Source organism: Pseudoclavibacter sp. RFBA6 (assembly GCF_002931575.1).
GTDB lineage: Bacteria > Actinomycetota > Actinomycetes > Actinomycetales > Microbacteriaceae > Pseudoclavibacter > Pseudoclavibacter terrae.
On sequence record NZ_PSUA01000010.1, the window covers coordinates 394,481 to 450,468 of the forward strand.

A 55,988-nucleotide genomic window follows, 5' to 3' on the forward strand; every position below is an offset into this window, starting at 1 on the left:
GCGTGAGCGCCGCCCCTGCAGAAGACTCCCCGCCGATCTCCCTCGCGGCGTTCCGGCCGACCCAGCGCGAGGTCCTCGCTCGCCTCGTGCCGACGCTGCTCGCCGTCGGCCTCGTAGCGTTCCTCGGCTACGCGCTGGCCACCGAGGCCGGCCGGCTGCAGCTCGACGAGCGCGGCTTCGTGCCCCTGCTACTCGGCTGGATCGCGATGCTCGGGCTCTGCATCCTGGGCGCGGTCGCCGCGCTCGCAGCCGAGCGCGGCGTGTCGACCGGACTGCGCTCGTACACCCGCCAGCGCGTGCTGCCGCTTGCCCTCGGGCATTCGATCCTCGCGGCCGCCGGCGCGACCTTCTGCAGCTTCTGGATCTCCGGGGGAGCGTACGACCTGCTCACGGTCCTCACATGCACGTTCGTGCTCACGCTGCTGTTCACGGCGTCCGTGCTCGTGCCGTCATACCTGACGGGCTTCGCACGCGCGGAGGCCGAGCGAGCCTAGAGCAGCACCTGGGGCGAGATCTCCACCGTCTGCTCCGGGGGCAGCCCGAACTGCGCTGCGGGAGAGGACGCTCCGCGCGACATGAGCACGAAGAACTTCGCCCGCCAAGTCGCCATCCCACTCGCATGGCCGGGCCGGAGCGCGATGCGCGAGAGGAAGAAGATCGCGCTCTCGTTGTCGAACTGCGAGACGGTGCCAGCGAGCCGCGCGTCCCGAAGCGAAAGCGGCACATCGCGACGGTCGAGGAACCCGTAGGTCAGCGTGATGTGCACGAGGCCCTCGGGGGCCGGCCCGATGTCGTCGATCCGACAGCGCGCGCGTTCCGGGATGTGCGGCACATCGGCCGTCGCGACGCGCACGAGCAGCACGTGCTCGTGGAGCGCATGGTTGACCCGGGTGTTGAGGCGGAGCGCGAGGGGAGCCGTCCGGGCGCCGCCGTGCGGGTAGATGGCCCAGCCGGGGACGCGCGTCGGCTGATCCGCGAGGAGGCGTCTCATGAGCTCCTGCAGGGTGCCTTCGAGGCGCTCCCGCCTGCCCGTGACGATGTCGCGGCCCCGTCTCCAGGTGAGCATGGTGAGGATGATCGCGGCGGCCAGCACGAGCGGCAGCCAGCCGCCCGCGAAGAACTTCACGAGGCCCGAGACGAAGAAGGCCAGTTCGAGCAGGACGATCGGCACCGTCACGATCAGCACTCGGTACCAGGACCATTGCCACACGATGCGCAGGTACACGATGAAGAGGGACGACGTGAGCAGGAAGGTCGTCGTCACCGCGAGCCCGTAGGCCGCCGCCAGGTTCTCCGAGGTTCGGAATCCGAGGACGACGCCGATGATCAGCACGAGGAGGATCGTGGAGACGACCGGGATGTAGATCTGTCCGATGGACGCACGCGAGGTGTGCTTGACGCTGAGGTTCGGCAGGAACCCGAGTCGCATGGCCTGTCTGGCGACCGAGAAGGTGCCCGAGATCACGGACTGGGAGGCGATGACGGTCGCGAGCGTCGCGAGCCCGATGAGCGGGAACACGGCCCAGGTGGGGGCCATCCGGAAGAAGGGGTTGTCGATGGCGGTCGGGTCCTCGATGACGAGGGCGCCCTGCCCGAGGTAGCAGAGGGTGAGGGCCGGGAACACGACGAAGAGCCAGGCCTTGGAGATGGGGGAGCGGCCGAAATGGCCGAGGTCGGCGTAGAGGGCTTCAGCGCCGGTGACGGCCAGCACCACGGCTCCGAGCGCCACACCGGCGATGAGCGGCTCGCTGACGATGAAGCCGAGTGCATGGTGGGGAGAGAACGCCGCGAGGATCTCGGGATGCTCCAGGATGTGGGGGACGCCGAGGAGCGCGAGGGTGATGAACCAGACGAGCATGATCGGTCCGAACAGACGGCCGATGCCGGCGGTGCCGAACCGCTGCAGGGCGAAGAGGCCGACGAGCACGACGAGCGCGATGGGCACGACCAGCGCTCCGGTGCCCGGCACCGCGATCTCGAGGCCCTCGACCGCGGACAGCACGGACACCGCGGGGGTGATGACGCTGTCTCCGAAGAACAGGGCCGCCCCGATGATGCCGACGAGGGTCGTCGCGGCCATGGCGCGCCGTGATCCGCGAAGGCGGCGCCCGATGAGGGTTGAGAGCGCGAGGATCCCGCCCTCGCCCTCGTGGTCGGCGCGGAGCACGAACAGCACGTACTTGACGGTGACGAGCAGCGTGACGGCCCAGATGATGAGCGAGATCAGCCCGTAGACGTGCGCGATGCTCGGCTGCACGACACCGTCGTGCTCGGAGAACACCGCCCGCAGCGCGTAGAGGGGACTCGTGCCGATGTCGCCGAACACGATGCCGATCGCGGCGACGCCCACGGCTGACCGGGCGAGGAGGGTGCCGCTGGTTCTGGTGTGGGAGGCGGCGGCAGCCTCGGGTCGCGCGGTGCGCAGATCGTGCATGCGACCAATGTAGACCCGGTCTCCGGGGACGCTGACCGGAGACTAGAATTCCCGGGTTCGGCATCGAGCAGTATCGAGGGGATTCCGGTGACCAGCAAGGCAGTGCAGACCGCGACGCAAGACCCGCACGGTGGGGCCACCGGGCACGGCGGACTCCGTCGTGGCCTGAAGGCGCGCCACCTGCAGCTGCTCGCCATCGGCGGCGCGATCGGGACGGGCCTGTTCCTGGGATCCGGCACGACGATCAGCCTCGCGGGCCCGTCCATCATCTTCGTGTACGCCATCGTCGGCTTCGCGCTGTTCTTCGTCATGCGGGCGCTCGGGGAGCTGCTGCTCTCGAACCTCGGGTACAAGACGTTCGGGGACGTCGCGGCCGACCTCATCGGCCCCTGGGCTGGCTACGTGGTCGCATGGACGTACTGGCTGGCGTGGGTCATCACGGTTATCGCCGACATCGTGGCCATCACCGGGTACGTGGCGTTCTTCAACGCGGACATCCCCGCCTGGGCGCCGGCGATCGCCACGGCCATCGGCCTGCTCCTCCTCAACCTGCAGCCGGTCAAGGCCTTCGGCGAGACGGAGTTCTGGTTCGCGATCATCAAGGTCGTGGCGATCCTCGCCCTCATCGGCGTCGGCATCTTCCTGCTCGTCACCGGCTTCACGAGCGCCGACGGCGTCACGGCCTCGGTCTCGCACCTGTGGGACCACGGCGGCATGTTCCCGTTCGGCATCAGCGGGTTCATCCTGGGCTTCCAGATGGGCGTGTTCGCATTTGTCGGCATCGAGCTCGTCGGCACGGCCTCCGCGGAGGCAGAGGACCCGGAGAAGAACCTGCCGAAGGCGATCAACTCGGTCGTCGTGCGCATCCTCGTCTTCTATGTCGGCGCGCTCGTCATCATCATGTCGGTGACCCCCTGGGACCAGATCCAGCCGGGAGTGAGCCCGTTCACCTCGATGTTCGAGCTCATCGGGTTCCCGGCGGCGGCCATCGTCGTCAACCTGGTGGTGCTCACCTCGGCGGCATCGAGCGCCAATTCCGGCTTCTACTCGTCGACGCGGATGCTCTACGGTCTCGCGGCGGACGGGCAGGCGACGAGGCGGTTCGGCCTCCTGAACTCGCGTGGCGTGCCGACGCAGGGCGTGTTCTTCACGACCGCGTTCCTCTTCGCGGCGCTGCCCGTGCTCGCCCTCGGTGACAACGTCATGGCGGCGTTCACGGTCGTGACCTCCGTGAGCTCCCTCAACTTCATCGCGACGTGGACGTTCATCCTCGTCAGCTACCTCATGTTCAGGAAGAAGCGCCCTGATCTCCACGAGGCCTCGACGTTCAAGATGCCGGGCGGACGGTTCATGCCGTGGGTGATCCTGGCGTTCTTCGCCTTCATCCTCGTCGCGCTCGCCATGGGCGAGGACACCCGCGCCGGCCTGATCGTGCTGCCGTTGTGGTTCCTCGGCCTGGGCCTCATGTGGCGCTTCGTCGTCCGCAAGCGGGTCGCCCGTCGGCAGGCGGAGGAACTCGACGAGCTGGCCGAGGGCACTGCCCCCTAATCCGTCAGCGACTGCCCCCTGGATCCGACGATGGAGCGCAGCATGGCGCGCAGGATGCCGAAGAACCCGAGCAGGCCGATCACCGCCCCGAGCAGGTTGAACAGCTGCAGGCCGGGGGCGAGCGCTGGACCGCCGCCCGCGACGACCAGCACGATCGCGAGGATCACGGCGGTCAGGGCCACTGCCGTGTCGATGCCTCGGCTGACGAGACCCCCGAGCCAGCTGCGGTCCTGCCGGTCGGAGAACGGGCTGACCCGCACGCTCAGCTCGCCGTCTTCGAGCTTCGAGACGATCGTGTCGATGCGGTTCGGCATGCGGGCAGCGTAGGCGGCGGCGATGGCCGCCTTCGCCTGCGCGGTGCCGACGACCCGCTTGAGTGCGAGAAGCTGCTTCAGCAGCTTCGGCACGAAGGGGAGCGCACGCTGCACGAAGTCGAAGTCCGGTTCGATGACGCGAAGGCACCCCTCGAGCGTCGCGAAGCTGCGGAACGCGGAGGCGAGCGTCGAGGGGAGCGCGAGGTGGTGCTTGCGGATGACGTCGAGCATCATCGTGAAGATCGAGCCCTCCCCGCGAGGCCAGTGCTGCACCGAGGTGAGTGCGATGCCGATGTCGTGCCGGAAGGCCTCCACGTCGAGGTCCTCGGGAGCGTCGACGATGAGGAGCAGCGCGTCGGCGGCCGAGACGTCGTCGTCGCTCGCCGCCGAGAGCAGGAACGCGGCCAGGTGCTCGCGCTGGCTTCGCTGCACGATGCCGATCGCGCCGAAGTCGATGAGGCCGAGCGTGCCGTCGTCGCGGATGAACACATTGCCGGGGTGCAGGTCGGCGTGGAAGACGCCGTAGACGAGGATCTGCTCGATGACCGTCTCCATGAGCGTCTGCGCGAGGTCGTGGCGGGCCTCTGGGCCCAGCGCCTCCAGGCGGTCGGCTGCGGAGCTCAGCGGGCTCCCGTCCATGACGTCCATCGTCAGGACCCTGCGCGCGCTCGCCGCCGAGTACACGGCCGGGATGGCGATCTCCTTGAGCTCAGGGGAACCCGCGTGGATGTCGCGCATCGTGCTCTCGATCATGTGCACGTTCCGGGCCTCGACCCGATAGTCGAGCTCCTCTTCCAGCGTCGTCGTGAAGCCGGCGGCCATCGCCGAGAGCCGCATCTCCTTGCCGAGCGCGGTGTGCGTCTCGGCGCGGTCCGCGAGGCGCCCGATGATGTCCACGTCGGCCTCGACCTGCGCTCGCGCATCCGGTCGCTGCACCTTGACGACGACGGGCGAGCCGTCGACGAGGCGGGCGCGGTGCACCTGCGCGACCGAGGCGGCCGCCAGAGGAGTGGAGTCGATCTCCCGGAAGATCGTGTCGAGCGGCACCCCGAGCTCGCTCTTCAGCACCCGCTCGATCTCGGGCCACGGCACCGTCGTCGCGTTGGACTGCAGCCGTGCGAGTGCGGAGAGATAGGGTTCCGGCACGAGGTCACGTCTCGTCGAGAGGACCTGCCCGAGCTTCACGAACGTGACACCGGCGTGGTTGATGGTCGTGATGAGGGCATCCGCTCGCTGCTGGGCGGTTGTTCGCCCCTCTGCGGTCGAGGTCCGGCGCCCGTGCAGCAGCCAGCCCGCCCCGTCGCGCGACGCGATCGTGAGGATCTGCAGGTAGCGCTTCGTGCGGCTGCGACGCCGGATGGCGGAGCGGACGAGCTCGATCGGGTTCGGGAACGCGCGGGTGGGGATCGTCGCCTCGAGGGCGACGAGGACGAGAACGCCGAGGGCGAAGATCCACGAGACGGCGAGGAGGACCACGACCACGACGACCGTGAAGTTGGTCTCGCCGTCCTCGAGCTGGTCGACGCCGGTCTCCCTGATGATCCAGTTGCCGAAGGGGATCGAGGCGACGACGACGAGGGCACCGACGATGATCGCGCGGATGTACCCGATCGGGACACCGAGTACGCGGCGTGACACGAGCCCCACGAGGATGGCGGCGAGGATCGCGACGGCGATCAGCAGGGCGTTGGCGAACACGGCGCTCCTCGTCTGATGGGGGACTCGCCCAGGCTATCGGCAAGCGCAGCGCCCGGGCCATCGTGGCTCGGCGGTGCGCGCCGCAAGGCGTCCGCGCATGCGTCCGCGCATGCGTCCGGGCATGCGTCCGGGCATGCGTCAGCGCGTCCGTCAGCGGTTGAGGTACGGCAGGTGGGGTGCCGCGTCCTCGGCGAACTGCCGGAGGATGCGCCGCTGGGTCTCGGCGGGGTAGTCGAAGGGGAGGGCGATGACCAGCTCGTCGGCCGCGTGGATGCCCGCGTCGTCCGCGAGGGCTGCGGCGACCTGCTCCCCGGCGCCGTGGGCCACCCGCCCGAACTGGAACGGGAGGAGGCCGCCGCCGACGTTCGTGGCGCGCTCGGCGTCTCGCTCGAGCAGCCACTCCAGCTCCGCGCGCTCGGCGGGTGTGTCGTAGGGCGCGATGGCGCGGCTCACCGAGGCGAACGAGGGCGCCGACGCCACCCGCGCGTGCTCATCGCGATAGGCGCCGATGAACGCAGCCTGCGCGTCCTCGAAGCCGAGCTCGCCGATCTCCGTGTTGAGGGTCGAGAGCTGCAGGCGCAGCTCCCGCTGGCCGGTCCTGAGCGCACTCGAACCGCCGCCCGCGCCGTACGCGACGCGTTCCCGGAGCCCCGGGCTGTTCGGCTGGACGGTGAGCTCGCTGCCCGCTTCGGCGAAAGGGAGGTCCGTCTCTGCGGTCGCCACGGGGCGTCCCTCCACGGCGCTCAGGAATGCGGTGAGTCGCGCATCCACCAGCGCGCGCACGTCGTCGCCCTCGATGCTGCCGAAGGCCTGCGCGAAGGTCGACTCGGTCGCCGCGTACCCGGAGCTGAGGCCCAGCTCGAGCCGGCCCTCGGCGAGGAGGTCGAGCGTCGCCGCGTCCTCGGCGAGGCGAACGGGCTGCTCGAACCGCAGGGGAGTGACACTCGTTCCCAGGCGGATTCGCTTCACTCGCTGAGAGGCGGCGGCCAGGAACGTGAACGGTGAGGACAGGTAGGTCTCGAGGTGGCGGTGACGCACGTATCCCGTGTCGTAGCCGAGGTCCTCCGCGTACTCGAACAGCTCGAGCCCCTCCTGGAGCCCCAGCGAGCGATTCGACGTGACCCCTGTGTGCTCGACGAAGGCGAGGAAGGACAGCCGCTTCGGGGCGGTGGACGCTGGCGGCGTGGGGAGATCGCTCATGATGCACCCAAGCATCACGTCGCTTGTGCGCATCGCCGCACGCCCTCGTCACAGAGCGTAAGGCCCGGTAAGGAGCTGCAAGCACGTAGATCATAAAGATATAAACCTAGGCGGATGCGATGTCAGCGATGGATCACTGCCGTTCAGCTCCGTTCCACGGGCAGCCAGAGCTCGCAGGTCGCGCTGCTGAAGTCAGGGGAGCGGTCGATGATCGCGACGATCGACGGGCCCTGGCGCAGTCGCCACGCGTTGGACGGGAACCAGTCGGTCGCCGTCGCGGCCCACAGCTGCTGGAGCGCAGCCGGGTAGTCACCAGATGCCGTGAAGACAGCCCAGGTTCCCGCCGCCACCCTGATGACGTCGAGGTCCTCCGGTCCCACGACGTCGTGCTCCATCGCGACGCCGTGGAGATAGGTCAGGGGAGTGCCCTCTGTGGAGTCGGGGTCGACGTCCGCGCTCACCTGGAGCAATCCGGTCGGTTCGCTGGAGCTCAGCGCCTTGAGTCTCGCGTGCTCCGCTGGAGGGAGAGCCGCGATGTGCGCCTGGATGTGCGGATTCGCGCCGGTGTGGATGAGCGGAACGCGGGCTGCGTGCCCGATCAGCTGGAAGGCGGGTCGTTCGATGATGCGAGTGTCCATGGGGGAGTTCCCTTCTACGGTCAGGCGGAACCTGAGGTGCGGTTGCGAGCGGAGAGGTCCGCCGGAGCGTCGAACCTCGCCCGGGGTGGAGCCGTGCACGGCGCGGAACGCTCGACCGAATGCCTCCGTCGATCCGTAGCCGAAGCGAGTCGCGATCTCCAGCAGCTCGTCGCCGCCGAGCACGTCGCCGGCCGCGGCGGTCATGCGCCGTCGTCTGATGTACTCGCTGAGGGGCATGCCTGCCAGCGAGGAGAACATCCGCCGTGCGTGGTACTCGGTGGTGCCGAGCGAGGTGGCGAGTTCGGCAACGTCGATCTGGTCGCCGAGGTGCGCCTCGACGTGCTCGACGATGCGGTTGAGAATCGAGATCACGGTTCCTCCTTCAGAGATGATCCTGGCTGAGCGATCGGACGCGCACCCGATCATCTGGGTCCGATGCGATCAGTGCGGCGAGTCGGCGCCATCAGCGCCATCGGCCCGACGATGCGGTCGGGGAGCCAGGCCGAGCGCTCGTAATGTCATAATGTGCATTATCGGATGATGTGGACTCGGCTCGTCGTGCGCGAGCAGGACGCCTCGCATCCAGTAGGCTGTAAGGACGCGGTGAGCACTTTGCCGTGGCTGACCTCGTGGCTCGCGCCACCTCGTCGTTGTTTGTGTCACTGAGAGATCCTGGGAGCCGACACTCGTGAGCGTTCTGATTGCCATCGGTTGCATCATCATCTTCGGCGCCGGCATCTGGTGCTACGGACTGGCGTTCCAGGTCGACGGCGACACGCTTCGCCTCCTGGTGTTCCTGGCCGGCATCCTCCTGAACTCGCTGGCGCTGTTCATCCCGTGGCAGCTCGTGGGCCAAAGCCGCAAGTAGCGACCGAAGCCCCACGCGCGGTGTTCACCCCCAGCATCGACATCAGCGTGCGGATCAAGGCACCCGCTGAGCTCATCTGGCAGGCACTCGTCGACGAGGACCTCCGTGAGCTCTGGTGGCCCGAATCCGAATTCAAGATCAAGCGCGGAGCGAAGATCACCGCACGCTCCCTGCGTCCAGGCAAGAAGAAGCCCCGTATCACCTCCGGAACGATCACCAAGATCGATGCTCCCGAGGAGCTGCACTTCACCTGGAAGACGAAATCTGGCGACTTCGAGACGGACGTCGTCCTCGTCGTCGTGCAGCAGAAAGACAAGAAGAGCAAGGTGCGCGTCCTCGAGCAGGGATTCCCCCGGGGGGACTACGCGGAGATCCACGTCGCGAAGTACCGCGACGGTTGGCGCGAGCACCTGCTGCAGCTCCAGGAGCTCTTCGAAGACGGTCCGGGCCGCAAGCTCGCGACGAACTCCCTCAAGCGCTCCTGAGCTCCCCTGGCCTGCTCTCCCCCGCCCGTTCGCGACCGACTAGGCGCGTCGCAGACAGAAGAATGCCCGGACCGTGAGGTCCGGGCATCTCAGCCTCGGGTCCGGCAGCCGTGCGGGACGGCGGCAGGGTCGCTACTCCGTGACGAACCCGGACGTGTCGCCAATGAGCCGAAGGTTGTTGGTCGGAACCGGCTCGACCACCGCCTTGGTGACCTCGGCCGCGAACTCCTGCACGTTGTAGAGCTTGCCAGCCTCCTCACGGCGAGCGGCGATCGCACCCGGGTTGAGACGGTCGAGCAACGTCGCCGTGATCGTCCCCTCGATCATGTCCCCGGACACGACGACGAACTCGACGCCGCGCTCGGCGAGCTCTGGCACGAGCGCCAGCAGGGCGTCCTCTCCCGCTCGCTTGGAACTGGCGACCGCCTCGTATTCCGGCATCGTCGGCGTCGTCCGGATGAAATGCGCCTGGTGGCTCGTGACGAACACGACGCGCCCGCCGTCCTCCATGAGCTCGAGGGCGCCCTTGAGCGTCTCGACCTGCGCGTCGCGGTTGAGCTTCAAGGCGTAGTCCTCGCCGAGGCCGGACTCCATGCCGCCGGATGCGTTGAGGACGAGCACGTCGAGGCCCCCGTAGGCGCGCTCGATGCTCGTGAAGAGCTCACGGCGGCTCGCCTCATCGGTGAGATCGGCCCCCACGGCGATCGCCGTGCCGCCGTCGGCGGTGATCGCGTCGACCAGCTTGACGGCGCGGGCCTCCTTGTTGCGGTAGTTCACGACGACCTTGGCGCCAGCCTGCGCGAGGAACTTGACGGTGTCCGCGCCGATACCGCGCGAGGACCCCGTGACAAGCGCGCGCTTGCCCTCAAGGGAACCGGCGGCCAGCGGGTTGAGAATCTGTTCAGCCATGCCACCGAGTCTATTGGGCGCGGCGTCGCCCCCGCGCACTAGCGTTGGACGCATGCAGCACCCGTACCTGAACGGCGTCGGTCCGCGCATCCTCGCCCACCGCGGCCTCGCCCTGCAGGCGGCGGAGAACACGATGGAGGCGTTCCGCGCCGCACTCGACGTCGGGGCGACCCACATCGAGACGGACGCACGGGCATCCGCAGACGGCCGTGCCGTGCTGTGGCACGACGAGACGCTCGAGGGCTTCGACGGCAGCGACCGGCCGGTCGCTGGCTCCCCCGCATCCGTGCTGGCCGGGCTCACGTCGGCGGGGCCGACGCCGGGTGCCAGGCTGCTGTTGCTCGAGGAGGCCCTCGAGGAGTTCCCTGCCGCGCGGTTCAACGTCGACGTGAAGTCGGCGGACGCGGCCGAGGCCGTGGCCGACGCCGTCCGGCGAGCAGACGCGTCGTCCAGAGTGCTCATCACCTCCTTCTCCGCCCTTCGGCTGCGGCGCACGGCCGTCCTGCTGCCCGAAGCGGCTCGTGGCGTGGCGAGCCCGGGCATCGCGGCGGCGCTCATCGCCATGTCCGTGCGTTCCGGCCGACTGCTCCACCGGGCACTCCGGGGCGCGTCCGCGGTGCAGATACCGGAGCGTGCCGCAGGTCTCGACCTGCTCTCCCCCGCCAGGCTGCGTGCGTTCCACCGGCACGTGCCAGAGGTGCACGTCTGGACGATCAACGACCCCGTCAGGATGCGCGAGCTCCTCGAGCGCGGCGTGGACGGTCTTGTCACGGACCGCGCCGATCTGGCCGCCGAGGTCGTGCGACGTCACTCAAATCTATGAGTTTTCGAGGAAAAGCTGGAACGCGCGGGAATACCTCGGCACAATCGCACGTTTGACCGGTAGTAGTAGAACCGCACTGACGAGGAGAGGAGGTCAGCATGGCTGATCGAAGTCTGCGCGGAATGCGGCTCGGCGCACAGAGCCTGCAGAGTGACGAGGGCGTTGTCCTGGTCGACCGCCAGGTGCGAACGTACGAGACGACACTGGGTGAGCGCTTCGCCGTCACCTTTGCCGCCGAAGCGGAGGTGCCCGAGGTCTGGGCATCGCCGAAGAGCGGCAACGAGGGTCGTCTGCTGGATGAAGGTGGCGAACAGGTCGCCTACGAGGCGCCGGAGCAGAAGCACCAGCGCACTCACTGGGACATGCTCCTCGAGCGTCGCACCCGGGAGGAGCTCGAAGAGGTCCTCCAGGAGCGACTCGCGTTCCTGCGCTCACGGCGCGGAACCAAGGGCGCGAAAGACGTCTGACCCCCGGAGGTCGCTCAACGAGCGACCGTGAACGTCGAAAGGGACGAAGCCTGAGGCTTCGTCCCTTTCGTGGTCTCGGACCGTGGTGGAGCCGGGCGCAGACGCTCTGCGCGCACTACCGGAGCGGGATCCGGGTCGCGGAGTCGCGCATCCGCTGCGCCTTCGAGCTGCCCGCGCCGACGAGGAGGCCGAGCCCGAGCACCCCGAGGGTGATCTCGATGCCGCGCCCGAAGAGGACAGCGGGCGTCATGCCATCGGCGAGCGGGACATCGACGACCATCACGCCGGGCTCGTACCAGGGCAGCTCCGCGAGCGTGCGCCCCTCCGGTGAGTAGATGGCGCTCATCCCCACCGTCGATGCCTGCACCAGCGAGCGTCCCGTCTCCATCGACCTGAGGCGGGCGAACGCGAGTTGCTGCGCCGGCTCGTCGGTCTTCCCGAAGTCGGCATTGTTGCTCGGCGCGAAGAGCACCGTCGCGCCGCCCAGGACGGCGTCCCTGATCAGCACGTCGTCGACGATGTCATAGCAGATGTAGGTGCCCGCCTTGATATCGCCGATCTCGAGGATGCTGTCGCGCTCCCCCGGCGAGTATCCGCGGCCGATCATGCCGATGAGGTCGGGAGCGAGCGAATACCAGAAGTCCCGGTCCGGGACGTACTCGCCGAACGGGATGGGGTGCTTCTTGTCGTACTGGTCGCCCCAGCCGCCCTCCGCGTCCCACACGAACTGCGAGTTGAAGAAGCGGTCCTCGGCCTGGGTCTCCCCCGGCTCGACCGTCACGGTGTTGGCGACGATGGGGGCCCCGTACGCCACGCTGAGCTGATCGAGCGTCCTGCGGACTCCGGGTGAGGCTTCCGGGTTGAGGTCGATGGAGCCCTCTGGCCAGAGGATCACGTCGACGTCGGCGTCGTCAGGGATGGTGCGCGTCGCGTCGACGTGGCCGAGGAACACGTCGCCAGGGTCCCCCTCGACGAAGTAGGCGGCCTCGGGGGTGTCGCCCTGCACTGCCGCGATCCGGGCGGAGCCGATCGTGCTCGTGGGGAAGAGGGGTACGGCGGTGACGACCAGGATGGCGGCGGCCGCGGTCGCCCAGCTGAGCGGGCGGGCGCGCGAGCGGCCGAGCTCCAGGACGAGCGCCACGAGGAAGACCATGACGAAGCCCATGCCTGAGAGGCCCAGCCAGGAGACGAGCTCCGCGAACGGGCTCGCCGACTGTGACTGGGCGACGCGACCCCACGCGAAGCCGCCGTACGGCCACGCAGAGTAGACGGCCTCACGCAGCGTCCAGAGGCCAGCCACGGCCGCTGGGACGAGGACCAGGCGCTTGGCGCCCGACTCCCAGCGGGCCGTGACGCGCCGGTAGGCGAGCGCGACGAGCACCGCTCCCCCGGCCCAGAACAGCGACGAGAGGATGCTGAGGGCACTCCACGGCACCGGGCCGAGGAACAGAGACGCCCAGGCGATGAGCGGGAAGTAGTACGAGAGCCCCGACGCGAGGCCCACGAGGAACGCGCCGCCGGCGGAGCGGTGCATGAGCGAGCAGAGCACGAGGGCTGTGCCGACGAAGGCGAGGGGCCACAGCGCGGGTCCGGGGAACGCGGCCCTCAGCAGCAGTCCGCCGGCGACGGCGGCGAGCAGCGAGAGCCAGAAGGACCTCACCCAACCCCCGAGTACGCGACGATCCCGCGGCGCACGCTGTTCGCGGCCTGGCGCGCGGTGGTCGCGAACGTGCCCTCGGCGACCTTCTCGATCTGGTCGAGGACGTCGAGCACCTGCTTGCACCAGCGCACGAAGTCGCCGGCCGCGAGATTCGACTCGTCGAGCACACGCTCGAGCTCAGCACCGTGCGCCCAGTGGAAGATGGCTGGCGCGAGGTTCGTCGCGAGTCTGGACGAACGCGGCACCCGGAAGCGCTCGGCCAGCTCATCCAACCCCTGCCAGTGCTTCTCAGTCGTCTGCATCGCCCCGCGGAAGGCGCCGCGCGGCAGCTGGTACTCCTCGAGGCTCTCCTCTTCTCGACGCGGCTCGTAGACGAGCACGGCAGCCATCGCGGCGAGCTGCTGCGGGTTCAGCTCGTTCCAGACCTGCCGACGCAGGCACTCGGCGATGAGCAGGTCGCGCTCGCCATAGATGCGCGCGAGCGTGCGCCCGTGCGCCGTGACCGCCAGGTCCCTGTCGCCGCCATCTGCGGGGGCCAGGTATCCGAGCTCGAGCAGCAGCTCCGTGATCCGGTCGAAGACCTGCGCGACGGCCCCCGTGCGGGACTCGATCTGCCGGGTGAACTTGTCGTTCTCGTGCTTCAGCTTCCAGTACCGTTCGCCCCAGCGCGCGTGCTGCTCCCGGTCGGGGCAGACATGGCAGGGGTGGCGCTTGAGCGCGGTCTGCAGCTGGTTGAGCTTCGCCTGCCGCCGCTCGCGAGCCGCATGCTGGTGCGCCTCATCGTGCGGGATGCGCTTCCGCTCGAGATCGTTCAGCTCTCGCCGGATGCGCGAGTACTCGAAGAAGTCGCCGAGGTGGCACTTCATGCCGTCCTCGTAGCCGGCGAGCGCCTCCTCCTGCTGTCGAACGCGCTTAGCCAGGTCGACGACGGCACGATCAGCCTGGAACTGCGCGAACGACGACTCGAGCACCGAGCGCGTGCGAGCGCGACCGAAGCGGTCGATGAGGTTGACCGCCATGTTGTAGGTCGGCTTGAAGCTTGAGTTCATGGGGTACGAACGACGGGAGGCCAGCGAGGCGATCGCCTGCGGGTGCATCCCCCCGACCCACTGCACCACTGCGTGCCCCTCCACGTCGATGCCTCGACGCCCAGCCCGGCCCGTGAGCTGGGTGTACTCGCCTGGCGTGATCGGCACGCGCGACTCGCCGTTGAACTTCTCGAGCTTCTCGAGGACCACCGTCCGGGCGGGCATGTTGATGCCGAGGGCGAGCGTCTCGGTGGCGAAGACGAGCTTCACGAGCTTCCGCTGGAAGAGCTCTTCGACGACTTCCTTGAAGGCCGGCAGGAGGCCGGCGTGGTGCGCGGCGATGCCCCGCTCGAGACCTTCCGTCCACTCGTAGTAGCCGAGCACTCCGAGGTCCTCGTCGAGCAGGTTGCGGCAGCGGTCCTCGACGATCCACCTGATCTCGTCGCGCTCCTCCCTGGTCGTCAGCGAGACGCCGGCGCGGAGCACCTGTGACACGGCTTGGTCGCAGCCCTTGCGGCTGAAGATGAAGTTGATCGCGGGCAGCATGTCCGCGTCGTCGAGCATCTTCGTCAGACCGGCACGGTCGGCGCGCGGCGCCTGGAAGCGCTGCTCCTTCCAGCTGCTCCCCCGCCCGCGCCTCCCGACGCGGTCACGGTCGCGGCCGTCCTCGCGTCGACCACCGCCGCCCTGAGTCGCCCTCACCAGATCGGGGTTCACGCGGTCCGCGATGTCGCCATCGCGGGTCTCGAAGAGGTCGTAGAGGCGATGGCCGACGAGCACGTGCTGGAATAGCGGGGTCGGCCGCTCCTCGGAGACGATGACGTCGGTGTCACCCCGGACGGTCTGCAGCCAGTCACCGAACTCCTCGGCGTTCGAGACCGTCGCCGACAGCGAGATGAGACGCACCTCGCTGGGGAGGTGGATGATGACCTCTTCCCAGACGGCCCCGCGGAAGCGATCCGCGAGGTAGTGGACCTCGTCCATGATGACGTAGGCGAGGTCGTCGAGCAGGTCGCTGCCCGCGTAGAGCATGTTGCGGAGCACCTCGGTCGTCATGACGACGATGCGGGCCCGCGGATTGATGTTGACGTCGCCCGTCAGCAGTCCCACTTCGCTCTCGCCGTACCGGCGGACGAACTCGCTGAACTTCTGGTTGCTCAGCGCCTTGATGGGTGCCGTGTAGAAGATCTTCGCGTTCGGCTGTCGCATCGCGAGGAACACGCCGAACTCGGCGACAACCGTCTTGCCTGCACCGGTCGGGGCTGCCACGAGCACGCTCCGGCCCGCCTCGACGCTCGCGCAGGACGCGATCTGGAACTCGTCGAGGTCGAAGCTCAGCTCGCGCCTGAACAGCTCGAACTGCTGCAGCTTGGCGCGCGCCCTGCTTGCGGCGAAGCGCTCTGACGGGCTCTGGGTCATGCAGCGGACGCTTCGGCTGCCGCGAGGTCGGCCTCGAACCTCTTGTGCTTGCGGGCGCGGCGGCGATCATTGATCATCGCGATGCCGACGGCGAGGAAGTAGAGACCCAGCATCGGAGCCATGAGGAAGAACATGGAGAGGACGTCGGCCGACGGGGTCGCCATGGCCGCGAACAGGGCGACGAGAAGGACAGCTGTCCGCCATCCTTTGAGGATCGCCGAACCCGTGATGATGCCCGCGAAGTTCAGCATGACCAAGACGACGGGAAGCACGAACGCGATGCCGACGGCGATGCAGAGGGTCATGATCAGCTTGTAGTAGTCACCAGCGCTGATGAGGCTGGAGCTGTCTTCCGGTGCGAAGCTGACCATGACCTCGACGATGCGGGGCATGAGCATCCAGGCCACCCAGACACCGGCGAGGAAGAGCGGAATGGCGGTGCCGACGAAGCCGATCGCGTACCAGCGCTCGTTCTTCTTGAGGCCGGGCACGATGAACATCCAGATCTGGTACAGCCAGACCGGCGACGACAGGATGACACCGAGGCCGAGCGAGATCTGGAGACGCAGATCGAACGCCCCCGTCACGCTCTGGAAGTTCAGGTCGGCGGTGCGGCCCCGTGTCTCGGCGATGTCGTGGATGGGTGCGGCCATGAGGTTGAACACCCAGTCGGTGAGCAGGAAGCCGCCCACCATTCCCAGAACGATGCCGATGGCCGCGATGATGAGGCGGTTGCGGAACTCGATGAGGTGCTCCGCGAGTCGCATACGCCCGTCAGGGTCGCGCTTCCGGCTCTTCTTCGCTTTCGACTTGGCCGGCTCGACCGACAGCGGAGCTCCCTCGGGTTGAACGGTCACGTCAGTTGGAGGTGCCCGTGTTGCCCCTGGCGTCCGTGCTGGGCGCGGCGGGTGCCTCGGAGGCAGGCGCGGCCGGGGCCGAGTTCTGCGCGGGAGGGGTCGCTGGGGCCTGGGGGGCCGCTGGTGCCTGCGGTGCTGCCGGCGCACTCGAGGCGGCGGGCTGCGAGTAGACGTCGGCGGCCGGCGGGACGTCGACCTCGTCGTCCTTCTTCATGTTCTTGACCTCGCCGCGGAAGATGCGCATCGACTGCCCGATGCTCTTCGCGAGGCCGGGAAGCTTCGGAGCACCGAAGAGCAGCAGGACGATCACCAGGATGATGATGAGGTGTGGGCCAGTCAGATTCGGCATGATGTTAGTTGCCTTTCACAAGGTGTTCAAATTGAGACGGGTCTGCCGTCGTCAGGTCGCGGCCGTGCTGAAGGCGCTGCTCGCGGCGCTGTTCTTTGGTTTCGTCGAGCGCTTCTCTCAGCGCACCCCGCTCGACCTGGACATCGCGGAGACCGCGCACGATCGCGTTGCTCCGTGGCGGCGTGAACGAGACGAGCGTTTGCGCACGCTTCTCGAACGCCTCGAGGAGAACCTCGAACTTCTCCAGCTCGCCCTGCAGGAGGACGACCTTCCTGAAGAGCCAGTAGCCGAGCGCGCCGAGCACTGCGAGCAGGACGAGCACGAGGCCCACCCAGATGAGAACCCAACTCCACCACGGCATAGTGACTCCAACGATACCTGCTCTGAGGTGAATCGCCAGGCCGCAGCCCTGGACTCGCGTCCAGATTTAGTCTTCGTGATGATCGCGGAGCGCGTCGGTGGCCCACTGCAGCACGGCGGCTCGCGCGGAGTCGGGTGAGAGCACGCGCATCTCGCCCGCGTTCCCGGCGACGAGGCGTGCCAGATGCTGCATGGATGCGATGCGCACGTCGACGACGGCCCGACCTCGCGCATCCGTCTGCGGAACCGGCTCGCCCGGCGGGAGGTAGTCGCGCACGAGCGGCAGCACGGCGGCGCCGACCTCGAGCCTCACGACCACGTGGTCGTCGCTCGGCGTGAAGATCGGCCTTCCCCGCTTTGCCTCTGGACGCGACGGCACGGGGACGTCGGTGACCACAGCGTCCCGCATGCGGTCGAGCCGGAAGACCCGCTCAGCGTCGCGCTCCAGGCACCAGCCGTGCAGGAAGAGGTCGCCGCCGAGCGTCTCGAGCGTGAACGCGTCCACGTGACGCACGCTCTCGACGCCATCCTCTCTGCGGTACCGGAAGCGGAGCCGTCTGTTCGTCGCGATTGCTGCGGCCACGGCATCCCTGGCTGCCGGATGCTCCCCCGTCGTCCCGAAGGCGAAGTGGGGCGCCGCCCCGCTTGGCCCGAGCTTGCCGAGCAGCGTGTCGATGCGGGACTCATCCACGAGGCGCGGCAGGCTTCTGAGGTAGCCGAGCCCCGCGATGACCGCGGCGGCTTCGCGGTTCGACATGCGCGGTGCCTCCTCGAGCGCGACGAAGTGGGTCACCTCGATGAGGTCCTGCAGCTCGAACGCGTCCCAGTTGATGTCGAAGAGGTCGAGGTGGCTGTAGACGCCGGCATCTCCCGGGGTCCCCGAGACGGCGATGAGCCTCACGGCGTCGCGCACCTGCTTGGGCTTGACGCCGAAGTGGGTGGCGGCTGTCTCGACGGGCACAGGTTCGTCCTGTTGGCGGAGGTACGGGACCAGCGAGACGAGGAGCGCGAGGCGGTCAGCCGAGACGAACGGGCTCACGAGGGCACTCCGGCGTGGGCCGACACGACCCAGGCCAGCCTCGAGGCGACGAGGCGTCTGAGCTCTGGCGGTGAGATGACCCTGACTTCTGGGCCGAAGGACGCAATGCGGTCTGCGAGCAGGCTGACGTCGGTGTAGCCGAGCTCGACCTCGAGCCAGGGCCCTGACGTCGCTCGCGTGTCACCACGCAGGCGGACCTCGGCGTCGGACCCTTCGCGCACCTCGAGCCTCGCGCGCTGTCTGCCGGCGAGCTCCGCCAGCTTCTCGAGGGCTCTCGCCGCGTGCTGCTCCGCGGTCACCCCCGGGTACCGCGACACGTCGGCGCTCCCGATCTGTCGCGGTGCGGACACGATGCGGGACAGCAGGAACATGCGCTCGGATGCGCGGTCCAGGTCGTAGGAGACGAGGAGCCAGTTGCCGTCGGCGAAGACGAGCGCGAGCGGCTCGACGCGGCGGACGCCGGCCCCGTCGTCGCCGGGCTTCGAGTAGGAGAAGGAGACGGTCCGTCCCTGCTCGATGGCTGCGGAGAGCGGTTCGAAGGCGGCGTCCCGGGCGCGCAGGCGCGGCGCCACTCCGATGAGGTCCTCGTGCGTCTGGGCACCGAGCGCCTTGAGCTTCATGAGGCCCCGCCTCGACTCCTGCGAGACGGACCCCTCGCGCCACACCTGCGCCGCGAGGCTGAGCAGGGAGGTCTCGTCGGCGTCGAACTCGAGTCCGGCGGGCATCGCGAAGCCACCTCGCGGCACGCGGTAGCGGACCAGCTGGTTGTTGCCGGCCGCCGATGGGTCATCGATGACCTCGAGAGGCACCCCCAGGTCACGCAGCTCTGCCTTGTCGCGCTCGAATCGCTTCTCGCGCGCCGCCGCAGCCGTGGGTGACGTGCTGTCGCGGCTGTCGTCTGCGTAGCCGTGGACGGTCTGGAAGACGTCGCTCTTCGTCAGCCCGCGCTCCGTGGTCAGGAGCGCGAGGATGAGCGAGAACTGGCGCTCCGCAGCCGCGGGGGCCTTCGCTCGGTCTGTTCGCTCGTGCGTCACGCCTCGACTTTAGATCGTGCCGAGGATGTCGACGACGAAGACCAGCGTCGAGCCAGCGGGAATCGTCTCGCTTGCCTGGTCGCCGTAGCCGAGCGCCGGTGGGATGACGGCGATGACCTGCGAGCCGACGGTCTGGCCGACGAGCGCCTGCGCGAAGCCGTCGACGACTCCCGTGGTCGAGAACTGGGCTGGCTGCCCGCGGTCCCAGGAGCTGTCGAACTTCTCCCCGTTTGCGAAGAGGACACCCGTGTACTGCACGACGACGGAGCTGCCTTCGGCGACGACGGCTCCGGTGCCGAGCTTGCGCGTGTCGAGGACGAGCTCGTCTGGTGCCGTTGCGCCCTCCGCGATCGTGATCTGCGGTGCCCCCTCAGCCGCGTCGGTCACGGTGACGAGCTCCTGCGTGGGTGCCTGCTCAGCGCCAGTCGCACGCGTCTCCGGGACCTCGATCACATCGGCGACGACGAGTGCCGGGGGCGTGTCCGTCGCGCCCGCGTTTGCAGTGCCCTCCAGGAGCAGCGCAGACGGGATGAGCGCGACGACGCGCGAGCCCGAGGTCACGCCGTCGAACAGGCCGCTGAGATAGCCGGGGATGCCCTCATCGCTGAGGTCGAGCACCTGGCCGAGGGGCCCGTAGGGGCTCTGCTCCGCCTGCGTGCCGACGTCGTAGACCGTGAGGTTGGCGGTGACGGTCGAATCGAGCGTCATCTCCTCGCCGTCGCCCTCGACCTCGACGCGGCGCTCCATCTCCTCGCCGAGCCCGGAGACCTGGCCGATCGTCACGGCGGGAGCGGCACCGTACTCGCCGGTGACCTCGACACCGTTGAGCGCGTCGCCGCTCGCTACGGGCGTCGAGCTGCCGGCGCACGAGGCGAGTCCGAGGGAGAGGAGGACGGCCGCGGCGATCGCGGGGAGTCGTCGTTGCATGAATCCGCCTTGCGTGGGGTGGGAGGTGCTTCTGGAGGTGGAGCGGACGCCTATTCGGCGGCCAGGATGTCGATCACGAAGACGAGGGTGCGCCCCTGCGTGGCCGAGGCGTTCAGCGGGCCAGGCTGGGAGGCGAGCCGCTCGGGTGGGAGGACCACGACGAGCTGCGAGCCGACGGGGGTGCCGACGATCTCCTCGCTCAGCCCGAAGAGGCCATCGGTGGCCGCAGTCGTGAGCTGCAGGACGTTGTTGCCTGGGGTCCAGGTCGATGCGACCTGCTCCCCGGTCGTCCAGTCGAACGCAGAGAGCTGCATCGTGACGAGCTGTCCTTCGGCGACCGGGGAGCCATAGCCCTCGATGCGGACGTGCCGTTTGGGTGCGGCTGGCGGGTCCTGCGCTGGCATCGTGACGCCCGGGGTGCCGTTGGGTGCGGTGACGACTGCCGGGATGCCGTCAGCGGGGGCCGCGATCCGGCCGCCAGCACTCGATGGGTAGACATCGAGCACGTCGGCGATGGCGACGATCGTCATGGCCGGGTCGACACCGACCGATGTGGCGGCTTCGCCGAAGAGGACGCTCGCGGGCATGACGGCGACGACGCGCTCGCCCGTCTGCGAGCACTCGATGGCCTCGGCCAGACCCGGGAAGGTGTTCGCGATCGTCGCGACGCTCGTGGGCGCTGCGCTGCCGGTCTCGCTCGCGACGGTCGGGCTGTAGGGAACCAGCACCTCTCCGTCCGCACCGTCCAGCAGCTCGAAGTTGGCTCGCACCACGCCCGATGAGGTCACGGGGTCGCCGGTTCCCGTTCCATCGCGGGTCGTCTCGAGCGACGTCACGGAGAGCGGGTGTGCGAGCGCCGCTCCGCTCAGCTCGCCGAAGGCGCCGTCGGCCGACACGCTCGCCGAAGCGGCGCCGTCGACGCCCGGCAGCTCGCAGGCGTCCGCGTCGAGCTCGCTCTCAGGCCACGTCACGCAGCCGGTCAGTGCGACGGCGACGGCAGCAGCTGTCAGGGCGGCCCCCGCGAGTCGGGTACGTGTGCGCATCATTCGCTCTCTCCCTCGGTCTCCGTGCTGGTGGCGGGAGCATCCGTTGCCCCTGCCACGTCGGGGGCCTGATCGCGCCCCTTCTCGGCGGTGATCGCCGCGCCGCGCTGGGCCAGCCGAGCGCGCTTGCGGAGGACTTTGTCGCTCACCTGACGGTCGCCGAGCGAGCCCGGCGTCCAGATCTCCACATCCTCATCGCTGAAGTCGGACTTGGAGGCCCGTCGCTTGAGGTTGGGGAGGATCGCGCCGTCCGCGAGGCGGCGGGCGGTCAGCAGAAAGCCGGTGTGCGCGATCATCCGGTGGTCTGGACGCACCGCGAGGCCTTCGACGTGCCAGCCTCGCACCATCGTCTCGTCGGCGCTTGGGTCGGTGAACAGACCCGTCGCACGGATCGCCTCGGCCACGCGCGACAGCTGCGTCACGGTCGCGACGTAGCAGAGCAGCACCCCACCCGGCTTGAGCGCGTCGGCGACGACGTCGAGGCACTCCCAGGGCGCGAGCATGTCGAGCACGGCGCGGTCGGCGGTCCCGTCAGCGTGCTGTTCTGGAAGCGCTTCGGCGAGGTCGCCGAGCACGAGGTTCCAGTTCTCAGGCTTCTCCCCCATCACGCTCACGACGTTGCCCTCGGCCACCTGGGCGAATTCCTCGCGGCGCTCGAACGAGGTGAGCGATCCGGTGCCGCCGAGCATGCGGAGGATCCAGAGCGACAGCGCCCCGGACCCGACCCCGGCCTCGATGACGCGAGCGCCGGGCCGGATGTCCGCCTTCGCCAGGATCGCGGCTGCATCCTTCGGGTAGATGATCGCTGCCCCACGCGGCATCGACATGACGATGTCCTCGAGCAGCGGACGCAGCGCCAGGTACTGGCCGCCGTCCGTCGCGGAGATCACGGAGCCCTCATCGACGCCGATGATGGTGTCGTGGTCGATCATGCCCTTGTGCATGAAGTACCGCTTGCCTGGCTCGAGGTAGAGCGTGCTGACACGCCCCTTGGGGCCGGTCAGCTGCACGCGGTCGCCCGCGCGGAAGGGTCCGCCGATGTCGGTCTCGGTCATAGCTGTGCTTCGCTTTCTGCGGGGGCGGCGTCTGCTGCCGTGTGTGCGTTCTCGCGCTGCGTCGTCTCGCGAGCGACCTGCTCGATGAGCTCGCCGAGCGCCTCTGGCGTGATGCCCTCGAGGGTCGCCGTGACGAGGTGCGCGTGATGTGCTTCGAGTGTCTGCCCGTGCGGGATGCCGATGGTCGCGCATCCTGCGGCACGCGCGGCTTCGAGACCGCGGCGGGAGTCCTCGACGGCCACGCACCGCCCGGGCGCCACCCCGAGCTGCGCTGCGGCGCGCAGGTACGGCTCCGGGTGCGGCTTGCCGTTCTCGACCTCATCCCCTGCGATGACGATCGCGAACAGAGGGGTGTCGAGGGTCGACACGACGGCGTCGGCGAGGACGCGCGTCGAATTCGTGACGAGTGCGTTCGGGACTCCCGCCGCGTGCAGAGCACCGAGCAGCTCGAGTGCACCGGGCCGCCAGGCCAGCTCGGCGAGGATGCTCGCCATGACGGTCGAGTTCATGTGGTCGACGATCTCGCCAGGCGCGAGGTCGACACCCAGGCGCGCGAAGAACTCAGATGCGTCCGCCATGCTCGACCCGACCATGCCGAGCTCCTGCTCCTCGGTGAGCGGAGGCAGTCCGTGGTCGGCGAGCAGGTTCAGCTGGGCCGTCTGCCAGTACTGCTCGGTGTCGACGATGGTGCCATCCATATCCCAGAGGACGGCGTCGGGAAGATTCGAAGGAGCCACGGGGCGACAGTCTACGGGGCGGCAGGCGGCCCATCGACGCCCGGCGCGTATCCTGGGACAACACTTCATGCATGGCGAGGAGCACGGTGACGGAACACAGCGAGGCCACCACACCATTCGCGCGGGGCCGACTGCTCGTGGTCGCACTGCTCGGCTGGAACGACGCGGGCGATGCGGCATCAAGCGCCGTCCGGGCACTGCAGGAGGCCATCGGCGCAGACCGTCTCATCGAGGACATCGACGACGAGTCGTTCTTCGACTACTCCATCCACCGGCCCGTGATGCGCGCGGGAACCGAGGGCGTCCGGAAGATCCAGTGGCCCAGCGTGTCGTTCAGCGGCACTCCTCTGCCGGAGGCCGACAAGGCCGATCCCGCCGTCGAGAGCACGGAGCTGGCCGCCGATGCGGGCCTCTCTGTGAGCTCGGACAACGGCGAGAACGTGTTCGTGCTCATCGGCCCGGAACCCACGCTGCGGTGGCGGAGCTTCACGAAGCACGTCGTCGATCTGTGCGAGCGCGAGGGCATCACGCGCGTCGTGCTCGTTGGCGCGTTGCTGGCAGATGTGCCGCACACCCGCCCCATCACGATCTTCATGTCGAGCGATGACGCCGCCGTGCGCGAGGAGCTCGACATCGACCGCAGCGAGTACGAGGGACCAACCGGCGTGCTCTCGGCGATCGGCGAGGAGGCACGCTCGCGGGGCATGCTCGTGCTCTCGCTCTGGGCCTCGGTGCCGCACTACGCGCACCACTCCCCCTCGCCGAAGGCGACCCTGGCGCTGGTGGACCGGCTGACCGAGATCGTCGACGTCTCGATCCCCCACGGCGACCTCGTCACCGAGTCCGCCGAGTGGGAGTCCGAGGTCACCGAGGCGACCGCGCAGGATGACGAGATCGCCCAGTACGTCGGCTACCTCGAGCGGACCCGTGACATGGTCGAGGCGCCCGAGGCCTCCGGCGAGGCCATCGCGCAGGAGTTCGAGCGCTTCCTCGAGCAGGCGGCCGACAAGAAGCCGCAGCCCGGCCCGGCAGCGTTCCCCACGGACCTCTCGGGGACTCCGCAGCGACCCATGGGCGTCGAACGACGGACCACTGCCGGTGACGATGGGGCCGAATCGGACACCGAGTCGAGGCCCGACGTGGATCCCGAGCGTGGCGATGGCGGAGCTGAGGACCAGGACGCCGACGGCGGCCAGGAGGGTCCGGCCTAGCCGGCCACGAGCGTCCCGCTCAGGCGGATGCGCGCTCGGCGGTCCGTCGAGCACGCATCCTTCCGCCGCTAGTCGGTCGTGAGGTCCAGCCCGAGCAGGGCGTCGACGAGCGCGACGACATCCGCGTCTCCCGCGGCAGGGGGCGACGAGACCCACTCATCGACGATCGCGACGACGCGAGGGGTGTCGAGGTCATCGGCGATGGCGTCGCGCATTCGCTGGACGACGCCGTTCCGCTCAGGCGCCAGCGGGTCGTGAGATGCCCGAGCCGCGCGCTCGCGCCACTCCTGCAGGCGCACGTTCGAGCCCTCGAGCTCCTCGTCGGTCCACTCCCAGTCGCTTCGGTAGTGGTGCGAGAGGAGCGCGAGGCGGATCGCCCCGGGGGCGACCCCGGCCGCGGTGAGTCGTGAGACGAGGACCAGGTTGCCCAGCGACTTCGACATCTTGGTGCCGTCATAGGCGATGAGGCCGGCGTGCGTGTAGGCGCGCGCGAAGTCCGCCGGCGTCCCGTGCGAGTCGGCGGCGAGCAGCGACATGGCGTGCGCCGCGGACAGTTCGTGGTGCGGGAAGCGGAGGTCGCGCCCACCGCCCTGCACGGAGATCGGGGCACCGAGGGTCCTCGTGGCGATGACGGAGCATTCGATGTGCCACCCGGGGCGCCCGAGGCCGACGGCGCTCTCGAACGCTGGTTCGCCCGCCCGCGCGCTGCGCCAGAGGAGCGGGTCGAAGGGCCCGCGCTTGCCTGCCCGGTCGGGGTCGCCCCCGAACTCGAGGAAGGCGGCTTCCATCTCCGCGGCCGTGTACCCGGAGACATCCCCCATGTTCCAGTCGCTTGCGGCCTCCGCCGCGGCGACGTCGTAGTAGACGTCGCCCAACGGAGTGGTGGCGGCGGGCTCGGCATCTGCGGCGACCTCGACCCGGTACGCGAGCCCCGCCTCGATGAGCGCCTCGATGGCTGCGCCCGTCTCCTCGATGCTGTCCTGCACGCGTACGTAGGCGTCAGGCGGCAGCACTCGCAGCGCGGCCATGTCGGACCGGAAGAGGTCGGTCTGCGACGCGGCGATGTCCTGCCAGTCGCGTCCCGTCTTCGCCGCACGCTCGAGCAGCGGGTCGTCCACGTCGGTGATGTTCTGCGCGTAGCGGACCTCGAGGCCCGCGTCGCGCCAGGCGCGTCCGAGGGTGTCGAAGGCGACGTAGGTGGCCGCGTGCCCCAGGTGCGTCGCGTCGTATGGCGTGATCCCGCAGACGTACAGCGTGGCGATCCCGTCGGGGGTGATCGTGTCCTGGACGCGGCCGCTCGCGGAATCGAAGACCCGGATCGCACCACCGCCGCTGCCGGCTACCGAGGGGACTGCAGGGATGGGCCACGAGGGAACGGTTCGCACCGGAACATCCTATGTCGCGCCCCAGCCTCACCCGCCCCGCGCGAACATCATCAGCGTGTCCGAATCAGGCGGCACCGCCGGTCGGGTCCATGAGGCCGAACGACAGCAGGATGATGATGAGCGTTCCGAGCGCGATCCGGTAGACGACGAAGGGGAGGAAGCTGCCCTTGTTGAGGTACGCCATCAGGTACTTGATGACGACGAGGCCGACGACGAACGAGATGATCGTCGCGATGATCGTGCCGACCACCGGTGCCTCGGCGCCTTCCGCCTCGCCGAACGCGGAGACGAGCTCGTAGAAGCCCGAGCCGAACACGGCGGGGATGGCGAGCAGGAAGCTGTACCTTGCGGCGGACGGCCGGTCGTAGCCCATGATGCGCCCCGCCGTGATCGTGCCGCCCGAGCGTGAGACGCCGGGGATCAGGGCGAGCGCCTGCGCGAATCCGTAGACGACGCCGTCTCTCGTGTTGAGGTCCTGGAGTGCCTTCGCGCGCTTGCCGAAGATGTCGGCGAGGCCGAGGATGACGCCGAAGATGATGAGCGTGAACGCGACGATCCAGAGCGACCGGAACTGGTCGCGGATGAGGCTCTGGAGCAGGAAGCCGAGCACGACGATGGGAATCGATCCGAAGATGATGAGCCACCCCATGCGCGCATCAGGATCGGTGCGCGGAACGCTGCCGCGCAGGGAGGCGAACCACCGCGAGATGATGCGCTTGATGTCGCCCCAGAAGTAGACGAGCACGGCTGCCTCGGTGCCGAGCTGGATGATGGCGGTGAAGGTCGCGCCCGGGTCCTGGACGCCGATCCACTCGCCCACGATGCGGATGTGCGCGCTCGAGGAGATCGGCAGGAACTCAGTGAGCGCCTGCACGAGACCGAGGATCACGGCGTCAAACCAGTTCATTGCCACTGCCTTTTCGAGAGAGATTTCCAGCTGCGGGCCGCGGTGAGGTCACGTCGGGCCCGGCGCACGCTAACACGAAACCGGTGCCGCCCGCGGAGGGCACCCCGCGTCGTGGGTGATGCGCCGGCCGACCGCGGTCGCGCGAACCGAGCCGCGTGGGTGGGGGTCGCGACCTCGGCTCGCGCCGGGTGCCGTCAGTAGCTGCGCAGGAAGTCGCCGAGCACCTTGCGGCCGAAGACCAGCGACTCCAGTGGGACCCGCTCGTCGACGCCGTGGAACATCGCGGGGAAGTCGATGCCCGCAGGCAGTCGCAGCGGCGCGAAGCCGTAGCCATCGATGCCGAGCGTCGCGAGGGCCTTGTTGTCTGTGCCGCCTGAGAGGAAGTACGGGACCACCACCGCCTCGGGGTCGTGGCGCTGCAGGGCCGCTGTCGCCGCATCGACGATGGGGCCGGAGACGGGGGCCTGGGTGCCGATGCCGCGGAACACGGTCTCGATCTCGATGTCGTCGCCGACGATCGCCTGGATCTCCGCGAGCAGCTCGTCCTCGGCTCCAGGGAAGGGGCGCGCGTCGATGGCGACGCTCGCCGACTCGGGGATCACGTTGTGCTTGTAGCCCGCGCTCAGCATGGTCGGGTTCGTCGTCGACCGGAGGCTGGCAGTGAGGAACCCGGACGCGCTGCCCGTCGCGAGAACGATCGCACCCGGTGTGGTCTCCTGCGGGTCGACGTCCAGGAGGCGCGCGAGCTCGGTGATCATGGACGTGGTCGTGTCGTTGAGCAGCACTGGCCACTCGTGCGAGCCGAGCTTCGCGATGGCCTGGGCCAGGCGCGTCACGGCGTTCTCCTCGGCGGGGATGACACGCGAGCCGTGTGCGGCCCGTCCCTTCGCGTGAAGGCGCAGCCAGAGGAGCGCCTTCTCCCCCGTCTGCAGCAGGTAGGCGCGCTTGCCGCCGACCGTGATCGAGTAGCCGCCGACCTCGGAGATAGCCTGGGTCGCGCCCGCGAAGAGCTCGGGGTGGTCTCGCGCGATGGGCTCGGAGCCGAACTGGCCGCCGTTCTCCTCATCGGCGAAGAACGCCAGCACGAGCTCGCGCTCGGGGAGCTCCCCCGCGCTGAGGATCTCCTCGACCGCGGTCAGGATCATGGCGTCCATGTTCTTCATGTCGACGGCCCCCCGCCCCCACAGGAGGCCGTCCTCGATGACCCCCGCGAACGGGTCGACGCTCCAGTTGCCCGCCTCGGCCGGCACGACGTCGGTGTGCCCGTGCACGACCAGCGCCGGCTTCGCCGCGTTGCGGCCGGGGACCCGCGTGAAGATGCTCGGACGTCCCGGGGCGGCCTCGATCGTGGTCACGTCCAGCCCGAGAGCCGTGAACCGTGCCTCCAGGTACTGCGCCGCCTGGGTCTCGCCCTTCGAGCGACCCTCGCCGTAGTTGGTGGTGTCGAGGCGGATGAGGTCCTGGGTCGTCGTGACGGTCGGGTCGAGTTCGAGGGAGTCAGCCATGCCCCAACGCTACCGCCGAGCAGCACCCCGACGACGCCGCGCGACGCGCCCGGGATGCACGTGTTCTGGCCTCGATTCGCGTTTCGCCGGAATCCTGGTAATGTTTCTCCTCGTGCTCAACAGCACAACCTGCGCGGGTGGCGGAAATGGCAGACGCGCTAGCTTGAGGTGCTAGTGCCCGTATTAGGGCGTGGGGGTTCAAGTCCCCCCTCGCGCACAGGTTGAAAGGCCCGGGAGTTTTCTCCCGGGCCTTTCGTGTTTCTCCGTGGCGACACCGCTTCTCCGGGACGACACCGTGATCCGACCCGCTGACTCCGCGCGTAGCGAGATGCCGCGGAGCGAAACACTCGGCAACCTTCGCTTGCGAGGAAGCGCTCGTCGCGTGACGCTCGGTGTTGGCCCATCCCCCGTCATCCCAGGAGTGCACCGTGTCAGCTGAACCGACATCGCTCGTGAACCACGCGCAGATCGACCAGACCGAGCTCTCCGAGAGCTTCCGATCGCTCTTCCGCCAGCATCCCTCCGGCGTCGCGGTCCTCACGGCGCAGAGCGACGCCGGTCCGGTCGCGATGACGATCACGTCGCTCACCTCGGTGAACGCGTCGCCAGCACTCGTGGCCTTCTCGCTCTCCAAGGCGTCGTCGGCGACGCCGGGCATCCTCCGGGCCCAGAGCGTCCTGGTCCACTTCATCGACGAGGAGTCGCTTCCCGTAGCCCAGGTGGCCGCCACAAGCGGCGTCGACCGCTTCGCGGACCGCGACAGCTGGAGCTACCTGCCGAGCGGTGAGCCGCACTACAGCGCCGTGCAGCGGTGGGCGCGAGGGCGCATCCGCAGCACGCTCGACGTCGACGGCGCGGTGCTGGTCGTCCTCGACGTGCTCGAAGCGCGCGACAGGCGAGCGGGCTCCGAACGCGGAAACGCAGGTGTCGTGTACCGGAACCGCATCTGGCACGAGCTCGGCGCACCACACAGCTGACAGGCTGGAGAGGACCCTTCCGGTAGTTTGGGGATGCAGGACACTGACGAGCGATTCGCCCGTCGACTGCGTCGATGCTCACAGACCGAGAAGGACCTCCTCGAACCATGCCCGGCCTCGCAACCGCCCTCCTGCACGCCGCCAGCTCAGGCGGCGGCGCCGTCGAAGAAGCTTCGGGCGGCTTCTTCGGCGTGATCTCCGACTGGGCCATCGACATCATGGGGACGATCGGGGCCCCGGGAGCCGGCCTCGCGGTCGCGCTCGAGAACCTGTTTCCACCCATCCCGTCCGAGATCATCCTCCCCCTCGCCGGCCTCGCCGCGCACCAGGGCAAGTTCTCGGTGGTCGAGGCGATCATCTGGACCACGATCGGCTCGGTCGTCGGCGCCTACGCGCTCTACTGGCTGGGCCGCTGGCTGGGTCACAACCGCATGGTCTGGCTCGCCCGGAAGATTCCACTCGTCGACGCCGCTGATGTCGTCAAGACCACGAACTGGTTCAAGAAGCACGGCAGGAAAGCAGTGTTCTTCGGCCGCTTCCTGCCCATCTTCCGCAGCCTCATCTCGATACCGGCTGGCATCGAGCGCATGCCCGCACTGCAATTCGGGCTGCTGACGCTCGCCGGCTCCGCGATCTGGAACACCATCTTCGTCATGGCCGGCTACCTGCTCGGCGACGCGTGGGAGCAGATCCTCATCTACGCGGACGCGCTCAAGTACCTCGTGTACGCCCTCGTCGCGGGTGCCATCGTCTGGTTCCTCGTCGTGAAGATCCGCGGACGCGTGCACCGGGGTGGACACTCCGCGTAGCTCTTACCACCCTGCGTTCGAGAAGGGACGCCCACCGAGGTGGGCGTCCCTTCTCGTCTCAGGCGCGCAAGCGTCGCCGCAGGACGTCGATGCGCGCCTGGATCTGCGACACGGTGGCCTGGCCGACAGCCGGACCTCCGCAGCTGCGACGCAGCTCCGCGTGCACGATGCCGTGGGGCTCCCCCGACTGCTTCGCGTAGACGGAGACGAGACTGTTGAGCAGCGTTCGCTGCTCCTTCAACGTCCGGTGCAGCGCCTGCGGCGGCGCCGGGGCCGGCGGCCCGGCCTTCACGCGCGATTCCTGGATGCGTCCCTGCTTGGCCTGCCGCTGTGAGAGCACGGAGCGCACCTGGTCTGCGTCGAGGATGCCAGGCAGGCCGAGGAACTCGAGCTCCTCCTCGCTGCCGACCTCTGCCGCGTAGCCGAAGTCGCCGCCGTCGTAGAGCACCTTGTCGAAGAGCGCCTCGCTGGAGATCGCCTCGAAGGTGAACTTGCCCAGTTCGTCGGAGGTCTTGTCCGGCCGCTCGGCGGCCGCCATCATGTCCTCTTCCGGGGCCCTGGAATCGTCGGCGTCCGCGAGTCGATCGAGCGCGTGGTTGCGCTCCATCTCCAGGGCGTGCGCGAGCTTGGTGAGCTGCGGCACGCTCGGCACGAACACCGTGGCCGTCTCGCCCTTCTTGCGGGCGCGCACGAAGCGGCCGATGGCCTGCGCGAAGAACATCGGCGTCGACGCGTTGGTGGCGTAGACGCCCACGGCGAGTCGCGGCACGTCGACGCCCTCGGACACCATGCGCACGGCGACCATCCATCGCTCATCGCTCGCCGAGAACTCGGTGATGCGGTCCGAGGCGCCCTTGTCGTCGGACAGGATGAGCGCGGGCTTCGTGCCGGTGATGGTCTTCAGGATCGCCGCGTACCCTTTGGCCGCCGCGTGGTCGGTCGCGATGACGAGGCCACCCGCGTCCGGCACCTCCTGGCGCACCTCGCTGAGGCGCTGGTCTGCGGCCTGCAGGACCTGGGGGATCCACTGCCCCTCGTGGTCGAGGGCGGTGCGCCACGCCTGCGAGACGATGTCCTTCGTGTTGTCCTCCGCGAGGCCGGCCGACATCTCCTCGCCCTGCGTGTCGCGCCAGCGCACGTTGCCGGCGTAGGACATGAAGAGCACGGGGCGGACGACGCCGTCCTCGAGCGCTCGCCCGTAGCCGTACGAGTAGTCGGTCAGGGAGGTGCGGATGCCGTCCTCGTTGGGCGCGTACGTGACGAACGGGATGGGCGCGGAGTCGGAGCGAAACGGGGTGCCCGTGAGCGAGAGGCGTCGATCGGCATGGCCGAACGCCTCCCGGATCGCGTCACCCCAGCTCAGCGCGTCTCCACCGTGGTGGACCTCGTCGAGGATCACGAGCGTGCGACCCGACGCCGTCAGGTGGCTGTGCACGCTCGGCTTCATGGCGACCTGCGCGTACGTGACGGCCACTCCGTGGAACTGACGCGAATGGATGCCCTGGTTGTTGCCGTACCGGGGGTCGATGCGGATACCGACCCGAGCTGCGGCTTCCGCCCACTGCGTCTTGAGGTGGTCGGTCGGGGCGACGATCGTGATGCGGTCCACTGAGCGCCGCTGGAGGAGCTCGGTCGCGAGTCGCAGAGCGAACGTCGTCTTCCCAGCGCCCGGTGTCGCAGATGCCAGGAAGTCTCTTGGCTCGCTCTCGAAGTACACGTCGAGGGCCTCGGCCTGCCAGGCTCGGAGCCTGCCCGCCGTTCCCCAGGGTGCTCGCTGCGGGAAGGAGGGCGAGAGGTGCTCGGCCGCGAACGTGCCGACCTGGTGACCGTAGCGGGTGCCGTCGTGGCTGGAGGAGTGCGTTTCCTGGACGGCCTCGCGTTCGGTCATAGCTGCGTCGAGTTCCTTTCACACATCAGGCAGGGTCAGCCCGTCGGTTGTCGTCCGTCAGTGGCTGGTTGGTGGGTCTTGGATGGGGCCGAGGCGGTGCCCGGCATGCAACCGGCGCACGGCGCGCTCGTTGGACGGGTGCAGCCCGCCAGCGAGCACGTCTCGCAGCAGTCGCGCGAGCTCATGTCCGGAACGGTAGCCGCTGCCTCCGACAATCCCGAGCGCATCATGCGTCGTGGCGGCCGCGGCCGCGACTGCCTCGTACTTCGCCATCGTCAGGCGCGCGAACCAGGTGTCACCGTGCGGTGCCCCCTCGTCGACATCGCGTGCGATGGACTCAACGAGGGTACGCGCTGCGAGCTGTCGAATGCTCATTCTGGCGATTTCCTCTCGAACCTGCACATCGTCGGCGAGCCGCATCCCTCCCTGGGTCGAGCTGCTCCGGTGCTTCGCGGCGTCGACGGCGAGCTCGAGGGCCCTGTCCCCGATACCGACGTAGCAGGCGGCGACCAGCAGGAGGAAGTTCGAGTGCACCGCGAAGATGTGCGGCTCGCCGTTCGGCCCGACGGGGAGGCGGGCGATGACACGGTCGGCCGGGATCAGCGCGCCGTCCAGTGACGTCGAGCAGCTCTGCGTCGCGCGCATCCCGAGCGTGTCCCAGTCGTCGTGGATGCGCACGCCGTCGTCATTCCGCCGCAGCACGCCGTGAACGAGGGCGGGCTCCGCACCGGTGTCGTCGCGTCCGAAGGTGACGAGCCTCGTCCAGACCGGCGAGAGCGACGTGAAGATCTTCATGCCGTGCAGTCGGTAGCCGCCGCCCTGCTCCGGCTCGGCTCGCACATTCGAGTCGTAGAGCACGGCGTCGTTGCCGATCTCGGAGATCGCGAGCGCGTACGTCTCCCCCGCGACGATCTCGCGCAGCATCCAGTCGAGGCCATCGTCGTCGGATTCGTGCCGCGCGCGGGCGATGCCCGCCACGACGTGGTGCATGTTGACGGCAAGGGCCGTCGCGGGTGCCGCGGCCGCGAGACGCGCCTGGCACCTCACGGCCTGCTCGAGCGTGGCGCCTGTGCCCCCGAAATCGCGGGGAACCAGCAATCGCAGGTAGCCATCTTCGCGCAGCGCCTCGAGGTCGTCGGTCGGGAACGAGTTCTCCGCGTCGTAGCGGCTCGCGCGCTGGTTGAGCACCTCGAGCAGCTCATCGGCCAAAATGGATCTCGGGTCTGAAGCTGGCATGCTGACCACGGTACTCGCCAGGGCTTCGACCACCAGCAGGAAGTCTCAGCCGGCGAGGGCTTGGTCTTCAGATCCGATCGAGGAGAGCAGCAGCGAGATGTCAGAACTCGAACTCATTCCCTGGGGCCGCTACGTCGCGATCGGCGATTCCTTCACCGAGGGGGTTGGCGATCCCGAGCCGACCGCGCCTGGCGGGCTCCGCGGCTGGGCCGACCGCGTTGCCGAGGAGCTCGCCGCGCATCGCACCGACTTCGCCTACGCCAACCTGGCCATCCGCGGGCGACTCCTCGACCAGATCGTCGAGGAGCAGCTCGGACCGGCCCTCGAGTTGAAGCCCGACCTCGTGACCGTCTCCGCGGGCGGCAACGACATCATCCGCCCTGGCGCCGACCCGGATGCCATCGCGGCTCGCTTCTCGCGGCTCGTCGGGTCGCTGCGCGAGTCAGGCGCGACCGTCGTGGTCTTCACCGGGGTGGACACGAAGTTCGCGCCCGTCTTCTCGTCCATGCGCGGCAAGATCGCCATCTACAACGAGCACGTCCGCGGCATCGCCGAGCACCACGACTGCATCGTCGCCGACCAGTGGGCGCTTCGCTCGATCCAGCGGCCAAGCATGTGGGTCAGCGACCGCCTGCACCTCAACTCCTACGGACACCACGAGGTGGCGCGCATGGTCCTCGCGGCGCTCAACGTCGAGAACGACCTCGTCGCCATGCAGCCGGCACCCGCACGGCCGGCGAGGTGGCGCGAGGCGAGGGCGCAGGACATGGTGTGGGCGAGGCAGCACCTCGTGCCGTGGGTGCTGCGTCGCCTCCGGAACGAGTCGTCCGGAGACAACGTGATCGCCAAGCGCCCGTTCGCGGAGCCCTTCTCCTTCGGAACGGACGCCGCTCCGCCTATCCCGTGAGCGCGTAGAGCGCGACCGCGCTCGCCGCGGCGACGTTCAGCGAGTCCACGCCGTGGAGCATGGGAATCGTGACCGTCGTCGTCGCGGCGCTGAGGGCACCACGGCTGAGACCATCCCCCTCCGTGCCCAGCAGGATCGCGGTGCGCTCCGGTCTGCTGGCGGCGTAGTCGCGGAGCGACACCGCGTCGTCATCGAGGGCCAGCGCAGCGACATCGAAGCCGGCTTGGGCGAAGAGCGTCGCCGCGTCCGGCCAGGCTGGCAGCCGAGTCCACGGCACCTGGAAGACGGTCCCCATGCTGACGCGCACGCTCCTGCGGTACAGCGGGTCCGCGCACTCCTGGGTCACGAGGACGGCGTCAGCACCGAGGCCTGCCGCCGCACGGAAGACAGCGCCGACGTTCGTGTGGTCGACGAGGTCCTCGAGCACGACGACCGTCTTCGCGTCAGCCAGGAGCTCCGCCGGACCGCGCAATGACGGCCGATGCATGGAAGCGAGCGCGCCCCGGTGCATGCGGAACCCGGTCAGCTGCTCGAGCTGCTCGCTCGAGCCGACGTACACGGGGACATCGGGGAACCGCTCGAGCAGCGGTTCGACGGTCGGCAGCCACTGCTCCATGAGGAGGAGCGACCGTGGAGTGTGGCCGGCCCTCAAGGCGCGCTCGATAACCTTTGGCGACTCGGCGATGTACAGGCCACCCTCCGGTTCGAGGCGACGACGCAGGGCCACATCGGTCAGCCGGGAATAGTCGTCGAGTCCAGACTGTTCGAGTGAGCGGACGGATGGGGTCGCACGTGGCCAATCGGTCGACTGGAGAGGGGTCAGACGCATGGAGGCAATCCTGTCAGAAGCGGACGCGGCGAGGGCTGCTCGGACGCGGGCGGAGGGTCTCGCCCGCGCTGCCGACCTCCTGTCGGATCGCACCTTCGCGGTGCTGACGGGCGCGGGGCTCTCGACCGACTCCGGCATCCCGGACTACCGCGGCGACGGCAAGGCGCCGCGCATCTCCCCCATGACGATCCAGCAGTTCATGTCGGACGAGGCGACTCGTCGACGCTACTGGGCGGGTGCCGCCCTGGGCGCCGCCCGGTTCTCCGGCGCGGAACCGAACGCCGGGCACCTCGCGCTCGCCGAGCTCGAGCACCACGGGGCCGCCGCGGGGGTGGCCACCCAGAACGTGGATGGCCTGCACCTGCGGGCGGGGAGCCGCAACGTCGTCGAGCTGCACGGCAGCATGCGCACGGCGAGCTGCACGCGCTGCGGCCACGAGATATCGAGAGCTGCCCTGCTTGCCGACATCCTGGCGTCCTCCCCCGGCATCGCCGAACTCGCGGCGGACGCCAGCAGCCGGCCCGACGGCGACGCCGAGGCGAGCGGTGCCGAGATCGACGAGCTTCCCTCGTGCCCGGTCTGCGGGGGCATCCTGCAACCCGACGTCGTCATGTTCGGGGACGTCGTGCGCCCGTCCGTCGCCGAGCGCGCCCGCCAGCTCGTCGACGAGGCCGATGCGCTGCTCGTCGCGGGGACGTCGCTGGTCGTCAACACCGGGCGGCGGCTCGTGCACCGCGCCGCCGCGGCCAAGAAGCCGGTCGTCCTGTTCAACCGCGGTGACGCCGCGATCGGCCACCTGGCCTCCGTGTACGTCGAAGGTGGCACCTCCGAGTCGCTCGTCGACCTCGCGGGCAGACTCACCTCCGACTCTTGAGAACCGGCGAGCTGCTTCAGCTCCGCCGTCGCTGAGCCACCTGTCGGCAGGCGTCGAGCAGTGCCGCCGCCGACCGCTCCCACGCGTAGTCGGCCGCGCGGGCGACGCCGGCTGCCGAGGCGGAGCGCCACGCTCCTGGATCGGCCTGCAGGCGCTTGGCCATGGTGGCGAGCAGACCCGCGTCCTCTGCAGGGAAGTATCCGGCGGCCGTCCCCCCGACCTCGCGGAAGATCGGTGTGTCGCTCACCAGTATGGGGGTGCCGGCCGACATCGCCTCGACGAGCGGCAGTCCGAACCCCTCGCTCTTCGATGCTGTCACGAGCGCCGTCGCACCCGCGAGGAGTGCGCGGTACTCATCGTCGCTGACGCCCTGGTGGGCGACGATCGACCCCGCCGGCGCCTGCGCCTCGAGTGCGGCCAGGGTCCGAGCATCCACCTTCGAGCACAGGTGGAGGCGCCATCCCGGCAGGTCGCGCATGGCACGAGCGAGGGTCTCGACGTTCTTGTACGGCATGAACGAACCCATGTAGAGAAGGCTGGGCTCGTTCGGAGGCGCCGTCCTCGGCGTGGACGCGAATGCTGGATCCGGCGCGTTGGGCACGAGCGGGATCGGGCGCCGGGTCAGCCGCTTGGCCCGCAGCAGCTCGCGCGTGGTCGCGGAGACGACCGCAACCTGGTCCGCTCCTCGCAGCAGCAGGCGCTGCGGCCAGAACGACAGGTGGTAGACGCGCCACAGCGCGCGCACGTACCAGGGCAGGAACTGCGGCGGTCTCGGGTGCTCGTAGTAGATGAGATCGTGGATGGTCAGGATCAGCCCGTAGCGCCGCCCCAGCGACCCCATCGTCTGCATCGGGCTCACGACCACGTCGGGTCTGAGCCGGTTGATCTCGCGGGCCACGAACGGCTCGGCGGGCGAAGTCGGCGCACCGATGACCTCGTGCGGCAGGTCTGGCAGCATGTGCAGCTGTCGCTCGTCCGAGATGAGCATGGTCACCGGGTGGAGCGCGGAGAGGGCTCGTACGAGTTCGGCCGAGTACCTCGAGATGCCGTCGTGACGATCGATGCGCACGTAGCGGCAGTCGAAGAGCAGTTTCACCTCGCGCGCTCCATCGGAGTGCCTGGTCGTGCGTCGGCGATGACGTCGGCGAGCAGGCGCGCAGCGGCGATCGGCGTCTCGTAGTGCACCAGGTGTCCGGTGCCCGCGATGACGTGCAGTGGCACGTCGGCGAGTCGGGCGAGTTCGAGCTGCGCCTCGAGCGGAGCGATGTCGTCGAGCGCACCGGCGATGAGGACGGTGGATGCCGGAAGCTCAGCGGCGTGCGCGAGCACCGAATCCGAGACCGAGGCACGGAATGCCGCGAGGAGGGTCTCGCGGTCGGAGAAGTCGGAGAAGTGACGCTCGTGCTCCGCGTGGATCCAGGCCCTGAGCGGCTTGGACTTCGTCTTCGCCATGACCTCGCTCATGATGCGCGTGATGAGCGGATGCGAGAGCAGCATCCGACCTGCTGTGGCGGGAAGGCGCGAGCCGAGCCAATAGTAGAAGATCGCGAGTCGGGTGAGGATCGCCTGCGGCCCTTCCAGAGCCGGTGATGCGATCGGGTTGACGAGCACGAGCGGCCGTTCCCCGATCGCGGACGGCCGCCTGGAGATCACGAGCGAGCCGAACGAATGCCCGAGCACGATCGCGTCGCCGTGCGGATCGACCTGCTCGAGGAACGCCTGCAGCCACGCTGAGTAGTCGTCCAGCGTGTGCCCGCGCGACAGCGGTTCCGACTCTCCGAACCCCGGGAGGTCGGGGGCGATGAAGCGCACGTGCGGGAGACGATTCACGACCGGTAGCAGGCCGTGGTGGGTGCCGCGGAAGCCATGCACCAGGACGACCGTGGCCGCGGCGTCTTCGGCGGTGGGCCCCACCTCCCACCACGCGCATGCTGAGCCCAGGATGCGCTCGGCGTGGGCAAGCGACGGGGACCCGGGAGTGGCTGCAGGAGCGGAGGAAGGCATCGTGCAAGAGTGTACCGAGCAGGGCGGGAGGCCGTGCTCAGGCGCGTTCGCGCTCGGCGGGGACGCTGTTCCTGCACCAGGATCTCGAGGCGGGATGAGGAAGCTATGACCGAGTGGACGAAGCGGGTCGCGGTGTTCGATCTCGAGACGACGGGCATCGACGTCGAGAACGACCGGATCGTCACGGCGTTCGTGGGGCTCATCGACGGGGAGGGCACGGTCGAGCGCGGCACGGACTGGCTCGCGGACCCCGGGATCCCCATCCCGGAGCGTGCTGCGGCGGTGCACGGCATCACGACGGAGATCGCGCAGGCGGAGGGGCGACCTGCCGCTGAGGTCGTCACCGAGCTGCGGGCTGCCCTCGACTGGATCGCGCGTCATCGAGTGCCACTCGTCATCTACAACGCGCCGTATGACCTGACGCTCTTCGCTCGGGAGTGCGCGCGCCACGGCATCGAGCCGGTCGTCTTCGCGGAGCAGGTGGTCGACCCTCTCGTCATCGATCGCGCGCTCGACCGCTACCGCAAGGGCAAGCGCACCCTCACGGACACGTCGATCTTCTACGGTGTCGAGCTCATCGACGCCCATTCGGCCGGTGACGACGCCGTCGCGGCGGGCCAGCTCGCGCTTGCGCTCGCAGCCAAGTATCCAGCGGAGCTCGACGTCGAGCTCCCTGAGCTCCACGCGAAGCAGGTCACGTGGGCGGCTGATCAGGCCAGGGACTTCGAGGCTTACATGCGAGCCAACCGCGATCCGGACTTCACCGCGGACGGCGCGTGGCCGGTTCGCACGGCGTCCTGATGCTGCGCCAGCTGGCCCGGGCCGGCCTGACGCTCCCCAGGTCGGCCTCGCGGGGCCTGGGTGCACGCTTCGCGTGAGGCAGGCGGGAACGCAGAAGGGCGGCACCGAAACGGTGCCGCCCTTTCGCGTGAGCGGTGAGCTCGTCTGCGACGCAGACGGGACTACTTGCTGCCGCCGCCGAACTTGGCGTAGCGGTTCTTGAACTTCTCGACACGGCCGGCGGAGTCCATGATGCGCTGCTTGCCCGTGTAGAACGGGTGCGATGCGCTGGAGATCTCGACGTCGATGACGGGGTACGTGTTGCCGTCTTCCCATTCGATCGTCTTGGCGCTCGAGACCGTGGAACGGGTGAGGAACTTCTCTCCCGATGCGAGGTCGTTGAACACCACCGTGTTGTAGGTGGGGTGGACGTCAGCCTTCATAAGGGTTCCTTCAACGAGTTTGGTGAGCAGAATCGGACCACGGGTCCTGAGCCAAGGATCAACCTTAGCAGATCGGGGCCCGTGGGTGTCAGTGCGACGCGCGGGCCGTGTAGCGGCCAGCAGTGTTCGTGACGTGGAGGGGAAGACCGAACGTGTTCTCGAGGTTCGCGCTTGTCAGCACCTCGGCGATTGGGCCTGCGGCGACGGCCTTGCCCTCGCGCAGCAGGAGCACGTGAGTGATGCCGACGGGAATCTCTTCCACGTGGTGCGTGACCATGACGATGGCGGGGGCGAAGGGGCTCTGCGCGAAGCTCGAGAGAGCGGCGAGGAGGTTCTCGCGGGCCCCGAGGTCGAGCGATGCGCTCGGCTCGTCGAGCAGGAGCAGCTCGGGGTCGGTCATGATGGCCCGGGCGATGAGGGTTCGCTTCTGCTCGCCGTCGCTCAGCGTGCCGAAGTCGCGCTCGGCGAAGTCGCCGAGACTCCACTCTTCGAGCACTCGCTGCGCGCGACGTTCGTCGATCTCCTCGTAGGCCTCGTTCCAACGGCCCGTCACAGCGTAGGAGGCCGTGAGCGCCACGTTGATGACGCTCTCGTCTCCCGGGATCCGGCGGGCCATCGCGCTCGAGGCGACGCCGATGCGCGGGCGCAGCTCGAACACGTTGGTCCGCCCGAGGCGCTCGCCGAGCACGTCGACCTCGCCTGTCGTCGGGTGCTGCGTCGCGGATGCGAGCGAGAGCAGCGTGGACTTGCCGGCTCCGTTGGGGCCGAGCACCGCCCATCGCTCCGTCTCGTCGACACTCCAGGTGACATGGTCGAGGATCGGACGACCGTTGCGAACGACCGTAGCGTCGTTGAATTCGAGAACCGTTGCCATATGCCCCAGCCTAAACGCGGCTCGCGCCGAGGCTTCGGCGGCGCACCGCGTCAGCCAACGAGCTGCTCGTAGATGGCGATGGTCTCGTCGCTGATGCGACGCCAGGTGAACTCTCGCTCGGCGCGTTCTCGCCCGGCCTTCCCGTAGCGAGCGGCCGTCTCCGGGTCGCTGACGACCTCGGTGAGGACTCGAGCCAGGTCGGCGACGAACTTGTCAGGGTCGAGCGGCGTTCCGGTTCCGTCAGTCGCCTGCTCGATCGGCACCAGGCGACCCGTGACGCCATCATCGACGACCTCGGGGATGCCGCCGGTCGCGGTTCCGACGACTGCCGTGCCGCAGGCCATGGCTTCGAGGTTCACGATGCCGAGCGGCTCGTAGATCGACGGGCACGCGAAGACCGTCGACGCGGAGAGCGCCGTCATGATCTCGCGCTTGCTGAGATGCCTCGCGAGCCAGACGACTCCGTCGCGCTCGGTCTGCAGCTGCGCGACGAGGGCGGCGACCTCGGCTTCGATCTCGGGGGTGTCCGGTGCTCCGGCACACAGGATGACCTGGACCTCCGGGGGGAGCTCGCGGACCGCGCGGAGAAAGTAGGGAAGGCCCTTCTGCCGCGTGATGCGTCCCACGAAGACCACTGCCGGTCGGTCGGGGTCGATGCCGAGCTCGCGCGCCGCCTCCGGGTCCTCGACCCGCTGCCATGCATCGAGGTCGATGCCGTTGTAGACGACCTCCACCTTGTCGGGGTCCAGGTTCGGGTAGGCGCGCAGGATGTCGGCTCGCATGCCGTGGCTCACCGCGATGATGCGGTCGGCGTGCTCGTAGGAGACCTGCTCGATCCAGCTGGAGAGGCGGTAGCCGCCACCCAGCTGCTCCGCTTTCCACGGACGCAGCGGCTCGAGGCTGTGCGCCGTGATGACGTGAGGGATGCCGTGCAGCAGCTTCGCGACGTGGCCTGCGGCGTTGGCGTACCAGGTATGCGAGTGCACGAGGTCGGCACCCTGGATGTCGTTCGCGATCTCGAGGTCGGTGCCGAGGAAGCCGAGCGCCGGGTTCGCCGAACGCAGCGCTGGCGGCGTCGTGTAGGCGTACGTCTGCTGCTCATCGCGCGCGTCGCCGAAGCAGCGGACGTTGACGTCGATGTCGCGCCTCATCGCCTTGACGAGCTCGGTGACGTGGACTCCAGCCCCGCCGTAGACGGCCGGTGGATACTCGCGTGTTACCAGATCTACTCTCACGGGCTACACGGTAGTACAGCGGGGCTGGGAACCCCTAAGCTCGAGTCATGTCACAGGCAAAGGTGTTCGGCATCGTTCTCGCTGGCGGTGAGGGGAAGCGGCTCATGCCGCTCACTGCAGACCGGGCAAAGCCCGCTGTGCCCTTCGCAGGCCAGTATCGACTCATTGACTTCGCACTCTCGAACCTGGTGAATTCCGGGCTTCACAAGATCGTCGTCCTGACGCAGTACAAGTCCCACTCGCTGGACAGGCACGTCTCGCACACGTGGCGTCTCCCGGCCATGCTCAACTCCTACGTCGCTTCGGTGCCTGCGCAGCAGCGCCTCGGCAAGCGCTGGTTCTCGGGCTCGGCCGACGCGATCAGGCAGAGCCTGAACCTCATCAACGACGAGTCGCCGGACATCGTCGTCGTGGTCGGCGCAGACCACGTCTACCGCATGGACTTCTCGCAGATGATCGAGGCGCACATCGCCTCCGGTCGGAGCGCGACGGTCGCCGCCATCCGCCAGCCGATCTCCCTTTCCGACCAGTTCGGGGTCATCGACGTCGATCCGGACGACCGCACGCTCATCCGTGAGTTCCTCGAGAAGCCGGACGACGCGCAGGGCCTGCCGGACAGTCCCGGCGAGATCCTGGCGTCGATGGGCAACTACGTCTTCACGGCAGACAAGCTCGTGGAAGCGGTCATCCGCGACTCCACGCTGGAAGACTCGAAGCACGACATGGGTGGGGACATCATCCCGAGCTTCGTCGCGCAGGGTGACTGCGGCGTGTACGACCTCAAGGACAACGTGGTTCCCGGCTCCACGGACCGCGACCGCGACTACTGGCGCGACGTCGGCACGATCGACTCCTTCTACGACGCGCACATGGACCTCATCTCCACGCTGCCGATCTTCAACCTCTACAACGAGAAGTGGCCGATCTTCGCGCAGCAGCTGAACTCGCCGCCCGCGAAGTTCGTCCGCGACAGCCGCGGGTCGACGGGCACCATGATCGACTCGATCATCTCCCTCGGCTCCGTCATCTCGGGCGCCCACATCGAGCGCAGCGTGCTGGGCCCGTGGGACAACGTCGAGTCAGGGGCCGCGGTTGTCGACTCGATCCTGTTCGATCGCGTCAACGTGCAGGCCGGTGCCGTCGTGCGGCGAGCGATCCTCGACAAGAACGTCATCGTCAAGGAGGGTGCCTCCGTCGGCGTCGACCGCGAGCACGACCTCCGTCGCGGATTCACGGTCACCGACTCGGGCCTCACCGTCGTGGAGAAGTTCGGGATCGTCGAGCCGTGACGTCGGGCACGCTGACCCGCGCCCCGTTCCTGGTCCTCCTCGACGTCGACTCGACCCTCATCGAGGATGAGGTCATCGAGCTCATCGCCGACTACGCGGGTGTGACCGCCCAGGTCACCGAGGTGACGGAACGGGCCATGGCAGGCGAGCTCGACTTCGAAGAGAGCCTGCGGCATCGAGTCGCGCTGCTCGAAGGCGTGTCCGCGGCTGACGTCGCCTCGGTCGTCGACCGGGTCGTCGTCACCGACGGCGTCCCAGAGCTCGTCTCGGGTGTGCACGCCGCAGGAGGGTACATCGCCGCCGTCTCCGGCGGGTTCCACGAGATCCTCGACGACCTCGCTGCCAGGCTGGACCTCGACCGGTGGCGAGCCAACCGATTCGAGATCATCGAAGGCAGGCTCACCGGCCGAGTCTCGGGCCCCATCATCGGTCGCGAGGCCAAGCGCGACACGCTGCTCGAGTGGGCAGACGAACTCGGCGTCGACCCGTCACGCACGATCGCGATCGGCGACGGCGCGAATGACCTCGGCATGATGTCGGCGGCAGGACTCTCGATCGCGTTCGATGCGAAGCCGGTCGTGCGCGAGCAGGCTCACGTGAGCCTCCCGGATCGCGACATGCGTCAGGTGCTGCACGTGCTCGGCCTCGCGGGCTGACCGCCACGGCACAGACGAAGGGCCGACCGGATGCACGCATCCGGTCGGCCCTTCGTCAGTTCTCCGGGGGCCCGCCGCTAGTGCCCCATGCCGAGTCCGCCGTCGACGGGGATGACGGCACCGGAGATGTATCCGGCATCATCGCTTGCGAGCCACGCCGCGGTCTTCGCGATCTCGTCAACGCTGCCGTAGCGCGCCGCGGGGATCTGCGAGAGGTACTCCTTCTTCGTGTCCTCCGGCAGCACGGCCGTCATCTCCGTCTCGATGAACCCCGGCGCGATGACGTTGGCCGTGATGCCGCGTGAGCCGAGCTCGCGCGTGAGCGAGCGCGCCATGCCGACAAGGCCGGCCTTCGCCGATGAGTAGTTGATCTGACCGGGCGAGCCGAAGAGCCCGACCACGCTCGAGATGAACACGACCCGCCCGAATCGGGCCTTGAGCATGCCTTTCGAAGAGCGCTTGAGGACGCGGAAGACACCCGTCAGGTTCGTGTCGATGACCTGCTGGAAGTCGTCCTCCGACATGCGCAGGAGGAGGTTGTCCTTCGTGATGCCCGCGTTGGCGATGAGCACCTCGACGGCCCCGAGCTCCTGCTCGATGGCTTTGAACGCTGCATCGACGCTTGCCGAGTCGGTGACGTCGGCCTGCACGGTGAGCGCGCCTTCCGGCCCGCCCTCCCCCGAGCGCGAGGTCACCGCGACGCGGTGCCCCAGGCTGACGAAGTGTGCGGCGATGGCGAAGCCGATGCCACGGTTTCCTCCCGTGACGAGGACGGTTCTTTGGGTCATGCTGCTCCCTTGAGACGGTGAGCTCCAGTCTAGGGGCGAGGAGTAAGCTGAGCAGATCGCCGAGAGGAGCACCTGCCACCGTGCGATCACATACAACGAACGTCACCTCCATGGCGGACAGCGAGTACGACGAGCGCGCCGCCCGCATGAAGAAGTACACCATCATGATGCTGATCAGGGTGGCGTGCTTCGTCGCGCTCATCTGGGTACGCGGCCCCTGGATGTTCGTGTTCGCGGCCGGAGCCATCTTCCTCCCCTACTTCGCCGTCGTCATCGCCAACGCCGCGACGCAGCGCAGAACACGCAGGGTGGAGCGGCCGAGCTTCCTCCAGCGGCGAGGCAAGCCGGATGCGTGACGGCTTCGACCTGCTCGGGGCCCTGCAGAGCGGCGGTCTGAACGCGGCCGAGGCGGAGCCTCGGTGCTCGCGCGCGGCCTGCAGCGCTGATGCGACGACGCGCCTCGAGTGGCGCAACCCCCGCATTCACGACGAGACACGCCGCAAGGTGTGGCTCGCCTGTGGCGAGCACGCCGGCTACCTCGAGGACTTCCTCCGCCAGCGAGACTTCCCCGTGAGTGCCTCCGCGATCGCTACCGAGGCGACCGACCACGAGGATGGGCGCGCGTGAGCGGCGAGCGTCGTTGGCGTTTCGCGCTGTCAAAGCGCTGGCTCGGCTACCTGGGCCTGCTCGTCGTGTTCGCCATCGCGTGCGGCTTCCTGAGCCACTGGCAGTTCGAACGCCGGGACGAGCGGGTCTCCGAGAATGCCCGCATCACCGGCAACTTCGACCGGGAACCGGTTCCGATCGGCTCGGAGCTCGCGTCGCTCGACGCGTTCTCGATCAACCAGGAGTGGACGCCGGTGCTCCTGCAGGGCAGATACCTGACCGACGAGCAGCTCCTGGCCCGGTCTCGGCCCCACAACGGCCTCCCCGGCTTCGAGATCCTGACGCCCTTCGAGACCGAGGACGGACGGGTGTTCATCGTGAACCGCGGTTGGATCCCGACCGGCGACGCGCAGGACTCCCCCGACCACGTGCCGGCACCTCCCGAGGGCGATGCGACGGTGGTGGCACGCCTCAAACCGGGCGAACCCGAGATTCCGGGACGCAGCGCTCCTGCCGGGCAGATCGCGACCATCCACCTGCCGCAGTTCGCCGAAGAGCTCGGCGCCGACCGCGTGTACACGGGTGCATACGGCCTGCTGTCCGCCGAACGGCCGTCAGCGGAGACCGGCGCGCTGACGACGAAACCCGCGCTGGATGAGGGAAATCACCTGTCCTACGCGTTCCAGTGGATCATCTTCGCGATCATCGCGCTCCTCGGCCTCATCTTCGGACTCCGCGCCGAATACCGCGACCGCAACCCGGATGACCCGAAGGTCAAGGAGGCCCTCGCCCGCGAACGCGAACGAGCTGGCCGCCGACGCAGGACGGACGCGGAGATCGAGGACGAGCTCCTCGATCGCGCCGGTGCCTGACCGCGCCTGACCGCGCCAGTTCCCTGTCACGAGCGAAGCGCATGCCCGTCGGGCATGCGCTTCGTGGCGTGGCAGGAGCTCCCCCGGGCGTGCGTGACTAGTTCATCGTGATGAGGTCGAAGTAGTCGGGCGTCCAGTGATCCTCAACTCCGTCCGGCATGATGAGCACCCGCTCGGGGTTGAGGGCCTCGACAGCGCCCTCGTCGTGACTGACCAGCACGACCGAGCCCTCGTAATGCGCAAGCGCATCGAGGATCTGCTCACGGCTCATCGGGTCGAGGTTGTTCGTCGGCTCGTCGAGGAGCAGGACGTTGGCGCTGGACACGACGAGCATCGCCAGTGCGAGTCGCGTCTTCTCGCCGCCGGAGAGGACCCCCGCCGGCTTGTGCACGTCATCTCCGGAGAACAGGAATGAGCCGAGCACCTTGCGCGCCTCGGTCTCCGTGAGGTGGCTCGAGACGCTCACCATGTTCTGGAGGACGCTGCGGGCGACATCCAGCGTCTCGTGCTCCTGGGCGTAGTAGCCGATCTTGAGGCCGTGGCCTGGCTCGAGCGCGCCCGTGTCCGGCTCGTCCACGCCGGCGAGCATGCGCAGAAGCGTCGTCTTGCCCGCACCGTTGAGCCCGAGGATCACGACGCGTGAACCTCGGTCGATGGCAAGGTCGACCGCGGTGAAGATCTCGAGTGATCCGTAGGACTTCGAGAGGTTCGATGCCCGAAGCGGGGTCTTGCCGCAGGCCGCGGGCGTCGGGAAGCGCAGCTTCGCCACGCGGTCCGCGACGCGGACCTCCTCGAGGCCCGAGAGCATCTTCTCCGCACGACGCGCCATCTGGTGGGCTGCGGTGGCCTTCGTCGCCTTGGCGCCGAACTTGGCGGCCTGCTGCTGCAGCACGGTCGCCTTCTTCTCGATGTTGGCGCGCTCCTTCTTGCGGCGCTCCTGGTCGGCCTCGCGCTGGCGCAGGTAGTGCTTCCAGCCCATGTTGTAGACGTCGATCACCTGGCGGTTCGCGTCGAGGTAGAACACGCGGTTGACCGTGTCGCCGACCAGTTCGACGTCGTGCGAGATCACGATGAGCCCGCCGGCATATCCCTTGAGGAATTCCCGCAGCCAGATGACCGAGTCGATGTCGAGGTGGTTCGTGGGCTCGTCGAGCAGCATCGTCTCCGCGCCGGAGAACAGGATCCGGGCGAGCTCGATGCGCCGACGCTGTCCACCCGAGAGCGTCTGCAGCTCCTGGTCGAGGATGCGGTCCGGCAGCTTGAGGTTGCTGGCGATTGCTGCAGCCTCAGCCTCGGCCGCGTAGCCTCCGAGCGCGAGGAACCTGTCGTCGAGGCGCGAGTACTTCTTCATCGCGGCTTCCTGCTCGGCGGGGGTCCCGTCCGCCATCGCGAGGGTCGCCTCGTCGATGCCGAGACGCAGTTCGCCGAGTCCTCTGGCGTCCAGGATGCGCGTGCGGGCTGTCTGCGTGGGGTCGCCGCTTCGCGGGTCCTGCGGGAGGTAGCCGATCTCACCTCGGCGTTCGATCTTCCCCGCCGTCGGCAGGGTGTCTCCCGCCAGGATCTTCGTCAGCGTCGTCTTGCCGGCGCCGTTGCGGCCGACGAGGCCGATCTTGTCGCCAGCGGCAACACGAAAGTTGACTCCCGACATGAGGGTGCGGGCACCCATGGTGATTTCGAGGTCGTGTACGGCGAGCAAGAAGTGCATCCATTCGGTGGTGAGCGGGGCGAGCAGTGCAGTGCTGAGAGGCGGGTGTCAGGTCCACGCCGGAGTCGACCGGGCTGGCCCCGTAGCCGACAACCTGCCCAGTCTAGACGAGACGCGAATGAGCCCCGCCGAGGCGGGGCTCATCACGGTCGGACGCGGGTCAGATGTTGAACCCGAGGGCGCGCATCATGTCGCGCCCGTCGTCGGTGATCTTCTCGGGACCCCACGGCGGCATCCAGACCCAGTTGATGACGAAGCGCTCGACGGCGCCGTCAAGCGCCTGGGCCGTGTCGGCCTCGATGACGTCGGTCAGCGGGCAGCCCGCGGAGGTGAGCGTCATGGAGATGACAAGCGCGTCGGAGTCGTCGTCCCAGTTCAGATCGTAGATGAGACCGAGGTCGACGATGTTGACGCCGAGCTCAGGGTCCACGACCTCTTTGAGCGCCTCTTCGATCTCGTCGTAGCGTGTCGCTTCGAGTGTCGTCAGTGCCATGGCGAGATCCTACGCCTCGACCTGCTGAGCGAGGTAGCGGTCGTACCCCTCGTTCTCGAGGCGGTCGGCGAGCTCGGGACCGCCCTGGTCGGCGACCTTGCCGGCGACGAAGACGTGGACGAAGTCGGGCTTGATGTACCGCAGGATGCGCGTGTAGTGCGTGATGAGCAGGACACCGAGGCCGGTGTTCTCCTTGACGCGGTTGACGCCCTCGGACACGATGCGGAGCGCATCCACGTCGAGGCCTGAGTCGGTCTCGTCGAGGACGGCGAACTTCGGCTTGAGGAGCTCGAGCTGGAGTATCTCGTTGCGCTTCTTCTCGCCACCGGAGAAGCCCTCGTTGACGTTGCGCTCGGAGAAGACCGGGTCCATGCGCAGTGCGGACATGGAGGACTTGACCTCCTTGAGCCACGGGCGCAGGGGCGGTGCCTCGCCGGAGACGGCGGTCTTCGCGGTGCGCAGGAAGTTCGCCACCGTCACACCGGGGATCTCGACGGGGTACTGCATAGCGAGGAAGAGGCCGGCCTTCGCCCGCTCGTCGACGGACATCTCGAGGACGTCCTCGCCGTCGAGCGTGATCGAGCCGCTCGTCACCTCGTACTTGGGGTGGCCCGCGATCGTGTACGCGAGCGTCGACTTGCCTGAGCCGTTCGGGCCCATGATGGCGTGGATCTCGCCCTGGTTGATCGTCAGGTCGACACCGCGGAGGATTTCCTTGGTGCCCTGGTCGGTCTCGACCGTGACGTGGAGGTCGGATATCTGCAGCGTGGACATGTGCTAGCTCTTCTCCTCGAAGATTGGAGTGGGGTCGATGTAGATGTCGCCCGCTTGCACCTGGAGGCGGTACACGGGCACTGGTTCGTAGGCGGGGAGGGTGCGTGGCCACCCGGTTCTGAGCGAGAACTGGGAGCCATGCGCCCAGCATTCGATCGAGTCGTCCTCCACGAAGCCCTCGGCGAGCGAGATGTCTCCGTGCGAACATCGGTCCCCGAGAGCGAAGAGCTCACCGGCCGAGTCCCGGACGACGCAGATGGCCTGCCCCTCAATCTCGAAGCGCTGCGGCGCCTCGACCTTCACGTCGTCTGCCGCGCAGAGACGCACCGAGGTCATCGCTCAGCGACGAGCAGAGGACTTGCGCCCTCGTTGAGCTCGCGTTCGAGCGCGTCCCGGAGGTGGGTTGCGATCTCCTCGTTGCCGATCTGCTGGACGATCTCGTTGAGGAAGCCGTGCACCACGAGGCGACGGCTCATGGCCTCGGAGATGCCACGGCTCATCAGGTAGAAGAGCTGCTCGTCATCGAAGCGACCGGTCGCAGATGCGTGCCCCGCGCCCTCGATGTCGCCGGTCTCGATCTCGAGGTTCGGGACCGAGTCAGCGCGCGTCCCCTCCGAGAGGACGAGGTTGCGGTTCTGCTCGTAGGAGTCGGTGCCTGGTGCGTTGCGGCGGATGAGCACGTCACCGATCCAGACGGCACGCGCGCCCTCACCCTGCAGCGCCCCCTTGTAGTTGACGCGACTGCGCGTGTGCGGCGCATTGTGGTCGACGAAGACCTGGTGCTCGAGGTGCTGGCCGGCGTCGGAGTAGTAGAGCCCGTAGAGCTCGCCATCCGCGCCCTGCGCGTTGAGCTGGAGCGCCGGGTTGAGCCGCACGATGCCACCGCCGAGGGAGACCACGATGTGCTTGATGAACGCGTCACGCCCAACGGACAGGAAGTGCGTCGAGAGGTGCTGCGCGGAGTCCTCCCATTCCTGCATGGAGACGACCGTGACGTTCGCGCCGTCGCCCACGAGGATCTCGACGTTCTCGGCGACCGTCGCCTCGCCCGTGTGGCGGAGGATGATGAGACCACTGGCGTGCGGCTTGATGTCGATCACGACATGGGCGGCGAGTGCGGCGTCCCCGAAGCCCTTGCGGTCGAGGACGAACTGCTTGTCGTCTTCGCCCGAGACCTCGACGAGGAGCGCCTCGCCGAAGTTCGTCCAGGCGTTGGCGGATGCGCGGTCCTCCGGCTTCCCTGCGGAACCGATGCGCGCGTCCGAGCGCGGGATCCAGCTCACCGAGACGCCCTCGGTCTCCGAGAACTCGAGTTCGGAGCGGGTTCCGGTGAGCGTGCCGTTGATGAGCGCGTCGAGCTTCGCGACGGGGGTGTACTTCCACTCGACCTCGCGGCCGCTGAGCGGCGCGAAGTCGGCGAAGTCGAAGGAGGTGAAGCGCTCCGACCTCGTCTGCACCGGTACCTCGGAGCCGGGCCCGTGGCTGTGCTTGTTGAGACCGAGCGGGTTGATCTGCTCGCTCGTCACCTGCGTCGTCATCTAGCCGACCGATCCTTCCATGCTCATCTCGATGAGCTTGTTGAGTTCCAGCGCGTACTCCATCGGCAGCTCGCGAGCGATGGGCTCGATGAAGCCGCGGACGATCATGGCCATGGCCTCGGTCTCGGGGAGTCCGCGGCTCATGAGGTAGAAGAGCTGCTCTTCGGACACCTTCGTGACGGTCGCCTCGTGGCCGAGCTGCACATCGTCGACCCGGATGTCGATCGCGGGGTACGTGTCAGAGCGGGACTGCGTATCGACGAGCAGCGCGTCGCAGACGACGCTGTTCGAGGAGTGGTGAGCCTTGGCATCGATGCGGACCTCGCCTCGGTAGCCGGCTCGTCCCCCACCTCTCGCTATGGACTTCGACGTGATCGACGACTGCGTGTACGGAGCCATGTGGATCATCTTGGCGCCGGCGTCCTGGTGCTGGCCGGGACCCGCGAAGGCGACCGACATGGTCTCGCCCTTGGCGTGCTCGCCGACCAGGTAGATCGACGGGTACTTCATGGTGACCTTCGAGCCGATGTTGCCGTCGACCCACTCCATCGTCGCGCCCTCTTCGGCGATCGCGCGCTTCGTGACGAGGTTGTAGACGTTGTTCGACCAGTTCTGGATCGTCGTGTAGCGCACGCGTGCGTTCTTCTTCACGATGATCTCGACAACCGCTGAGTGCAGGGAGTCGGACTTGTAGATGGGAGCCGTGCAGCCCTCGATGTAGTGGACGTAGCTGCCCTCGTCCGCGATGATCAGCGTTCGCTCGAACTGACCCATGTTCTCCGTGTTGATGCGGAAGTAGGCCTGCAGCGGGATCTCGACGTGCACGCCCTTCGGCACGTAGACAAACGAGCCGCCCGACCAGACGGCCGTGTTCAGAGCGGCGAACTTGTTGTCGCCCGAGGGGATGACGGTGCCGAAGTACTCCTCGAAGAACTCGGGGTGCTCACGGAGAGCCGTGTCGGTGTCCATGAAGATGACACCCTGCTTCTCGAGCTCCTCGTTGATCTGGTGGTAGACGACCTCGGACTCGTACTGGGCCGCAACGCCGGCGACCAAGCGCTGGCGCTCTGCATCGGGGATGCCGAGCTTCTCGTACGTGCTCTTGATGTCGTCGGGCAGGTCTTCCCACGTCTGGGCCTGCTTCTCCGTCGACCGGACGAAGTACTTGATGTTGTCGAAGTCGATACCGGAGAGGTCTGCACCCCAGTTCGGCATCGGCTTGCGCTCGAACATCTTGTAGCCCTTGAGACGCGTCTTGAGCATCCACTCCGGCTCGTCTTTCAGGCGCGAGATGTCGGCGACGACGGCATCGCTGATGCCTCGCTTCGCGGACGATCCCGCAACGTCGGAGTCTGCCCAGCCGAACTCGTAGCGGCCGAGGCCCTCGAGTTCTGGGCGATCGATCAGGACATCTGACATGTCTGCCTCGTCTCTCTCATCTCTGAAGTCGTTGTGCACGTGCTGCCGCGTGTCCGGCTTCTCGCCGGCGTTCGTCTCGCACGTGGGTCTCCGGCCGGTGGGCCCGCGGTCGCTCGGGAGACGGCGTGCGTCTACCTCTCGTAGAATGGAACCCGCGAAGGGCCTCCATTGTTCCCTGCGCCGCGATTCGGGCACACGTCCCGAGCGAAGACAACACCTTCTATCCTACGCCAGACAAGCCAGGCGTCTGAAAGGAACTCGTGACCGCGCAAGTCGCTCCCGTCCGTCCCCCACGAGCGGACGCCCTCCGTGCGCGAGTGATGCCAACCGGCATCACGCGCTACACGCGGTTCCTGGCGTGGGCGAGCCTGATCGCGAACATCGCCATCGTCGGCACGGGTGGGCTCGTCCGACTCACAGGTTCCGGTCTCGGCTGCCCCACCTGGCCGTACTGCACGGACGAATCGCTCATCAACACGCCGGAGATGGGCATCCACGGTGTCATCGAGTTCGGGAACCGTCTGCTGACGTTCATCCTGTGCGTCATCGCCCTGCTGCTGTTCCTGGCGGTTCTCAGGGTGCGCCCGCGCGGGATGCGTCTCGCCGTTCCAGCCTTCTCGATCGGCGTGCTGATCATCGTCCAGGCGATCGTCGGCGGCATCACCGTGCTCACCGGCCTCAACCCGGACATCGTCGGACTCCACTTCCTCATCTCCGGCCTCATCGTCGCGATCGCCGCCGTCCTGCTCTTCCGTGTTCGACGCGGTGAGCCGGTGCCAGAGTCCGGAACGCGACTCGACGTCAGCCGGGCGGGTCTCGTGCTGACGCTCGCCGTCGTCGTCAACGTGTGGGTGTGGGTGACGGTGTTCGTCGGCGCACTCACCACAGGGTCCGGCCCGCACGCGGGAGACTCGGCGGCTTCGAGGAACGGGCTCGACCCAGTCGTCATGCAGCACGTCCACTCCTGGCCCGCGTACATCCTGCTGGCGTGCTCTCTCGCGTTCGCCGCTCTGGCCGCGGTACGGAGGTTCCCGGCGACGCGCAGGGTCTCGCTCGGCCTGCTCGCCCTCATCGTCGCCCAGGCGGCGGTCGGCATCTGGCAGGCACGCACAGGCCTCCCGATCACTCTCGTGATCGTGCACATGGTGCTCGCGGTCACGACCATCGCCGTCGCGACGACCGCGGTGGCGACCATCCGCCGCGAGGGACGCCCGCAACGCGCCTGACCTCGCGCCGGCTCCGAGGCGACCGCAGAAGCCCCGGCGAGACCGTGTCTCGCCGGGGCTTGCTCATTCGTTCGCGCGTACGCCGCGTGCGTCCAGCTCGACGAGAACCGGGAACAGAGGAATCGGCCCGGGCGGGAGGCTTGCTCCGCCGGGCCGATCACAGGGGCTGCTACCCGCCGCGCTAGGAGATCAGCGGGTCGATGCCGACGGCCACGAAGACCAGCGTGAGATAGGTGATGGAGAGGTGGAAGACCTTCATCGGCTTTCCGCCCTTGCCCGTGATGGTGCGGTAGTACAGCACGTGCGCCTCGTAGAGGAACCATGCGCCCGAGAGCGCCGCGACCGACGTGTACAGCCAGCCCATGCCCGCGACCGGGACGAGCAGGAGCGAGCAGATGACGGTGGCCCAGGCGTAGAGCACGGTCTGCAGCGAGACCGACAGCTCCCCCTCGGTGACCGACAGCATCGGGACGCTCGCCTTCGCGTAGTCGTCGCGGTACTTGACCGAGAGCGGCCAGTAGTGGGCGGGGGTCCAGAGGAAGATGATGGCGAACAGCACGAACGGCGCCCAGTCGAGCGAGTTCGTGACGCCTGCCCAGCCGATGAGGACGGGCATGCAGCCCGCGACGCCGCCCCAGATGATGTTCTGCTCGGTGCGGCGCTTGAGCACGATCGTGTAGAAGACAACGTACAGCAGGATGGCGCCGACGGAGAGCGCCGCGGTCAGCGGGTTGGCGACGAGCCACAGCACCACCGTCGACAGGATGCCGAGGGCGAACGCGAAGACGAGCGCCTCGCGATCCGTCAGCTCCCCCGTCACCAGCGGGCGCTTCGCCGTGCGCTTCATCAGGCGGTCGATGTCGCGGTCGATGTAGCAGTTGAATGCGTTCGCGCTGCCTGCTGACATCGCTCCGCCGAGCACGACGCCGAGGACGAGCCACAGATTCGGCACGCCGCCCTCCGCGAGGAACATCGTCGGCACCGTCGTGATGAGGAGGAGCTCGATGATGCGGGGCTTCGTCAGCGCCACGTAGGCCTTCGCCTTCCGCCCCAAAGACGCTCGCTGCGGGGGTGCGACAGCCACTAGTTCATCGACAGACAAAGCCACCAAGTCCTCTTCGCTCGAAATCTCCTGGCAATTCTATCCGGTCTCGCCGAGAACAGCTCCCAATCTCCGGGCGCGCCAGCACGTCACAGCCGCCACCGCCGACCGTGACGCCGTCGCACGGAGAAACATGATCGAGAACTGGACGGCGTTCCCCCCGCGCGGACCCGACGTCGCGATAGGCTGTGAGGCGGCCCTTTCCCAACGACGACGGGACGCAGTGTGACGAATTTTGAGTGGTCTGAGCTCGATCGACGTGCAGTCGACACAGCAAGGATCTTGGCGGCGGATGCAGTTGAGAAGGCGAAGGGTGGGCACCCTGGCACGGCGATGAGCCTCGCCCCCCTCGCGACGCTGCTCTACCAGCACGTGATGCGGGTCGACCCGAAGGACCCGCACTGGATCGGTCGCGACCGCTTCATCCTCTCGGCGGGACACTCCTCGCTGACCCAGTACTGCCAGCTTTACCTGGGCGGCTTCGGTCTCGAGCTCAACGACCTCAAGCAGCTCCGCCAGCTCGGCTCGAAGACGCCGGGACACCCTGAGTTCGGACACACCGATCACGTCGAGATGACGACGGGTCCACTCGGCCAGGGGCTCGCCTCCGCAGTGGGCTTCGCCTACGCGCAGCGCTTCGAACGCGGACTCTTCGACCCTGAGGCCGCCCCCGGGGAGAGCCCGTTCGACCACCGGGTCTACGTCATCGCCAGCGACGGCGACCTGCAGGAGGGCGTGACGAGCGAGGCCTCCTCGCTCGCGGGCCACCAGGAGCTCGGCAACCTCATCGTCTTCTACGACGCCAACCAGATCTCCATCGAGGACGACACCGACATCGCCTTCACGGAAGACGTCGCCAAGCGCTACGAGGCCTACGGCTGGCATGTCCAGACGGTCGACTGGACGGCTGGCGAGCAGTACCACGAAGACCTCTCCGCACTGCACGACGCAACACTCCAGGCCCAGGCCGAGACCGGACGCCCGTCGATCATCGTCCTCAAGACCATCATCGGCTGGCCGAGCCCGACCAAGCAGAACACGGGCGGCATCCATGGCTCGGCACTCGGCGAGACCGAGCTCGAGGCGGTCAAGAGCCTCGTCGGATTCGACCCGAAGCAGAGCTTCGAGGTCGCCGACGACGTGCTCGCCTACACGCGAGGACTCGCCGACCGGGTCGCTCCCGTGCGCGCCGAGTGGCAGCAGAGCTTCGACGCCTGGAAGAGCGCGAACCCCGAGCGTGCCGAGCTGCTCGAACGACTCGAGGCAGACGAGCTGCCCGAGGGCATCGCCGACGCACTGCCGGACTTCGCGGGCGTGGCCAAGGTCTCCACCCGCAAGGCGTCGGGTGAGGCCATCAACGCGCTCGCCGCCCAGCTCCCCGAGCTCTGGGGCGGATCCGCCGACCTCGCCGGCTCCAACAACACGACCATCAACGGCGCTGCGTCCTTCATCCCCTCGCAGTTCTCGACGTCGAGCTGGACCGGCAACCCCTACGGGCGGGTGCTGCACTTCGGCATCCGCGAGCACGCCATGGGCGCGATCCTCAACGGCATCACGCTGCACGGCAAGACTCGCGCGTTCGGCGGCACGTTCCTCATGTTCAGCGACTACATGCGTCCCTCGGTTCGCCTCGCCGCGCTCATGAACATCCCGTCGATCTTCGTCTGGACGCATGACTCCATCGCCCTCGGCGGCGACGGCCCGACGCACCAGCCGGTTGAGTCCCTCACGGCGCTCCGCGCGATCCCGAACCTCGCAGTCGTCCGCCCGGCAGACGGACCGGAGACCGCGGCGGCCTGGCTCGAGGTCGTGAGCCGCCGAGGCGGTCCGACCGGCCTCATCCTCTCGCGGCAGGATCTCCCCGTCATCGCACGCGGATCCGGAGACGCCAACGAGCAGGAATTCGGCTCCGCCGCCGGAACGAAGCGGGGCGCCTACGTCCTCGCAGAAGCCTCCGGCGGCACGCCCGAGGTCATCGTGCTCGCCACCGGGTCCGAGGTCCAGTACGCCCTCGAGGCACGTGAGACGCTCCAGGAGCAGGGACACCCCACGCGCGTCGTGTCCGTCCCGAGCTTCGAGTGGTTCGCCGAGCAGGACGCCGCCTACCGGGAGCACGTCCTCCCGGCTGCCGTCGAAGCTCGCGTGAGCATCGAAGCAGGGCTCGCACTGCCATGGCTCCAGTTCGTGGGACCGAAGGGCCGCAGCATCTCGATCGAGACGTTCGGCGCATCCGCAGACCAGCCAGAGCTCTACAAGGCGTACGGCATCACGGCAGAGGCCGTCGTCGACGCGGCGCTCGAGTCGCTCGCCCAGTAGCGCTCCCGGGCGTGCCCCAGCTCTTCCTCACCAGCTACGCGAAGGAACACCACCAATGACCTCAACACCCACAGCAGCACTCGCCGAGGCCGGCGTCAGCATCTGGCTCGACGACCTCTCGCGCTCAAGCCTCGAGTCGGGCGCGCTCGAGCGCCTCATCGCCGAGCGCGGCATCGTCGGCGTCACGACGAACCCGACGATCTTCGCCGGGGCCCTCAGCAAGGGCAATGCGTACGACGCGCAGGTCGCCGCGCTGCAGGCCAGCGGCGCGAGCATCGACGAGGCGATCTTCGAGATCACCACCGACGACGTCCGCTCCGCGTGCGACCTCTTCCTGCCGATCTACGAGGCCACCGACGGACTCGACGGGCGCGTCTCGATCGAGGTCTCCCCCGAGCTCGCCCGCGACACCGCAGCGACGATCGAGGAGGCCAAGCGCCTCTGGGCC

The 55,988-nt window shown here is 68.3% G+C and carries 55 protein-coding genes and 1 tRNA gene (1 of these 56 cut by a window edge); 21 read left to right on the top strand and 35 right to left on the bottom strand.

Annotated features, from left to right (window positions below):
• The first annotated feature begins 2 nt into the window (after positions 1–2).
• The gene (locus C5C17_RS08125) at positions 3–494 is read left to right on the top strand and encodes a hypothetical protein (RefSeq protein ID WP_104252860.1); all 492 of its coding nucleotides are present in this window, start codon (positions 3–5) and stop codon (positions 492–494) included.
• Here the strand turns inward: C5C17_RS08125 and C5C17_RS08130 are convergent.
• Positions 491–2,434: a potassium transporter Kup gene (locus C5C17_RS08130; protein WP_104252861.1), complete on the bottom strand. Its 1,944-nt coding sequence runs from the start codon at positions 2,432–2,434 to the stop codon at positions 491–493. The genes C5C17_RS08125 and C5C17_RS08130 overlap by 4 nt on opposite strands.
• A gap of 87 nt (positions 2,435–2,521) precedes the next feature.
• Between C5C17_RS08130 and C5C17_RS08135 the strand changes: the two genes are divergently transcribed.
• Positions 2,522–3,982, top strand: a complete 1,461-nt coding sequence (locus tag C5C17_RS08135; RefSeq protein WP_258066071.1) for an amino acid permease — start codon at positions 2,522–2,524, stop codon at positions 3,980–3,982.
• Here the strand turns inward: C5C17_RS08135 and C5C17_RS08140 are convergent.
• From C5C17_RS08140 to C5C17_RS08150, 3 genes are all read right to left on the bottom strand, one after another.
• Positions 3,979–5,994, bottom strand: a complete 2,016-nt coding sequence (locus tag C5C17_RS08140; RefSeq protein ID WP_104252862.1) for an AarF/ABC1/UbiB kinase family protein — start codon at positions 5,992–5,994, stop codon at positions 3,979–3,981. The genes C5C17_RS08135 and C5C17_RS08140 overlap by 4 nt on opposite strands.
• Before the next feature lie 150 nt (positions 5,995–6,144).
• A complete protein-coding gene (locus C5C17_RS08145) occupies positions 6,145–7,194 on the bottom strand; it encodes an LLM class flavin-dependent oxidoreductase (RefSeq protein WP_181028522.1) in 1,050 nt (349 codons plus the stop codon).
• A 143-nt stretch (positions 7,195–7,337) separates the two neighbouring features.
• Positions 7,338–8,204, bottom strand: coding sequence for an AraC family transcriptional regulator (locus C5C17_RS08150; protein ID WP_104252864.1), 867 nt, complete (start codon positions 8,202–8,204; stop codon positions 7,338–7,340).
• Positions 8,205–8,520: 316 nt separating this feature from the next.
• Between C5C17_RS08150 and C5C17_RS18585 the strand changes: the two genes are divergently transcribed.
• Positions 8,521–8,700, top strand: a complete 180-nt coding sequence (locus tag C5C17_RS18585) for a hypothetical protein (RefSeq protein WP_068479684.1) — start codon at positions 8,521–8,523, stop codon at positions 8,698–8,700.
• A gap of 20 nt (positions 8,701–8,720) precedes the next feature.
• Positions 8,721–9,185, top strand: a complete 465-nt coding sequence (locus C5C17_RS08155) for an SRPBCC domain-containing protein (protein WP_181028523.1) — start codon at positions 8,721–8,723, stop codon at positions 9,183–9,185.
• Positions 9,186–9,317: 132 nt separating this feature from the next.
• Here the strand turns inward: C5C17_RS08155 and C5C17_RS08160 are convergent, their stop codons facing one another.
• The gene (locus tag C5C17_RS08160) at positions 9,318–10,094 is read right to left on the bottom strand and encodes an SDR family oxidoreductase (protein ID WP_258066072.1); all 777 of its coding nucleotides are present in this window, start codon (positions 10,092–10,094) and stop codon (positions 9,318–9,320) included.
• A 52-nt stretch (positions 10,095–10,146) separates the two neighbouring features.
• Here C5C17_RS08160 and C5C17_RS08165 point away from each other — a divergent pair, with 52 nt between their 5' ends.
• On the top strand, positions 10,147–10,917 hold the full coding sequence (locus tag C5C17_RS08165; protein ID WP_104252866.1) for a glycerophosphodiester phosphodiesterase family protein: 771 nt from the start codon (positions 10,147–10,149) through the stop codon (positions 10,915–10,917).
• Between the two features lie 98 nt (positions 10,918–11,015).
• On the top strand, positions 11,016–11,384 hold the full coding sequence (locus tag C5C17_RS08170) for an RNA polymerase-binding protein RbpA (protein ID WP_104252867.1): 369 nt from the start codon (positions 11,016–11,018) through the stop codon (positions 11,382–11,384).
• 115 nt (positions 11,385–11,499) lie between these two features.
• Here C5C17_RS08170 and lnt read toward each other — a convergent pair whose 3' ends face one another.
• The 11 genes from lnt to C5C17_RS08225 form a co-directional block, all read right to left on the bottom strand.
• The gene (lnt, locus tag C5C17_RS08175) at positions 11,500–13,044 is read right to left on the bottom strand and encodes an apolipoprotein N-acyltransferase (RefSeq protein ID WP_104252868.1); all 1,545 of its coding nucleotides are present in this window, start codon (positions 13,042–13,044) and stop codon (positions 11,500–11,502) included.
• Positions 13,041–15,491, bottom strand: a complete 2,451-nt coding sequence (locus C5C17_RS08180) for an RNA helicase (RefSeq protein WP_104252869.1) — start codon at positions 15,489–15,491, stop codon at positions 13,041–13,043. The genes lnt and C5C17_RS08180 overlap by 4 nt, the downstream gene beginning before the upstream one ends.
• Entirely contained in the window at positions 15,488–16,348 is an 861-nt protein-coding gene (gene tatC / locus C5C17_RS08185) for a twin-arginine translocase subunit TatC (protein ID WP_258066073.1), read from the bottom strand. The genes C5C17_RS08180 and tatC overlap by 4 nt, the downstream gene beginning before the upstream one ends.
• 1 nt (position 16,349) lies before the next feature.
• The gene (gene tatA, locus C5C17_RS08190; RefSeq protein ID WP_374953903.1) at positions 16,350–16,697 is read right to left on the bottom strand and encodes a Sec-independent protein translocase subunit TatA; all 348 of its coding nucleotides are present in this window, start codon (positions 16,695–16,697) and stop codon (positions 16,350–16,352) included.
• Positions 16,698–16,701: 4 nt separating this feature from the next.
• Positions 16,702–17,058, bottom strand: coding sequence for a hypothetical protein (locus C5C17_RS08195; protein ID WP_104252872.1), 357 nt, complete (start codon positions 17,056–17,058; stop codon positions 16,702–16,704).
• Positions 17,059–17,124: 66 nt separating this feature from the next.
• Positions 17,125–18,096 (bottom strand): YafY family protein, encoded by a 972-nt coding sequence (locus C5C17_RS08200; RefSeq protein WP_104252873.1) that lies wholly within the window; start codon positions 18,094–18,096, stop codon positions 17,125–17,127.
• Positions 18,093–19,130 carry a YafY family protein gene (locus C5C17_RS08205; RefSeq protein ID WP_104252874.1) on the bottom strand — a complete coding sequence of 346 codons (1,038 nt, stop codon included), beginning with the start codon at positions 19,128–19,130 and terminating at the stop codon, positions 18,093–18,095. Before C5C17_RS08205 ends, C5C17_RS08200 begins: the two co-directional genes overlap by 4 nt.
• Positions 19,131–19,139: 9 nt before the next feature.
• Positions 19,140–20,057 (bottom strand): FKBP-type peptidyl-prolyl cis-trans isomerase, encoded by a 918-nt coding sequence (locus tag C5C17_RS08210; protein WP_104252875.1) that lies wholly within the window; start codon positions 20,055–20,057, stop codon positions 19,140–19,142.
• A gap of 50 nt (positions 20,058–20,107) precedes the next feature.
• Positions 20,108–21,103 (bottom strand): hypothetical protein, encoded by a 996-nt coding sequence (locus C5C17_RS08215; RefSeq protein ID WP_104252876.1) that lies wholly within the window; start codon positions 21,101–21,103, stop codon positions 20,108–20,110.
• Complete coding sequence (locus tag C5C17_RS08220; RefSeq protein WP_104252877.1) at positions 21,100–22,155, bottom strand: tRNA (adenine-N1)-methyltransferase; 1,056 nt, start codon at positions 22,153–22,155, stop codon at positions 21,100–21,102. Before C5C17_RS08220 ends, C5C17_RS08215 begins: the two co-directional genes overlap by 4 nt.
• Positions 22,152–22,892, bottom strand: coding sequence for an HAD family phosphatase (locus C5C17_RS08225; RefSeq protein ID WP_181028524.1), 741 nt, complete (start codon positions 22,890–22,892; stop codon positions 22,152–22,154). The genes C5C17_RS08220 and C5C17_RS08225 overlap by 4 nt, the downstream gene beginning before the upstream one ends.
• Positions 22,893–22,978: 86 nt before the next feature.
• Here C5C17_RS08225 and C5C17_RS08230 point away from each other — a divergent pair, with 86 nt between their 5' ends.
• A complete protein-coding gene (locus tag C5C17_RS08230) occupies positions 22,979–24,103 on the top strand; it encodes a proteasome assembly chaperone family protein (RefSeq protein WP_258066074.1) in 1,125 nt (374 codons plus the stop codon).
• Between the two features lie 68 nt (positions 24,104–24,171).
• Here the strand turns inward: C5C17_RS08230 and mshC are convergent, their stop codons facing one another.
• The 3 genes from mshC to C5C17_RS08245 form a co-directional block, all read right to left on the bottom strand.
• Positions 24,172–25,488 carry a cysteine--1-D-myo-inosityl 2-amino-2-deoxy-alpha-D-glucopyranoside ligase gene (gene mshC / locus C5C17_RS08235; RefSeq protein ID WP_104252879.1) on the bottom strand — a complete coding sequence of 439 codons (1,317 nt, stop codon included), beginning with the start codon at positions 25,486–25,488 and terminating at the stop codon, positions 24,172–24,174.
• A gap of 64 nt (positions 25,489–25,552) precedes the next feature.
• A complete protein-coding gene (locus C5C17_RS08240; protein WP_104252880.1) occupies positions 25,553–26,395 on the bottom strand; it encodes an undecaprenyl-diphosphate phosphatase in 843 nt (280 codons plus the stop codon).
• Positions 26,396–26,589: 194 nt separating this feature from the next.
• Entirely contained in the window at positions 26,590–27,900 is a 1,311-nt protein-coding gene (locus C5C17_RS08245) for a M20/M25/M40 family metallo-hydrolase (protein WP_104252881.1), read from the bottom strand.
• A gap of 131 nt (positions 27,901–28,031) precedes the next feature.
• Here C5C17_RS08245 and C5C17_RS08250 point away from each other — a divergent pair.
• The 3 genes from C5C17_RS08250 to C5C17_RS08260 all read left to right on the top strand — a co-directional run bounded on the left by C5C17_RS08250 (position 28,032) and on the right by C5C17_RS08260 (position 29,686).
• Positions 28,032–28,117: transfer RNA gene (locus tag C5C17_RS08250), tRNA-Leu, on the top strand.
• Positions 28,118–28,328: 211 nt separating this feature from the next.
• Positions 28,329–28,877, top strand: coding sequence for a flavin reductase family protein (locus C5C17_RS08255; protein WP_181028525.1), 549 nt, complete (start codon positions 28,329–28,331; stop codon positions 28,875–28,877).
• 107 nt (positions 28,878–28,984) lie between these two features.
• Positions 28,985–29,686, top strand: coding sequence for a DedA family protein (locus C5C17_RS08260; protein WP_308471307.1), 702 nt, complete (start codon positions 28,985–28,987; stop codon positions 29,684–29,686).
• A gap of 58 nt (positions 29,687–29,744) precedes the next feature.
• Here the strand turns inward: C5C17_RS08260 and C5C17_RS08265 are convergent, their stop codons facing one another.
• Together C5C17_RS08265 and C5C17_RS08270 are read right to left on the bottom strand one after the other, a co-directional pair.
• Positions 29,745–31,574, bottom strand: coding sequence for a DEAD/DEAH box helicase (locus tag C5C17_RS08265; protein WP_104252883.1), 1,830 nt, complete (start codon positions 31,572–31,574; stop codon positions 29,745–29,747).
• Between the two features lie 57 nt (positions 31,575–31,631).
• On the bottom strand, positions 31,632–32,810 hold the full coding sequence (locus tag C5C17_RS08270; RefSeq protein ID WP_104252976.1) for an acyl-CoA dehydrogenase family protein: 1,179 nt from the start codon (positions 32,808–32,810) through the stop codon (positions 31,632–31,634).
• Between the two features lie 97 nt (positions 32,811–32,907).
• Here C5C17_RS08270 and C5C17_RS08275 point away from each other — a divergent pair, with 97 nt between their 5' ends.
• Positions 32,908–33,717, top strand: coding sequence for an SGNH/GDSL hydrolase family protein (locus C5C17_RS08275; RefSeq protein ID WP_104252884.1), 810 nt, complete (start codon positions 32,908–32,910; stop codon positions 33,715–33,717).
• On the opposite strand, the gene C5C17_RS08280 is transcribed toward C5C17_RS08275, so the two are convergent.
• The gene (locus C5C17_RS08280) at positions 33,707–34,546 is read right to left on the bottom strand and encodes an RNA methyltransferase (RefSeq protein WP_104252885.1); all 840 of its coding nucleotides are present in this window, start codon (positions 34,544–34,546) and stop codon (positions 33,707–33,709) included. The genes C5C17_RS08275 and C5C17_RS08280 overlap by 11 nt on opposite strands.
• Between C5C17_RS08280 and C5C17_RS08285 the strand changes: the two genes are divergently transcribed.
• Positions 34,545–35,420, top strand: a complete 876-nt coding sequence (locus C5C17_RS08285; RefSeq protein WP_104252886.1) for a Sir2 family NAD-dependent protein deacetylase — start codon at positions 34,545–34,547, stop codon at positions 35,418–35,420. The genes C5C17_RS08280 and C5C17_RS08285 overlap by 2 nt on opposite strands.
• A gap of 16 nt (positions 35,421–35,436) precedes the next feature.
• On the opposite strand, the gene C5C17_RS08290 is transcribed toward C5C17_RS08285, so the two are convergent.
• Together C5C17_RS08290 and C5C17_RS08295 are read right to left on the bottom strand one after the other, a co-directional pair.
• A complete protein-coding gene (locus C5C17_RS08290) occupies positions 35,437–36,516 on the bottom strand; it encodes a glycosyltransferase family 1 protein (protein WP_104252887.1) in 1,080 nt (359 codons plus the stop codon).
• On the bottom strand, positions 36,513–37,424 hold the full coding sequence (locus tag C5C17_RS08295) for an alpha/beta fold hydrolase (protein WP_104252888.1): 912 nt from the start codon (positions 37,422–37,424) through the stop codon (positions 36,513–36,515). Before C5C17_RS08295 ends, C5C17_RS08290 begins: the two co-directional genes overlap by 4 nt.
• 105 nt (positions 37,425–37,529) lie before the next feature.
• On the opposite strand from C5C17_RS08295, the gene C5C17_RS08300 reads away from it, so the two are divergent.
• Positions 37,530–38,225: an exonuclease domain-containing protein gene (locus tag C5C17_RS08300; RefSeq protein ID WP_104252889.1), complete on the top strand. Its 696-nt coding sequence runs from the start codon at positions 37,530–37,532 to the stop codon at positions 38,223–38,225.
• Positions 38,226–38,386: 161 nt separating this feature from the next.
• On the opposite strand, the gene C5C17_RS08305 is transcribed toward C5C17_RS08300, so the two are convergent.
• The 3 genes from C5C17_RS08305 to glgA all read right to left on the bottom strand — a co-directional run bounded on the left by C5C17_RS08305 (position 38,387) and on the right by glgA (position 40,756).
• On the bottom strand, positions 38,387–38,647 hold the full coding sequence (locus C5C17_RS08305) for a type B 50S ribosomal protein L31 (protein WP_068481959.1): 261 nt from the start codon (positions 38,645–38,647) through the stop codon (positions 38,387–38,389).
• Between the two features lie 88 nt (positions 38,648–38,735).
• A complete protein-coding gene (locus C5C17_RS08310) occupies positions 38,736–39,521 on the bottom strand; it encodes an ABC transporter ATP-binding protein (RefSeq protein WP_104252890.1) in 786 nt (261 codons plus the stop codon).
• A gap of 50 nt (positions 39,522–39,571) precedes the next feature.
• A complete protein-coding gene (glgA, locus tag C5C17_RS08315) occupies positions 39,572–40,756 on the bottom strand; it encodes a glycogen synthase (RefSeq protein WP_104252891.1) in 1,185 nt (394 codons plus the stop codon).
• A 47-nt stretch (positions 40,757–40,803) separates the two neighbouring features.
• Between glgA and C5C17_RS08320 the strand changes: the two genes are divergently transcribed.
• Both C5C17_RS08320 and serB read left to right on the top strand, forming a co-directional pair.
• On the top strand, positions 40,804–42,045 hold the full coding sequence (locus C5C17_RS08320; RefSeq protein ID WP_104252892.1) for a glucose-1-phosphate adenylyltransferase: 1,242 nt from the start codon (positions 40,804–40,806) through the stop codon (positions 42,043–42,045).
• The gene (serB, locus tag C5C17_RS08325) at positions 42,042–42,701 is read left to right on the top strand and encodes a phosphoserine phosphatase SerB (RefSeq protein ID WP_258066075.1); all 660 of its coding nucleotides are present in this window, start codon (positions 42,042–42,044) and stop codon (positions 42,699–42,701) included. The genes C5C17_RS08320 and serB overlap by 4 nt, the downstream gene beginning before the upstream one ends.
• Positions 42,702–42,778: 77 nt before the next feature.
• Here the strand turns inward: serB and C5C17_RS08330 are convergent, their stop codons facing one another.
• Positions 42,779–43,489 carry a beta-ketoacyl-ACP reductase gene (locus C5C17_RS08330; protein ID WP_104252893.1) on the bottom strand — a complete coding sequence of 237 codons (711 nt, stop codon included), beginning with the start codon at positions 43,487–43,489 and terminating at the stop codon, positions 42,779–42,781.
• Between the two features lie 80 nt (positions 43,490–43,569).
• Between C5C17_RS08330 and C5C17_RS08335 the strand changes: the two genes are divergently transcribed.
• The 3 genes from C5C17_RS08335 to C5C17_RS08345 are packed head-to-tail and all read left to right on the top strand — an operon-like array spanning position 43,570 to position 44,967.
• The gene (locus C5C17_RS08335) at positions 43,570–43,845 is read left to right on the top strand and encodes a DUF3099 domain-containing protein (protein WP_146079113.1); all 276 of its coding nucleotides are present in this window, start codon (positions 43,570–43,572) and stop codon (positions 43,843–43,845) included.
• Positions 43,838–44,116 (top strand): acetone carboxylase, encoded by a 279-nt coding sequence (locus C5C17_RS08340; protein ID WP_308471308.1) that lies wholly within the window; start codon positions 43,838–43,840, stop codon positions 44,114–44,116. The genes C5C17_RS08335 and C5C17_RS08340 overlap by 8 nt, the downstream gene beginning before the upstream one ends.
• A complete protein-coding gene (locus C5C17_RS08345) occupies positions 44,113–44,967 on the top strand; it encodes an SURF1 family protein (protein WP_104252895.1) in 855 nt (284 codons plus the stop codon). The genes C5C17_RS08340 and C5C17_RS08345 overlap by 4 nt, the downstream gene beginning before the upstream one ends.
• A gap of 97 nt (positions 44,968–45,064) precedes the next feature.
• Here C5C17_RS08345 and C5C17_RS08350 read toward each other — a convergent pair whose 3' ends face one another.
• The 6 genes from C5C17_RS08350 to sufB all read right to left on the bottom strand — a co-directional run bounded on the left by C5C17_RS08350 (position 45,065) and on the right by sufB (position 50,896).
• Positions 45,065–46,663 (bottom strand): ABC-F family ATP-binding cassette domain-containing protein, encoded by a 1,599-nt coding sequence (locus C5C17_RS08350; RefSeq protein ID WP_104252979.1) that lies wholly within the window; start codon positions 46,661–46,663, stop codon positions 45,065–45,067.
• A 169-nt stretch (positions 46,664–46,832) separates the two neighbouring features.
• Positions 46,833–47,165 (bottom strand): metal-sulfur cluster assembly factor, encoded by a 333-nt coding sequence (locus tag C5C17_RS08355; protein WP_104252896.1) that lies wholly within the window; start codon positions 47,163–47,165, stop codon positions 46,833–46,835.
• A gap of 9 nt (positions 47,166–47,174) precedes the next feature.
• Positions 47,175–47,939, bottom strand: coding sequence for a Fe-S cluster assembly ATPase SufC (sufC, locus tag C5C17_RS08360; RefSeq protein ID WP_104252897.1), 765 nt, complete (start codon positions 47,937–47,939; stop codon positions 47,175–47,177).
• A 3-nt stretch (positions 47,940–47,942) separates the two neighbouring features.
• A complete protein-coding gene (locus C5C17_RS08365) occupies positions 47,943–48,275 on the bottom strand; it encodes a non-heme iron oxygenase ferredoxin subunit (protein ID WP_104252898.1) in 333 nt (110 codons plus the stop codon).
• Entirely contained in the window at positions 48,272–49,477 is a 1,206-nt protein-coding gene (gene sufD / locus C5C17_RS08370) for a Fe-S cluster assembly protein SufD (RefSeq protein ID WP_104252899.1), read from the bottom strand. Before sufD ends, C5C17_RS08365 begins: the two co-directional genes overlap by 4 nt.
• Positions 49,478–50,896: a Fe-S cluster assembly protein SufB gene (gene sufB / locus C5C17_RS08375; RefSeq protein WP_104252980.1), complete on the bottom strand. Its 1,419-nt coding sequence runs from the start codon at positions 50,894–50,896 to the stop codon at positions 49,478–49,480.
• Between the two features lie 260 nt (positions 50,897–51,156).
• Between sufB and C5C17_RS08380 the strand changes: the two genes are divergently transcribed.
• On the top strand, positions 51,157–52,122 hold the full coding sequence (locus C5C17_RS08380) for a heme A synthase (RefSeq protein ID WP_258066077.1): 966 nt from the start codon (positions 51,157–51,159) through the stop codon (positions 52,120–52,122).
• Positions 52,123–52,303: 181 nt separating this feature from the next.
• Here the strand turns inward: C5C17_RS08380 and C5C17_RS08385 are convergent, their stop codons facing one another.
• Positions 52,304–53,206 (bottom strand): heme o synthase, encoded by a 903-nt coding sequence (locus tag C5C17_RS08385; protein WP_244296082.1) that lies wholly within the window; start codon positions 53,204–53,206, stop codon positions 52,304–52,306.
• Between the two features lie 243 nt (positions 53,207–53,449).
• Between C5C17_RS08385 and tkt the strand changes: the two genes are divergently transcribed.
• Positions 53,450–55,540, top strand: a complete 2,091-nt coding sequence (gene tkt, locus C5C17_RS08390; protein WP_104252902.1) for a transketolase — start codon at positions 53,450–53,452, stop codon at positions 55,538–55,540.
• 55 nt (positions 55,541–55,595) lie between these two features.
• Positions 55,596–55,988, top strand: the 5' portion of a protein-coding gene (tal, locus tag C5C17_RS08395; protein WP_104252903.1) for a transaldolase. The gene runs 726 nt beyond the window's last position; the window shows 393 of its 1,119 coding nt (coding positions 1–393); its start codon is at positions 55,596–55,598; the stop codon falls past the right edge of the window.

Coding starts and splice junctions, on each gene's coding strand:
- C5C17_RS08170 (WP_104252867.1), top strand. CDS start 11,016: ATGGCTGATCGAAGTCTGCGCGGAATGCGGCTCGGCGCACAGAGCCTG.
- C5C17_RS08320 (WP_104252892.1), top strand. CDS start 40,804: ATGTCACAGGCAAAGGTGTTCGGCATCGTTCTCGCTGGCGGTGAGGGG.
- C5C17_RS08340 (WP_308471308.1), top strand. CDS start 43,838: ATGCGTGACGGCTTCGACCTGCTCGGGGCCCTGCAGAGCGGCGGTCTG.
- C5C17_RS08275 (WP_104252884.1), top strand. CDS start 32,908: ATGTCAGAACTCGAACTCATTCCCTGGGGCCGCTACGTCGCGATCGGC.
- C5C17_RS08220 (WP_104252877.1), bottom strand. CDS start 22,155: ATGACCGAGACCGACATCGGCGGACCCTTCCGCGCGGGCGACCGCGTG.
- C5C17_RS08260 (WP_308471307.1), top strand. CDS start 28,985: ATGCCCGGCCTCGCAACCGCCCTCCTGCACGCCGCCAGCTCAGGCGGC.
- C5C17_RS08240 (WP_104252880.1), bottom strand. CDS start 26,395: ATGAACTGGTTTGACGCCGTGATCCTCGGTCTCGTGCAGGCGCTCACT.
- C5C17_RS08195 (WP_104252872.1), bottom strand. CDS start 17,058: ATGCCGTGGTGGAGTTGGGTTCTCATCTGGGTGGGCCTCGTGCTCGTC.
- sufB (WP_104252980.1), bottom strand. CDS start 50,896: ATGTCAGATGTCCTGATCGATCGCCCAGAACTCGAGGGCCTCGGCCGC.
- C5C17_RS08310 (WP_104252890.1), bottom strand. CDS start 39,521: ATGGCAACGGTTCTCGAATTCAACGACGCTACGGTCGTTCGCAACGGT.
- C5C17_RS08215 (WP_104252876.1), bottom strand. CDS start 21,103: ATGATGCGCACACGTACCCGACTCGCGGGGGCCGCCCTGACAGCTGCT.
- tatA (WP_374953903.1), bottom strand. CDS start 16,697: ATGCCGAATCTGACTGGCCCACACCTCATCATCATCCTGGTGATCGTC.
- C5C17_RS08300 (WP_104252889.1), top strand. CDS start 37,530: ATGACCGAGTGGACGAAGCGGGTCGCGGTGTTCGATCTCGAGACGACG.
- sufD (WP_104252899.1), bottom strand. CDS start 49,477: ATGACGACGCAGGTGACGAGCGAGCAGATCAACCCGCTCGGTCTCAAC.
- C5C17_RS08365 (WP_104252898.1), bottom strand. CDS start 48,275: ATGACCTCGGTGCGTCTCTGCGCGGCAGACGACGTGAAGGTCGAGGCG.
- C5C17_RS08305 (WP_068481959.1), bottom strand. CDS start 38,647: ATGAAGGCTGACGTCCACCCCACCTACAACACGGTGGTGTTCAACGAC.
- sufC (WP_104252897.1), bottom strand. CDS start 47,939: ATGTCCACGCTGCAGATATCCGACCTCCACGTCACGGTCGAGACCGAC.
- C5C17_RS08295 (WP_104252888.1), bottom strand. CDS start 37,424: ATGCCTTCCTCCGCTCCTGCAGCCACTCCCGGGTCCCCGTCGCTTGCC.
- C5C17_RS08160 (WP_258066072.1), bottom strand. CDS start 10,094: ATGGCTGAACAGATTCTCAACCCGCTGGCCGCCGGTTCCCTTGAGGGC.
- C5C17_RS08210 (WP_104252875.1), bottom strand. CDS start 20,057: ATGCAACGACGACTCCCCGCGATCGCCGCGGCCGTCCTCCTCTCCCTC.
- C5C17_RS08330 (WP_104252893.1), bottom strand. CDS start 43,489: ATGACCCAAAGAACCGTCCTCGTCACGGGAGGAAACCGTGGCATCGGC.
- C5C17_RS08245 (WP_104252881.1), bottom strand. CDS start 27,900: ATGGCTGACTCCCTCGAACTCGACCCGACCGTCACGACGACCCAGGAC.
- C5C17_RS08265 (WP_104252883.1), bottom strand. CDS start 31,574: ATGACCGAACGCGAGGCCGTCCAGGAAACGCACTCCTCCAGCCACGAC.
- C5C17_RS08130 (WP_104252861.1), bottom strand. CDS start 2,434: ATGCACGATCTGCGCACCGCGCGACCCGAGGCTGCCGCCGCCTCCCAC.
- C5C17_RS08180 (WP_104252869.1), bottom strand. CDS start 15,491: ATGACCCAGAGCCCGTCAGAGCGCTTCGCCGCAAGCAGGGCGCGCGCC.
- C5C17_RS08355 (WP_104252896.1), bottom strand. CDS start 47,165: ATGGCACTGACGACACTCGAAGCGACACGCTACGACGAGATCGAAGAG.
- C5C17_RS08165 (WP_104252866.1), top strand. CDS start 10,147: ATGCAGCACCCGTACCTGAACGGCGTCGGTCCGCGCATCCTCGCCCAC.
- C5C17_RS08145 (WP_181028522.1), bottom strand. CDS start 7,194: ATGAGCGATCTCCCCACGCCGCCAGCGTCCACCGCCCCGAAGCGGCTG.
- C5C17_RS08270 (WP_104252976.1), bottom strand. CDS start 32,810: ATGCCAGCTTCAGACCCGAGATCCATTTTGGCCGATGAGCTGCTCGAG.
- C5C17_RS08280 (WP_104252885.1), bottom strand. CDS start 34,546: ATGCGTCTGACCCCTCTCCAGTCGACCGATTGGCCACGTGCGACCCCA.
- C5C17_RS08285 (WP_104252886.1), top strand. CDS start 34,545: ATGGAGGCAATCCTGTCAGAAGCGGACGCGGCGAGGGCTGCTCGGACG.